At 45.0% G+C, this 57,671-nt stretch carries 53 protein-coding genes and 5 pseudogenes (2 of these 58 cut by a window edge); 31 read left to right on the forward strand and 27 right to left on the reverse strand.

Annotated features, from left to right (window positions below; translation table 11 throughout):
- The 5 genes from miaB to lnt all read left to right on the forward strand — a co-directional run.
- Positions 1-3, forward strand: partial view of a tRNA (N6-isopentenyl adenosine(37)-C2)-methylthiotransferase MiaB gene (miaB, locus tag Vt282_RS10355; RefSeq protein ID WP_162063322.1) — the end only. Its footprint begins 1,422 nt before the window's first position; only the last 3 of its 1,425 coding nucleotides appear in the window; its start codon lies beyond the left edge, outside the window; its stop codon occupies positions 1-3.
- 70 nt (positions 4-73) lie between these two features.
- On the forward strand, positions 74-1,171 hold the full coding sequence (locus Vt282_RS10360; RefSeq protein WP_162063323.1) for a PhoH family protein: 1,098 nt from the start codon (positions 74-76) through the stop codon (positions 1,169-1,171).
- A complete protein-coding gene (ybeY, locus tag Vt282_RS10365) occupies positions 1,171-1,635 on the forward strand; it encodes an rRNA maturation RNase YbeY (RefSeq protein ID WP_162063324.1) in 465 nt (154 codons plus the stop codon). Before Vt282_RS10360 ends, ybeY begins: the two co-directional genes overlap by 1 nt.
- A 100-nt stretch (positions 1,636-1,735) precedes the next feature.
- Positions 1,736-2,635 carry a CNNM family magnesium/cobalt transport protein CorC gene (gene corC / locus Vt282_RS10370; RefSeq protein ID WP_162045784.1) on the forward strand — a complete coding sequence of 300 codons (900 nt, stop codon included), beginning with the start codon at positions 1,736-1,738 and terminating at the stop codon, positions 2,633-2,635.
- Positions 2,636-2,664: 29 nt separating this feature from the next.
- Complete coding sequence (lnt, locus tag Vt282_RS10375) at positions 2,665-4,182, forward strand: apolipoprotein N-acyltransferase (RefSeq protein WP_162063325.1); 1,518 nt, start codon at positions 2,665-2,667, stop codon at positions 4,180-4,182.
- Between the two features lie 70 nt (positions 4,183-4,252).
- On the opposite strand, the pseudogene Vt282_RS10380 reads toward lnt, so the two are convergent.
- Positions 4,253-4,722 (reverse strand): annotated as a pseudogene (locus Vt282_RS10380) (zinc ribbon-containing protein).
- Between the two features lie 237 nt (positions 4,723-4,959).
- Here Vt282_RS10380 and leuS point away from each other — a divergent pair.
- The 13 genes from leuS (at position 4,960) to Vt282_RS10445 (ending at position 18,117) form a co-directional block, all read left to right on the forward strand.
- Positions 4,960-7,533, forward strand: coding sequence for a leucine--tRNA ligase (leuS, locus tag Vt282_RS10385; protein ID WP_162045781.1), 2,574 nt, complete (start codon positions 4,960-4,962; stop codon positions 7,531-7,533).
- A 191-nt stretch (positions 7,534-7,724) separates the two neighbouring features.
- A complete protein-coding gene (locus Vt282_RS10390; protein WP_162063326.1) occupies positions 7,725-8,372 on the forward strand; it encodes an LPS-assembly lipoprotein LptE in 648 nt (215 codons plus the stop codon).
- 9 nt (positions 8,373-8,381) lie between these two features.
- The gene (holA, locus tag Vt282_RS10395) at positions 8,382-9,395 is read left to right on the forward strand and encodes a DNA polymerase III subunit delta (protein WP_162063327.1); all 1,014 of its coding nucleotides are present in this window, start codon (positions 8,382-8,384) and stop codon (positions 9,393-9,395) included.
- A 42-nt stretch (positions 9,396-9,437) separates the two neighbouring features.
- Positions 9,438-9,788, forward strand: coding sequence for a ribosome silencing factor (rsfS, locus tag Vt282_RS10400; protein ID WP_415663423.1), 351 nt, complete (start codon positions 9,438-9,440; stop codon positions 9,786-9,788).
- 3 nt (positions 9,789-9,791) lie between these two features.
- Positions 9,792-10,262 (forward strand): 23S rRNA (pseudouridine(1915)-N(3))-methyltransferase RlmH, encoded by a 471-nt coding sequence (gene rlmH / locus Vt282_RS10405; RefSeq protein WP_162045777.1) that lies wholly within the window; start codon positions 9,792-9,794, stop codon positions 10,260-10,262.
- Positions 10,263-10,268: 6 nt separating this feature from the next.
- Positions 10,269-12,161 carry a penicillin-binding protein 2 gene (mrdA, locus tag Vt282_RS10410; RefSeq protein ID WP_162045776.1) on the forward strand — a complete coding sequence of 631 codons (1,893 nt, stop codon included), beginning with the start codon at positions 10,269-10,271 and terminating at the stop codon, positions 12,159-12,161.
- Positions 12,161-13,282 (forward strand): rod shape-determining protein RodA, encoded by a 1,122-nt coding sequence (gene rodA / locus Vt282_RS10415; RefSeq protein WP_162045775.1) that lies wholly within the window; start codon positions 12,161-12,163, stop codon positions 13,280-13,282. The genes mrdA and rodA overlap by 1 nt, the downstream gene beginning before the upstream one ends.
- The gene (locus tag Vt282_RS10420) at positions 13,282-14,124 is read left to right on the forward strand and encodes a septal ring lytic transglycosylase RlpA family protein (protein ID WP_162063328.1); all 843 of its coding nucleotides are present in this window, start codon (positions 13,282-13,284) and stop codon (positions 14,122-14,124) included. Before rodA ends, Vt282_RS10420 begins: the two co-directional genes overlap by 1 nt.
- An 89-nt stretch (positions 14,125-14,213) precedes the next feature.
- Positions 14,214-15,392 (forward strand): serine hydrolase, encoded by a 1,179-nt coding sequence (locus Vt282_RS10425; RefSeq protein WP_162063329.1) that lies wholly within the window; start codon positions 14,214-14,216, stop codon positions 15,390-15,392.
- A 144-nt stretch (positions 15,393-15,536) separates the two neighbouring features.
- Complete coding sequence (gene ybeD / locus Vt282_RS10430; RefSeq protein WP_075651088.1) at positions 15,537-15,815, forward strand: DUF493 family protein YbeD; 279 nt, start codon at positions 15,537-15,539, stop codon at positions 15,813-15,815.
- A gap of 173 nt (positions 15,816-15,988) precedes the next feature.
- Positions 15,989-16,645 carry a lipoyl(octanoyl) transferase LipB gene (lipB, locus tag Vt282_RS10435; RefSeq protein ID WP_162063330.1) on the forward strand — a complete coding sequence of 219 codons (657 nt, stop codon included), beginning with the start codon at positions 15,989-15,991 and terminating at the stop codon, positions 16,643-16,645.
- Between the two features lie 4 nt (positions 16,646-16,649).
- Positions 16,650-17,615 (forward strand): lipoyl synthase, encoded by a 966-nt coding sequence (gene lipA / locus Vt282_RS10440; RefSeq protein ID WP_232055049.1) that lies wholly within the window; start codon positions 16,650-16,652, stop codon positions 17,613-17,615.
- A gap of 178 nt (positions 17,616-17,793) precedes the next feature.
- The gene (locus Vt282_RS10445) at positions 17,794-18,117 is read left to right on the forward strand and encodes a hypothetical protein (protein WP_162063331.1); all 324 of its coding nucleotides are present in this window, start codon (positions 17,794-17,796) and stop codon (positions 18,115-18,117) included.
- A 271-nt stretch (positions 18,118-18,388) separates the two neighbouring features.
- On the opposite strand, the gene glyA is transcribed toward Vt282_RS10445, so the two are convergent.
- Positions 18,389-19,639, reverse strand: a complete 1,251-nt coding sequence (gene glyA, locus Vt282_RS10450) for a serine hydroxymethyltransferase (protein WP_162045770.1) — start codon at positions 19,637-19,639, stop codon at positions 18,389-18,391.
- 328 nt (positions 19,640-19,967) lie between these two features.
- Here glyA and Vt282_RS10455 point away from each other — a divergent pair, with 328 nt between their 5' ends.
- Complete coding sequence (locus Vt282_RS10455; protein WP_162045769.1) at positions 19,968-20,567, forward strand: YitT family protein; 600 nt, start codon at positions 19,968-19,970, stop codon at positions 20,565-20,567.
- A gap of 62 nt (positions 20,568-20,629) precedes the next feature.
- Here Vt282_RS10455 and Vt282_RS10460 read toward each other — a convergent pair whose 3' ends face one another.
- On the reverse strand, positions 20,630-20,983 hold the full coding sequence (locus Vt282_RS10460) for an MliC family protein (RefSeq protein ID WP_162045768.1): 354 nt from the start codon (positions 20,981-20,983) through the stop codon (positions 20,630-20,632).
- Positions 20,984-21,034: 51 nt separating this feature from the next.
- On the reverse strand, positions 21,035-21,586 hold the full coding sequence (gmhB, locus tag Vt282_RS10465; protein ID WP_162045767.1) for a D-glycero-beta-D-manno-heptose 1,7-bisphosphate 7-phosphatase: 552 nt from the start codon (positions 21,584-21,586) through the stop codon (positions 21,035-21,037).
- A 222-nt stretch (positions 21,587-21,808) separates the two neighbouring features.
- Here gmhB and metN point away from each other — a divergent pair, with 222 nt between their 5' ends.
- The 3 genes and pseudogenes from metN to Vt282_RS10480 all read left to right on the forward strand — a co-directional run bounded on the left by metN (position 21,809) and on the right by Vt282_RS10480 (position 24,341).
- Positions 21,809-22,843 (forward strand): methionine ABC transporter ATP-binding protein MetN, encoded by a 1,035-nt coding sequence (gene metN / locus Vt282_RS10470; protein ID WP_162063332.1) that lies wholly within the window; start codon positions 21,809-21,811, stop codon positions 22,841-22,843.
- Positions 22,833-23,498 (forward strand): annotated as a pseudogene (locus Vt282_RS10475) (methionine ABC transporter permease); the annotation flags it as partial. The gene metN and the pseudogene Vt282_RS10475, both read left to right, overlap by 11 nt.
- Positions 23,499-23,531: 33 nt before the next feature.
- Entirely contained in the window at positions 23,532-24,341 is an 810-nt protein-coding gene (locus tag Vt282_RS10480) for a MetQ/NlpA family lipoprotein (protein ID WP_162063728.1), read from the forward strand.
- Positions 24,342-24,449: 108 nt separating this feature from the next.
- On the opposite strand, the gene ykgO is transcribed toward Vt282_RS10480, so the two are convergent.
- Positions 24,450-24,575: a type B 50S ribosomal protein L36 gene (gene ykgO, locus Vt282_RS10485; protein WP_005593337.1), complete on the reverse strand. Its 126-nt coding sequence runs from the start codon at positions 24,573-24,575 to the stop codon at positions 24,450-24,452.
- Positions 24,576-24,722: 147 nt separating this feature from the next.
- Between ykgO and tsaA the strand changes: the two are divergent.
- The 4 genes and pseudogenes from tsaA to Vt282_RS10500 form a co-directional block, all read left to right on the forward strand.
- A pseudogene (gene tsaA / locus Vt282_RS10490) lies at positions 24,723-25,185 on the forward strand (tRNA (N6-threonylcarbamoyladenosine(37)-N6)-methyltransferase TrmO); the annotation flags it as partial.
- A 14-nt stretch (positions 25,186-25,199) separates the two neighbouring features.
- Complete coding sequence (locus Vt282_RS21725; protein ID WP_415663448.1) at positions 25,200-25,415, forward strand: hypothetical protein; 216 nt, start codon at positions 25,200-25,202, stop codon at positions 25,413-25,415.
- A gap of 107 nt (positions 25,416-25,522) precedes the next feature.
- Positions 25,523-27,238 (forward strand): proline--tRNA ligase, encoded by a 1,716-nt coding sequence (locus Vt282_RS10495; protein WP_162063333.1) that lies wholly within the window; start codon positions 25,523-25,525, stop codon positions 27,236-27,238.
- 191 nt (positions 27,239-27,429) lie between these two features.
- Positions 27,430-28,464, forward strand: coding sequence for an ABC transporter substrate-binding protein (locus Vt282_RS10500; protein ID WP_162063729.1), 1,035 nt, complete (start codon positions 27,430-27,432; stop codon positions 28,462-28,464).
- 49 nt (positions 28,465-28,513) lie between these two features.
- Here Vt282_RS10500 and Vt282_RS10505 read toward each other — a convergent pair whose 3' ends face one another.
- Both Vt282_RS10505 and lpcA read right to left on the reverse strand, forming a co-directional pair.
- Positions 28,514-29,359, reverse strand: coding sequence for a class II glutamine amidotransferase (locus Vt282_RS10505; RefSeq protein WP_162063334.1), 846 nt, complete (start codon positions 29,357-29,359; stop codon positions 28,514-28,516).
- An 81-nt stretch (positions 29,360-29,440) separates the two neighbouring features.
- Positions 29,441-30,019 (reverse strand): D-sedoheptulose 7-phosphate isomerase, encoded by a 579-nt coding sequence (lpcA, locus tag Vt282_RS10510; protein WP_162063335.1) that lies wholly within the window; start codon positions 30,017-30,019, stop codon positions 29,441-29,443.
- Between the two features lie 295 nt (positions 30,020-30,314).
- On the opposite strand from lpcA, the gene fadE reads away from it, so the two are divergent.
- Complete coding sequence (gene fadE, locus Vt282_RS10515) at positions 30,315-32,762, forward strand: acyl-CoA dehydrogenase FadE (protein ID WP_162063336.1); 2,448 nt, start codon at positions 30,315-30,317, stop codon at positions 32,760-32,762.
- Positions 32,763-32,847: 85 nt separating this feature from the next.
- On the opposite strand, the gene Vt282_RS10520 is transcribed toward fadE, so the two are convergent.
- On the reverse strand, positions 32,848-34,119 hold the full coding sequence (locus Vt282_RS10520; protein ID WP_162063337.1) for a TIGR03503 family protein: 1,272 nt from the start codon (positions 34,117-34,119) through the stop codon (positions 32,848-32,850).
- 8 nt (positions 34,120-34,127) lie between these two features.
- Positions 34,128-34,868 (reverse strand): DNA polymerase III subunit epsilon, encoded by a 741-nt coding sequence (gene dnaQ / locus Vt282_RS10525; protein WP_162045760.1) that lies wholly within the window; start codon positions 34,866-34,868, stop codon positions 34,128-34,130.
- A 57-nt stretch (positions 34,869-34,925) separates the two neighbouring features.
- Here dnaQ and rnhA point away from each other — a divergent pair, with 57 nt between their 5' ends.
- Positions 34,926-35,390, forward strand: coding sequence for a ribonuclease HI (gene rnhA / locus Vt282_RS10530; RefSeq protein WP_162045759.1), 465 nt, complete (start codon positions 34,926-34,928; stop codon positions 35,388-35,390).
- Position 35,391: 1 nt separating this feature from the next.
- On the opposite strand, the gene Vt282_RS10535 is transcribed toward rnhA, so the two are convergent.
- Positions 35,392-36,126 (reverse strand): class I SAM-dependent methyltransferase, encoded by a 735-nt coding sequence (locus tag Vt282_RS10535; protein WP_162045758.1) that lies wholly within the window; start codon positions 36,124-36,126, stop codon positions 35,392-35,394.
- Positions 36,127-36,159: 33 nt separating this feature from the next.
- On the opposite strand from Vt282_RS10535, the gene gloB reads away from it, so the two are divergent.
- The 3 genes from gloB (at position 36,160) to Vt282_RS10550 (ending at position 39,243) form a co-directional block, all read left to right on the forward strand.
- Positions 36,160-36,918: a hydroxyacylglutathione hydrolase gene (gene gloB, locus Vt282_RS10540; RefSeq protein ID WP_162063338.1), complete on the forward strand. Its 759-nt coding sequence runs from the start codon at positions 36,160-36,162 to the stop codon at positions 36,916-36,918.
- A gap of 70 nt (positions 36,919-36,988) precedes the next feature.
- Positions 36,989-38,560 carry a lytic transglycosylase gene (locus tag Vt282_RS10545; protein WP_162063339.1) on the forward strand — a complete coding sequence of 524 codons (1,572 nt, stop codon included), beginning with the start codon at positions 36,989-36,991 and terminating at the stop codon, positions 38,558-38,560.
- On the forward strand, positions 38,557-39,243 hold the full coding sequence (locus tag Vt282_RS10550; protein WP_162045755.1) for a YIP1 family protein: 687 nt from the start codon (positions 38,557-38,559) through the stop codon (positions 39,241-39,243). Before Vt282_RS10545 ends, Vt282_RS10550 begins: the two co-directional genes overlap by 4 nt.
- A 1-nt stretch (position 39,244) precedes the next feature.
- On the opposite strand, the gene Vt282_RS10555 is transcribed toward Vt282_RS10550, so the two are convergent.
- The 17 genes and pseudogenes from Vt282_RS10555 to uppS all read right to left on the reverse strand — a co-directional run.
- Positions 39,245-40,093, reverse strand: coding sequence for an endonuclease/exonuclease/phosphatase family protein (locus tag Vt282_RS10555; RefSeq protein ID WP_162063340.1), 849 nt, complete (start codon positions 40,091-40,093; stop codon positions 39,245-39,247).
- Positions 40,094-40,232: 139 nt separating this feature from the next.
- Entirely contained in the window at positions 40,233-40,571 is a 339-nt protein-coding gene (glnB, locus tag Vt282_RS10560; RefSeq protein WP_006711670.1) for a nitrogen regulatory protein P-II, read from the reverse strand.
- 158 nt (positions 40,572-40,729) lie between these two features.
- Positions 40,730-42,040, reverse strand: a complete 1,311-nt coding sequence (tilS, locus tag Vt282_RS10565) for a tRNA lysidine(34) synthetase TilS (RefSeq protein WP_162063341.1) — start codon at positions 42,038-42,040, stop codon at positions 40,730-40,732.
- Positions 42,041-42,185: 145 nt separating this feature from the next.
- The gene (gene accA / locus Vt282_RS10570; protein WP_162045752.1) at positions 42,186-43,145 is read right to left on the reverse strand and encodes an acetyl-CoA carboxylase carboxyl transferase subunit alpha; all 960 of its coding nucleotides are present in this window, start codon (positions 43,143-43,145) and stop codon (positions 42,186-42,188) included.
- Positions 43,146-43,182: 37 nt separating this feature from the next.
- Complete coding sequence (gene dnaE / locus Vt282_RS10575; RefSeq protein ID WP_162063342.1) at positions 43,183-46,662, reverse strand: DNA polymerase III subunit alpha; 3,480 nt, start codon at positions 46,660-46,662, stop codon at positions 43,183-43,185.
- Between the two features lie 43 nt (positions 46,663-46,705).
- A complete protein-coding gene (gene rnhB, locus Vt282_RS10580; protein ID WP_174855840.1) occupies positions 46,706-47,329 on the reverse strand; it encodes a ribonuclease HII in 624 nt (207 codons plus the stop codon).
- A complete protein-coding gene (gene lpxB, locus Vt282_RS10585) occupies positions 47,323-48,474 on the reverse strand; it encodes a lipid-A-disaccharide synthase (protein ID WP_162063344.1) in 1,152 nt (383 codons plus the stop codon). Before lpxB ends, rnhB begins: the two co-directional genes overlap by 7 nt.
- An 87-nt stretch (positions 48,475-48,561) precedes the next feature.
- The gene (gene lpxA / locus Vt282_RS10590) at positions 48,562-49,350 is read right to left on the reverse strand and encodes an acyl-ACP--UDP-N-acetylglucosamine O-acyltransferase (RefSeq protein WP_162045748.1); all 789 of its coding nucleotides are present in this window, start codon (positions 49,348-49,350) and stop codon (positions 48,562-48,564) included.
- Between the two features lie 3 nt (positions 49,351-49,353).
- On the reverse strand, positions 49,354-49,806 hold the full coding sequence (gene fabZ, locus Vt282_RS10595; RefSeq protein ID WP_162063345.1) for a 3-hydroxyacyl-ACP dehydratase FabZ: 453 nt from the start codon (positions 49,804-49,806) through the stop codon (positions 49,354-49,356).
- Between the two features lie 147 nt (positions 49,807-49,953).
- Positions 49,954-50,985, reverse strand: coding sequence for a UDP-3-O-(3-hydroxymyristoyl)glucosamine N-acyltransferase (lpxD, locus tag Vt282_RS10600; protein WP_162063346.1), 1,032 nt, complete (start codon positions 50,983-50,985; stop codon positions 49,954-49,956).
- Positions 50,986-50,991: 6 nt separating this feature from the next.
- Entirely contained in the window at positions 50,992-51,501 is a 510-nt protein-coding gene (locus Vt282_RS10605) for an OmpH family outer membrane protein (protein WP_162045745.1), read from the reverse strand.
- Positions 51,502-51,516: 15 nt separating this feature from the next.
- Positions 51,517-53,933, reverse strand: a pseudogene (gene bamA / locus Vt282_RS10610) (outer membrane protein assembly factor BamA).
- An 11-nt stretch (positions 53,934-53,944) separates the two neighbouring features.
- A complete protein-coding gene (gene rseP / locus Vt282_RS20630) occupies positions 53,945-54,745 on the reverse strand; it encodes an RIP metalloprotease RseP (RefSeq protein WP_232055050.1) in 801 nt (266 codons plus the stop codon).
- A 52-nt stretch (positions 54,746-54,797) separates the two neighbouring features.
- A pseudogene (gene rseP, locus Vt282_RS20635) lies at positions 54,798-55,329 on the reverse strand (RIP metalloprotease RseP); the annotation flags it as partial.
- A complete protein-coding gene (gene ispC / locus Vt282_RS10620; RefSeq protein ID WP_162063347.1) occupies positions 55,326-56,534 on the reverse strand; it encodes a 1-deoxy-D-xylulose-5-phosphate reductoisomerase in 1,209 nt (402 codons plus the stop codon). The gene ispC and the pseudogene rseP (Vt282_RS20635), both read right to left, overlap by 4 nt.
- 46 nt (positions 56,535-56,580) lie before the next feature.
- A complete protein-coding gene (locus Vt282_RS10625; RefSeq protein ID WP_162063348.1) occupies positions 56,581-57,426 on the reverse strand; it encodes a phosphatidate cytidylyltransferase in 846 nt (281 codons plus the stop codon).
- A gap of 10 nt (positions 57,427-57,436) precedes the next feature.
- Positions 57,437-57,671: the 3' end of a polyprenyl diphosphate synthase gene (uppS, locus tag Vt282_RS10630; RefSeq protein ID WP_162063349.1), read on the reverse strand. 521 nt of this gene lie beyond the right edge of the window; only the last 235 of its 756 coding nucleotides appear in the window; the start codon falls outside the window, past its right edge; the stop codon is at positions 57,437-57,439.

A 57,671-nucleotide genomic window follows, 5' to 3' on the forward strand; every position in this document is an offset into this window, starting at 1 on the left:
TAAGCTCGTAAAACGCCATAGGAGAGCTGGTCGTTATCAGCTCTCCATCGTGTGGCAATAATGAGAGGTAACTTTGAGCAATAAAATCGTAACTCTAGAAATCGATCTAGAACCTGCCGATAACCGCCGTCTAGCCAGTTTGTGCGGTCCTTTTGACGACAATATCAAGCATTTAGAACGCCGCCTTGGCGTTGAAATCAGCTACCGTGGCAACTTTTTCACGATTGTGGGCAAACCTCACACCGCTGCTGCTGCACTAGAAATCATTAAAACGCTTTACGTTAATACCGCCCCTGTTCGTGGCAACATTCCAGATGTTGAGCCAGAAGAGATCCATCTAGCGATCAAAGAAACTGGCGTATTAGAGCAAGATTTCGAATCAAGCATCGAGCACGGCAAAGAAGTCTTTGTTAAGACGAAAAAAGGTGTCATCAAACCGCGCACACCAAATCAAGCGCAATACCTAGTCAACATGGTCACTCACGACATTAGCTTTGGTATTGGCCCTGCTGGTACGGGTAAAACTTACCTTGCTGTTGCTGCAGCGGTAGATGCGCTAGAGCGTCAAGAAATCCGCCGTATTCTACTGACTCGTCCTGCGGTAGAAGCGGGTGAGAAGCTTGGATTTTTACCAGGCGACCTGAGTCAAAAAGTCGATCCATACCTACGCCCACTTTACGATGCGCTATTTGAAATGCTCGGTTTCGAACGCGTAGAAAAGCTGATTGAGCGCAACGTAATTGAAGTGGCTCCACTAGCTTACATGCGTGGTCGCACGTTAAATGATGCGTTTATCATCCTTGATGAGAGCCAAAACACCACCGTGGAACAAATGAAGATGTTCCTCACTCGTATCGGTTTTAACTCGCGTGCTGTGATTACTGGTGACGTGACCCAGATTGACTTACCACGTGGCGCGAAATCTGGTCTGCGTCATGCAATTGAAGTATTGAACGAAGTTGAAGAAATTAGCTTTAACTTCTTCCTAGCAGACGACGTTGTCCGCCACCCAGTAGTAGCGCGTATTGTTAACGCTTATGAAAAGTGGGAAGCGCAAGACCAAAAAGAGCGCAAAGAGTTTGAAAAGCGTCGCCGCGAAGAACGCGAAGCCAAACTATTAGAAGCACAAAAAACTGAGCTAATCCAATCAGCTCCGGAGAATAAAGAGTAATGACTATCGAACTCGATCTACAACTGGCCGTCGAAGATGAAAGTGGCTTGCCTAGTTTCGATGAGATTCACTCATGGTTATCTAATGCGATTTCGATATTTCAACAAGATGCTGAAGTAACGGTACGTATTGTTGATGAGAAAGAGAGCCACCAGCTTAACTTCGAATATCGCGGTAAAGACAAGCCAACCAATGTACTTTCTTTCCCTTTCGAAGCGCCTCCTGGTATCGAAATCAATCTGCTTGGTGATTTAATCATCTGTCGCCAAGTTGTTGAACAAGAAGCAATTGAGCAAGATAAGCCTTTGTTGGCACATTGGGCTCATATGGTTGTACATGGCAGCCTGCATCTGCTAGGTTATGATCATATCGAAGACGACGAAGCTGAAGAGATGGAGTCGCTCGAGACTGAAATTATGCAAAAAATGGGGTATGAAGACCCATACATTGCAGAGAAAGAGTAACTACAGTTATTTGGTGTTGGCTAACACTCCAACCAATTTGCAGTTTTAGCCACCGATGTGAGCTATCACACTTCTGATAGCGATTTTGTAATGAGACACAATGAACGAAGACAATTCGCCCTCGTCTGTAGAAGGTAAGAAAGAAAAATCTGAAGGTCCGAGTAGAAAGTCCTTCTTTGAACGCCTAGGTCAACTATTTCAAGGTGAACCAAAAGATCGCCAAGAGCTTGTCGATGTAATTCGCGACTCTGAAGTCAATGACCTGATTGACCACGACACCCGTGATATGCTTGAAGGTGTAATGGAAATCGCCGAAATGCGTGTACGTGACATTATGATCCCGCGCTCGCAAATGGTTACCGTTGAACGCACTGATAATCTAGATGCTCTTGTAGCACTAATTACCGATGCTCAACACTCTCGCTACCCAGTAATTAGCGAAGATAAAGACCATGTGGAAGGCATTCTACTAGCGAAGGACCTACTTAAGTACCTAGGTTCAAACAGTGCAGAGTTCGATATCGAACAAGTGATTCGTCCTGCAGTGGTTGTTCCTGAAAGCAAACGTGTTGACCGTCTACTCAAAGAATTCCGTGAAGAACGCTACCATATGGCGATCGTAGTGGATGAATTTGGTGGTGTGTCAGGCCTAGTAACCATTGAAGATATCCTAGAAGAAATCGTTGGCGACATCGAAGATGAATTCGACGATGAAGAAGAACTGGATATCCGTCAGCTAAGCAAACACACCTTTGCTGTAAAAGCTCTCACCACTATTGAAGAGTTCAACGAAACGTTTGGAACTTCGTTCAGTGATGAAGAAGTGGATACCGTTGGTGGTTTAGTTATGACAACATTTGGCCACCTACCTTCTCGCGGTGAAATCGTTGAGATCGAAGGTTACAGCTTTAAAGTAACCGCTGCCGACAACCGTCGCGTAGTGCAGTTACAAGTCACTGTGCCAGATGAAGAGCAGTTAACTCAACCAATTGAAGAGTAATCCACCCTTCACTCAATAAGAAAAATACGATGATTAGTAAGCTAGTTCATCGCCTCAAGCGGCCCGTTGGGGCCGCTTTTGTTGGCGCCTTAACAACGTTCGCATTTGCCCCATACCAAGTCTGGCCTTTAGCCTTCATTAGTGTTGCTGCACTTTTATGGTTACTGAATGGTCAATCAGCCAAAAAAGCAGCTTGGATTGGTTACGCTTGGGGTATTGGTCAGTTCACTACCGGCATTAGCTGGGTTCATATCAGTATTGATACCTTTGGCGGAATGCCTAAGATTGCCAGCGTATTTTTAATGGCCATGCTGATTGGCTACCTCGCGATTTATCCGGCTTTATTCGCGGGTCTGCTAAATCGCTTTGCCCCGCAAAATAATCGCACCCGCTTCTTTATTCTTGCACCCGCATTGTGGCTAATTAGTGACTGGCTGCGTGGCTGGGTAATGACGGGTTTTCCGTGGCTATGGCTTGGCTACAGCCAAATAGACTCGCCGATGGCAAGCTTTGCACCAATTGGTGGCGTAGAATTAATTACCTTACTGATTGTAATGAGTGCGGCAGGGATCTGCTATGCAATCATCAACAAGCGATGGCTCACGCTCATTCTACCTGCGATCATTCTGGCGACTGGTTTTGGGCTACGCAATATTCAATGGGTGACACCGGATCCCGATAGCAATACAAGCTTTGCTCTGATTCAAGGCAACATTGACCAAACACTAAAATGGCAACCAAGCCAACGCGGTCCAACCATCAATAAATATACTGATCTCTCGGTTGCAAACTGGGATGCAGATATTATTGTTTGGCCGGAAGCGGCTATTCCAGCGTTTGAATACGAAGTTCAACCTTTCCTAAAAAGCTTAGATAGCACGGCAAGAGCCAATAGTAGCGCTGTCATTACCGGCGTGGTCAACCGCGATAATCAACGCCGTTTCTACAACAGTATTCTCTCCGTAGGCTCAACTGCATACGGTGACTACAACTACGATCTATCCAAGCGTTATCACAAACATCATCTATTGCCATTTGGTGAGTTTGTACCGTTTGAAGATTTTTTGCGCCCGATTGCGCCATTCTTCAATCTACCGATGTCATCATTTAGTCGTGGTGCGTACATTCAGCCAAATATCGATGCCAATGGTAAACAGCTCGCACCAGCGTTGTGTTATGAAATCATTTTTGGTGAACAAGTCCGTGAGAACATCGATGACAACACCGATTTCATTTTAACGTTGTCTAATGATGCTTGGTTTGGCCACTCGATTGGGCCACTACAACATATGGAAATCGCGCGCATGCGTGCCCTAGAATTTGGTAAACCGGTGATTCGTTCAACCAACAATGGTTTAACCGCGGTTACCGATTACAAAGGCAACATCACAGCGCAAATTCCTCAGTTTGAAACTGGTGTATTACGTGCACGAGTCAGTTCAACGAAAGGTCAAACACCTTACCATGGCGTTGGCAGCTGGCCACTCTATATCTGGGTTGTATTATGCCTTGCGTTGACATGGCGCATGAGAAGACAATCTAAATAAGATCAAAAAAGGGCTCGTTTGAGCCCTTTCGTTTATTTGACATTTGATTTATCGTCAATCACATCATTCACTATGGTTTCAGCGCCTTACGAGAAAAGGCTTTGTGTCCACATTGAGTACAAGGAATGATCACCGTTGGGTGATTGTATTGCGTTTGATGACCACAGTGGTCGCACACCAATGTACCTAAACCTATCACCTCACCTGCTTGGTAAAGTCCTTGATGCTCTAAATCGGCAAACAACTCAACCCATTCCACTTTGGTCCGGTCAGTAATTTCCAACAGTCCCTGCCAGATTGAATCGGCCACCATCAAATAAAATGGGCCTTTTTCGATTCCTCGTAGCTATCGGCAAATTCTTTGAGATCCGACTTAACGTAAGCCGAAATCAATGCCAATTCGTCTTTGGTCATATCATTGGCCGCCTCAACATATTTACCTGAGGTTTCTAGCACATGACTCACTTCTTCTGGACTATGTTTGAGTGCATCAACCACATCTTCAAACATTTCTTCATAACCCGCTTTACGTTTAGGCATAGACACCCCCTTGTAATTCTCGGTAGGCTGACTGCTCAGCCATGTCGTCATAAAAACAGGACTTCACACCGCACAATTTACTACGACACAAAGCGATAAAGCCGCTAACATCACCGCAAAGTCAACGATGAACAGTGTTGGCTATTGTTGAACTCTACTCCTTTATGTATTCTATGACGATCAATTATTGTCTGTTCTAACTGAACTCACATTTTCCACGATAACCGGATATCATCGATGCAAGAGCAATATAACCCACAAGATATTGAACAGAAGGTTCAACAGCACTGGGACAACAACAAGACCTTTGTTGTAAGTGAAGACCCAAACAAAGAAAAATTCTACTGTTTATCAATGTTCCCATACCCAAGTGGCCGACTGCACATGGGTCACGTGCGTAACTACACCATCGGTGATGTGGTATCTCGTTTCCAACGTCTACAAGGCAAAAACGTAATGCAACCTATCGGTTGGGATGCATTCGGTCTTCCAGCGGAAAACGCAGCAGTAAAAAACAACACTGCCCCTGCGCCTTGGACATACGAAAACATCGAATACATGAAAAACCAGCTTAAGCTGCTAGGTTTTGGCTACGACTGGAATCGTGAATTCGCAACTTGTACACCTGAATACTACCGCTGGGAACAAGAGTTCTTCACTAAGCTGTACGAAAAAGGTCTGGTTTACAAAAAGACTTCTTCTGTTAACTGGTGTCCAAATGACCAAACTGTTCTTGCTAACGAACAGGTGGAAGATGGTTGCTGCTGGCGTTGTGACACTCCGGTAGAACAAAAAGAAATCCCACAGTGGTTTATTAAGATCACTGAATACGCTCAAGAGCTACTTGACGATCTAGACAAGCTCGAAGGCTGGCCAGAGATGGTTAAAACCATGCAGCGCAACTGGATTGGTCGATCTGAAGGTGTTGAGCTTAAGTTTGAAGTTCAAGGTCAACAAGACCTTGAAGTGTACACAACGCGCCCTGACACGCTAATGGGTGTAACTTACGTCGGTATCGCAGCAGGTCACCCTCTAGCAACGCTAGCGGCTGAGAATAACCCAGAGCTAGCGAAATTTATCGACGAGTGTAAAAACACTAAAGTGGCAGAAGCCGAGCTTGCGACAATGGAGAAAAAAGGTATGGCGACTGGCCTTACTGCAATTCATCCATTAAACGGTCGTGAAGTGCCAATCTACGTTGCTAACTTTGTACTGATGGATTACGGCACAGGTGCGGTAATGGCGGTTCCTGCTCACGACCAACGTGACTTTGAATTCGCAACCAAATACGGCCTAGACATCATTCCAGTAATCAAGCCAGTTGATGGTAGCGAGCTTGATGTTTCTGAAGCGGCATACACTGAGAAAGGTGTACTGTTCGATTCAGGCGAATTCGATGGCCTTGAATTCCAAGCAGCATTCGATGCAATTGCAGCAAAACTAGAATCTGAAGGCAAAGGCACTAAGACGGTTAACTTCCGTCTACGTGACTGGGGCGTATCTCGTCAACGTTACTGGGGCGCACCAATCCCAATGGTAACCACTGAAGACGGTCAAGTTCACCCTGTACCAGCAGACCAACTACCAGTGATTCTTCCAGAAGACGTGGTAATGGATGGCGTAACGAGCCCAATCAAAGCAGACAAAGAATGGGCGAAGACCACATTCAACGGCGAACCAGCACTACGTGAAACTGACACCTTCGATACCTTTATGGAATCATCTTGGTACTACGCACGTTACTGTTCACCACAAGCTGATGACATTCTAGATCCAGAAAAAGCGAACTACTGGCTACCAGTAGACCAGTACATCGGTGGTATCGAGCACGCTTGTATGCACCTATTGTACTCACGCTTCTTCCACAAACTACTGCGTGATGCTGGTTACGTAACGTCTGATGAACCGTTCAAACAGCTACTATGCCAAGGCATGGTACTAGCAGATGCATTCTTCTACACCAATGAAAAAGGTGGTAAAGAATGGGTTGCTCCAACAGAAGTAAAAGTAGAGCGTGACGGTAAAGGTCGCATCACTTCAGCTGTTGATAGCGAAGGTCGTGACGTTGAGCACTCAGGCATGATCAAAATGTCTAAGTCTAAAAACAACGGTATTGACCCACAAGAGATGGTAGATAAGTACGGTGCTGACACGGTACGTCTATTTATGATGTTTGCCTCACCAGCAGACATGACGCTTGAGTGGCAAGAATCTGGCGTTGAAGGTGCTAACCGCTTCCTAAAACGTGTTTGGAAACTAGTGAAAGAGCACACTACAAAAGGCGCAGCAGAAACGGTTGATGCAGCAGCACTGTCTGGTGAGCAAAAAGCACTACGCCGTGACGTACACAAAACTATCGCTAAAGTGAGCGATGACATTGCGCGTCGTCAAACGTTCAACACAGCCATCGCAGCGATCATGGAACTGATGAACAAGCTAGCGAAAGCGCCACAAGAATCCGTACAAGATCGTGCCATTCTTGATGAAGCGCTAAAAGCAGTCGTGGCGATGCTATATCCTATCACTCCGCATATCTCTTACGAGCTATGGGTTGCACTGGGTGAATCAGACATCGATAACGCGGTATGGCCAACGTTTGATGAAAAAGCACTCGTTGAAGACGAAAAAACCGTTGTTGTTCAAGTGAACGGTAAACTTCGTGCGAAACTAACGGTTGCGGCAGATGCAACCAAAGAGCAAGTGGAAGAGCTTGGTCTAAACGATGAAAACGTGACTAAATTCACTGATGGCTTAACCATCCGCAAAGTGATTTATGTACCGGGTAAACTACTAAACATCGTTGCGAACTAATTGGTTTTGACCAATTAAGTCGCACCTTCCTCACAATGAAGATGCTGATAACTTGGCATCTTTGTTGGAGAAAGAGACAATATAAACAGGGTAGCTTTTCTACCCTGTTTAATATTTATCTCAACCTATTCAATACCATGATTTGATGAGTAGTTTGAGATAAATAACCAATAACAGAGAGCCGTACGTCAATGCGTCTATTTTCTTTTTCTTCTATCAAGTTAGCGAGTGTCGTGCTAACTGCTAGCCTTTTGACTGCTTGTGGTTTCCATTTGCGTGGTGATTACTCGATTCCTGAAGAGCTCGACACCATGTCTCTCACCAGCTACGACCAATACAGTACCTTTACTCGCATGGTGCGCTCACAACTGCGTATGAGTGAAGTAAAAATCGTTCCACCAGCCGCCAACATCCCGAATTTACACCTTCTTAGTGAAGGTGTGGGTGAACGTACACTATCGCTATACCAAAACACCCGTGCCGCTGAAAAAGAACTGACTTTCCGCGCTTCATATCGAGTAACAATTCCTGATCTTGGTGCGCGTACATTTTCAACTAGTGTAACTCGCAGCTATTTGGACAACCCATTAACGGCACTGGCAAAATCGGTTGAACGCGACATGATCGAAGATGAGATGCGCAAACTGGCTGCCACTCAAATTATTCGTCAAATGGGTCGTCTAAAAGCAGATATCGAAGCGGGCACGATGCTAACTGGCCAAGAACTGGATGAGCAACAAGCTCGCGAACGTGCTCAACAGCAAGAACAATACGAAATCAAAACCATCGAAAACGACACCAATTCTCTTGATATAGAGCAGCCATTGCTTGAGCAATAAGAGATAGTCATGCGTATTTTTGCTGACCGCCTAGCGGATCAACTGAGCAAACAGCTCCACCCTATTTATTTGTTGTTCGGCACTGAACCACTGCTACTGCAGGAATCACGTCAAGCCATTCAACAAACCGCGAAACAACAAGGATTCGAAGAACGGCATCGATTTGCAGTCGATGCCAGCTTCGACTGGAATCAGGTCTACGACTGTTGCCAAGCACTGAGCCTATTCTCTTCGCGTCAATTAATTGAGTTAGAGTTACCAGAGGCTGGCGTTAATGCCGCAATTGCCAAAGAATTAGTCAGCGTAGCAGAAATGCTTCACCCTGATATTCTATTGGTGATCATTGGGAGTAAACTGACCAAGGCGCAAGAGAGTGCGAAGTGGTTTAAAACCTTAAACAGTCAAGGCTGCTGGGTGAGTTGCTTAACACCCGATCTACAGCGTTTACCGCAATTTGTACAAAGTCGCTGCCGTTCATTGGGGTTAAAACCCGATGCAGAAGCGGTACAAATGCTCACACAATGGCATGAGGGTAACCTGTTTGCGCTCACTCAAAGCCTTGAAAAACTCGCGCTGCTCTACCCTGACGGAGAACTGACATTAATTCGCTTAGAAGAGTCACTCAGTCGCCATAATCACTTTACTGCTTTTCACTGGGTAGATGCATTATTGGCAGGCAAAGGCAATCGTGCCCAACGAATTTTGCGTCAGCTTGAAGCTGAAGGGACAGAAGTTGTAATACTTGTACGCACCGTGCAAAAAGAGTTAACTCAGCTTCTTCAGATGCAAATGCAGGCACAACACAGCACTGTCTCTCAAGTATTTGATAGTTTCAGAGTTTGGCAAAACAAGCGCCCGCTATACTCCGCAGCCATGCAACGCTTAACAATTCAACGGTTGCACGCCTTGATGCAACTTTTGGCCAAAATTGAAATCTTAACTAAAACTCAATATGACCAATCAAGCTGGCCATTATTACACCAACTGAGTGTGGAGCTTTGCTTACCTCAAGTGAAGCTATAAAAACGTGATATAATCCCCGGTCTATATTTATTCAAAGAAACTATGGCACTCATCAGTGCCTTTGAGGATATCAACTTGCAACACCAAACACTTAACGCCTTTTTAGTAGACAAAGCAGACGACATGAAAGCACAAGATATTCAAACTATCGATGTGCAAGGTAAATCAAGCATTACTGATTTTATGATTGTTTGTACGGGTACTTCAAAGCGTCATGTCGCCTCTATTGCTGATCACGTTGCACGTGAAGCGAAACTTGCCGGCCTTGAACCGCTTGCAATCGATGGTGAAAATGAAGGTGAATGGGTCGTGGTTGATATGGGTGATACCATCTTGCACGTGATGCAAGAAGAACAACGCGAAATGTACCAACTAGAAAAGCTTTGGGGCTAAGCGATGAAACTGCAGTTAATCGCCGTAGGCACTAAGATGCCTAAATGGGTCGAAGAAGGCTTTCAGGAATACAAACGTCGCTTTCCTCACGACATGCCACTTGAACTGGTCGAAATTACCGCAGGAAAACGCGGTAAAAACGCTGACATTGCAAGAATTCTGCAAAAAGAAGGCGAAGCTATGCTTGCCGCCGTGCCAAAAGGCAACCGAATTGTTACTCTCGATATTCCAGGTAAAAAATGGGATACGCCACAATTGGCCGAGCAACTAGAAAGTTGGAAGCTGGATGGGCGCGATGTATCCATTCTAATTGGCGGCCCTGAAGGTCTTGCGCCAGCTTGCAAAGCAGCAGCCGATCAAAGTTGGTCTTTGTCAGCCCTAACCCTGCCTCATCCTTTAGTGCGCATTGTCATGGCTGAGAGTCTTTACCGTGCTTGGAGTATTACTGCCAACCACCCATATCATCGAGAATAGGCGTAGATGTTGAGGAAGCGCACCAAAATTAGAGACTACCAAGAGGAGTCGCGACTGTTTGCCAGCCGCGCGATCGTCGCATTTCTTGGTATTGTGGTGATGATGGGTCTATTGATCACTAACTTGTATCACATTCAAGTTAATCAATACCAAGATTATAAGACTCGCTCTAACGACAACCGAATCAAAATAGTACCTATTGCACCAAACCGCGGTCTGATTTATGACCGTAACGGGGTGTTACTAGCAGAAAACCGTCCGGTCTTTAGTCTGGAAATTACTCCAGAAAAAATTAAAGACATGGACGACACCATCGCTCGTCTCCAGCAAATCCTCGACATATCTCCTGAACAAGTTGAACGTTTCAAAAAGGAAATGCGTCAAACACGCCGTTTTAAATCGGTACCTATTTTGACTCAGTTGACAGAAGAGCAAGTCGCTAAGTTCTCCGTCAACCAACATAAATTTCCAGGTGTTACCGTTAACGCTAACCTGAAGCGTTTTTACCCTTATGGTGAAGTGCTTACTCACGTTATCGGCTACGTTTCACGTATCAATGACCGTGATATGCAGCGCTTAGTGCGTGAAGAAAAAGACGCCAACTATCAAGCGACGCGTGACATAGGTAAGCTTGGTATTGAGCGCTACTATGAAGATCTTCTTCACGGCACGGCCGGCTATCAAGAAGTGGAAGTCAACAGCCGAGGTCGAATTATTCGCGTATTAAAATACGTTCCACCAGTGCCGGGCAAAGATATTGTGTTAAACCTCGATATCGACCTGCAAATGTACGTTCACGACCTCCTCGCTGGTCGCCGTGGTAGTGCGGTCGTTTTGGATCCAGCCGATAACGGCGTTTTGGCGATGGTATCGAGCCCAAGCTACGATCCGAACGCCTTTGTTCACGGTATTTCAGGTAAAGCTTACAACGCACTGTTGAATGATAAAAACCGTCCACTGGTAAACCGTGCAACTTTAGGTATCTACCCTCCCGCATCGACGATCAAACCGATGATGGCAGTCGCAGCGTTAACAGAAGGTGTTATCACTCCGTATACCACGCGTAACGATCCCGGTTACTGGAAAATACCAAACTCAAAAACTAAGCCATTCCGTGACTGGTTACGCTGGGGCCATGGTAAAGTTGATGTGGTTAAGTCGATTGAAGAATCCGTGGATACTTTCTACTACCAGGTCGCCTATGATATGGGTATTGACCGTATCTCGCGTTGGATGATGATGTTCGGTTTTGGCGACTATACTGGGATTGATATTCACGAAGAAAGCAAAGCCAACATGCCAACCCGTGAGTGGAAAATGGCTCGCCATCGCACGCCATGGTATCAAGGCGATACGATTCCGGTCGGAATTGGCCAAGGGTATTGGACGGCAACCCCAATGCAAATTGCTAAAGCAACTTCAGTGATCGTGCATCACGGTAAGGTAATTGCCCCGCACCTATTGCGCGCCACCATTGAGAATGGTCAAGAGTTTAGCACCAACTCAATGGCTGAGATTCTGACTTACCCGCCAGTAGAAGGGGTTAAAGAACGTTATTGGGATATTGCGATTGAAGGTATGCGCCTGGTAAACAATGGCCGTAAAGGTACAGCCCGACGTGCGTTTGCTGGAACTCCATATGTGAGTGCTGGGAAATCTGGTACCGCACAGGTATTTGGTTTAGGCGAAAACGAAGAGTACAACGCAGATGAGATTGCCGAGCATTTGCGTGACCACGCACTCTTTACTGGCTTTGCTCCGGTTGACGATCCTAAAGTTATCGTTACCGTCGTGTTGGAAAACGCGGGTGGCGGTTCAAGCAATGGTGCGCCTGTCGTGCGTAAAGTATTTGATCGAGTATTGGTAGAGAACAATATCGCTAAACACAAGGAAGAGTAATGGATTTTGCCCCGATAAATGGCCAGAACCGCTCGCTATTTGATCGCATCCACATCGACTTGCCACTACTACTTGGCATCATGGTGTTAATGGGATTCGGTCTAATCGTGATGTACAGTGCCAGTGGGCAAAGTCTTGCAATGATGGACCGCCAAGCAATGCGGATGGTTCTTGCCCTTGGGGTCATGGTGCTCTTGGCACAAATTCCCCCCAGAACCTATGAAAGTTTGGCGCCAATCATGTTTGTTGTCGGCGTGCTATTACTGCTTGGGGTGCTGTTTTTCGGCGAAATATCAAAAGGCGCACAACGGTGGTTGAACCTTGGTATTGTGCGCTTCCAGCCCTCAGAGCTCTTAAAACTTGCGGTGCCACTGATGGTGGCGCGTTATATAGGTCGCCGTTCTTTACCCGCCTCTTTTCAAACCATTGTCGCGTCATTGATAATGGTATTAGTTCCCACTATTCTCATCGCTAAACAACCCGACCTCGGCACCTCAATCCTCATTGCAGCTTCTGGGATTTTCGTTATCTTCCTCGCGGGTATCAGCTGGAAAATCATTTTCTCCGCCATCTTTGTTGCCGCAAGCTTTGTCCCAATATTGTGGATATTCTTGATGCGTGAGTATCAAAAAGTGCGTGTGCGTACTCTATTTGATCCAGAATCCGATCCGCTAGGGGCTGGCTATCACATCATTCAAAGCAAAATCGCGATTGGTTCAGGTGGTGTCTCTGGTAAAGGCTGGTTGCAAGGCACTCAATCACAGTTAGAGTTCTTACCTGAGCGGCATACTGACTTTATCTTTGCCGTAATTGCTGAAGAGTGGGGACTGATTGGCATTCTGATTCTACTGAGTTTGTATCTCTTTATCATTGGCCGAGGCTTATTGCTCGCCAGTCGTGCACAAACGCCGTTTGGTCGTATGATGGCTGGCAGTATTGTATTGAGCTTTTTTGTCTACGTTTTTGTGAACATTGGCATGGTTAGTGGTATTCTTCCCGTCGTGGGCGTACCACTACCTCTGATTAGCTATGGCGGAACCTCAATGGTCACCCTGATGGCTGGCTTCGGTATTTTGATGTCTATTCACACTCATAAAAAAGCGTTTTCAAAGGCAAATTAATGCAAACATTTTACAAAGTTGCCAGCTTAGCATTGCTAAGTAGTGTTATTGTTGGCTGTTCCTCTACGCCTACAGAACCAGAGCCAGTAGCTCCATCAACTCCTCCTCTTTCTCAATCGGATCGCTATCAAGAAGAGCGTTACGATCTCAAAGACGACACTGCCCCAGAAAAACCAATGTCGGTGGAGCACGTTGAAGACGCAATGCCTCAATATGAACCTTACAGTTTGGGTGGTACTCGTGATTACACCGTTCGCGGTAAACGCTACCACATCATTAAAGACCCTAAAGGCTTCAAACAAAAAGGCCAAGCATCTTGGTATGGTAAAAAATTCCATGGTCATCAAACTTCTATCGGTGAAGTGTATGATATGTATTCCATGTCCGCTGCCCATAAAGAGCTACCTCTACCAAGCTATGTAAAGGTAACAAACCTTGGCAATGGGAAGAGCGCCATTGTACGCGTCAATGACCGCGGACCATTTCATGATGGACGTATTATCGATTTGAGTTTCGCTGCAGCAAAGAAGCTGGATGTGATAAAAACGGGTGTCGCCAATGTTGAAATTGAAGTGATCACCGTTGATAAACCGAACTCTCAAACAAAAAAACAAGCACTGCCAAAGTACCAAATTCAGGTCGCTTCTTCGTCAAATAAAGAAAGAGTTGAAACTTTAGCGAACGATCTTGGTCAAAAGCTCTCGGTAGACAGCTTTGTAAACTCAGAAAATGAGATTCATCGTGTAATTTTAGGCCCATTTGATGACTATGAGCTGACGCAAAAAACGTTAGAGCAAGTTAAACTACTGGGCTATTCGAGTGCCTTCGTAAGAAAAATTTAGATTCCTATCTTCTCAATCCTCCGTCTTGACTAGTTTGAAGCGGAGTTTCTGTTAAGATATGGGCAGTTCAAGATAAATCTGTAGTCAATATGAAAAAAACAACGTTACTTAAAACCGTTTTTGCGTCTTCTATTGCGCTTTCAACCACTTTTGCTTCGCAAGTGATTGCATCTCCAGTAGTTGTTCCTGATCCACCACAAATCGCAGCAAAAGGCTACGTATTGATGGATTACCATTCAGGTAAAGTTCTTGCTGAAAAAGAGATGAATACTAAATTGTCTCCAGCTAGCTTAACTAAAATGATGACGAGCTATGTAATCGGCCAAGAGCTTGCTCGTGGCAACATTAGCGAAAATGATGATGTGACGATCAGTCAAAATGCTTGGGCGAAGAACTTCCCTGATTCATCAAAGATGTTTATCGAAGTTGGCACCACGGTAAAAGTAAAAGAGCTTAACCAAGGTATCATCGTTCAATCAGGTAACGATGCTTGTGTTGCAATGGCTGAGCACATTGCGGGTTCACAAGATGCATTTGTTGACCTAATGAACGCATGGGCAAACTCTTTGGGCATGAAAAATACCCACTTTGCTAACGTACACGGTCTTGATAACCCAGACCTTTACTCGACGCCTTACGATATGGCGCTATTAGGTTCAGCATTGATCCGCGATGTTCCTGATGAATACCGTATCTACTCAGAGAAAAAATTCACTTACAACGGCATCACCCAATATAACCGTAACGGTTTGCTTTGGGATAAAAGCATGAACGTTGATGGCATTAAAACTGGCCACACCAGCAATGCAGGTTACAGCCTTGTAAGCTCTGCAACAGAAGGCAAAATGCGTTTAGTTGCCGTAGTGATGGGTACCAAAAATGCCAACGCACGTAAAACTGAAAGTAAAAAGCTACTAAGCTACGGCTTCCGCTTCTTTGAAACGGTTGAACCACATAAAGCAGGTGAAACGTTCGTAGAAGAAAAAGTGTGGATGGGTGATAAAGACACGGTCGCTCTTGGCCTTGATCAAGACACTTATGTGACGCTACCACGCGGCCAAGCGAAGAACCTAAAAGCAAGTTTTGTACTTGAAAAAGAACTTGAAGCCCCAATTACTAAGGGTGAAGTCGTTGGTAAGCTATACTACCAATTAGACGGTGAAGATATTGCAGAATACCCGCTTTTAGCGCTTGAAGATGTGCACCAAGGCAGCCTATTTAGCCGCCTATGGGATTACATCGTAATGCTAGTGAAAAGCCTATTCTAACATCGGCGATAACGATCATTCAGAAAGCCGCCAATAGGCGGCTTTTGTTTTTCGTGTTGCTGCAGTGATAATCTTGAGATTCAATCTAATTGGCAGTAAGATTCCGCGCTGCTTAGATCAAACTTTCAACTTGGAGTTTCCAACATGTTGACCATCAACTCAGACGCTAAACTGAAAGACCTACTAGAGTTCCCTTGTAAATTTACTTACAAGGTTATGGGTTACGCTAAACCTGAACTACCAGAAAAGGTACTTGAAGTTATTCAACGCCATGCTCCAGGTGACTACAGTCCAACTGTTAAACCAAGCTCAAAAGGTAACTACCACGCAGTGTCAGTTACTATCAAAGCGACGTCTATCGAACAAGTAGAAACGCTATACAAAGAGCTGGGCGAAATCGACATCGTACGCATGGTTCTATAACTTTATTTGAAAAATAAATTATTTTTGAAAGCAGCTTTGGCTGCTTTTTTTTATATCATAAGGTTAAAATTGTAATCGTTTTCTAGGGTTAATATTCTGTTATCAACATATAGTTCAAAGTGTCAAACAGGTTTATAATCGAGCCCATTAAGACATAAAAGACGGACTTGGGAATGCAACATACTTTGGTTGTAAAACATCTTGGTAGACAAGATTACGAGCCAATTTGGCGCGCAATGCATGAGTTTACTGATACACGAACTGACGACACTTTAGATGAAGTTTGGTTGGTGGAACACAACCCGGTATTTACCCAAGGCCAAGCAGGCAAAGCAGAGCACCTGCTCAACACTGGCGACATTCCAGTGGTACAAAGCGACCGAGGCGGTCAAGTAACGTATCACGGGCCTGGCCAGTTGGTGGTCTACTTTTTGATCAACCTGCGCAGAAAAGGCTTAGGTGTGCGCGAGCTCGTAACTCATATCGAGAATCTCGTGATCAATACGCTAAAAGCCTACAATATCGATTCTGCGGCACGACCTGATGCGCCAGGTGTCTATGTAGATAATAAAAAAATCTGCTCACTTGGACTTCGCATTCGCAAAGGCTGTTCGTTTCATGGCTTAGCATTAAACGTTAATATGGACCTCTCACCGTTCTTACGTATTAACCCTTGTGGTTATGCCGGTATGGAAATGGTGCAAGTGAGCCAATTAGGCGGACCGGATAAGGTCGATAATGTCGCCGAGCAATTATTGAAACAACTTGTGGTTTTGTTGGACTACCAACAAATCGAAGTCAGCACACAAGTTCCAAACGATAAGAAATAGAAGCATGAGTAAACCAATTCAAATGGAAAAAGGCATCAAATATCGTGATGCTGACAAGATGGCACTAATTCCTGTTAAGAATATGCCAACTGAACAAAAAGAAGTGCTACGTAAACCTGAATGGATGCGCATTAAATTGCCTTCAGACAGCCAACGCATTCAAGACATCAAGTCTGCGATGCGTAAAAACAATCTGCACTCTGTTTGTGAAGAAGCCTCATGCCCTAACTTAGCTGAGTGTTTCAACCACGGTACTGCTACCTTTATGATCTTGGGTGCGATCTGTACTCGTCGTTGCCCGTTCTGTGACGTTGCCCATGGCCGCCCATTAGCACCAGAAGTGGGTGAACCACAAAAACTAGCGCAAACCATCAAAGACATGAAACTGAAGTACGTAGTAATTACTTCCGTTGACCGTGACGACTTACGTGATGGTGGCGCACAACACTTTGCTGATTGTAACCGTGAAATTCGTGCGCTTAACCCACACATCAAAATTGAAACATTGGTACCTGATTTCCGTGGTCGTATGGATGTGGCGTTGGATCTGCTCAAAGACAACCCGCCAGATGTATTTAACCACAACCTAGAGACCGCTCCTCGTTTGTACCGTAAGGCTCGTCCTGGCGCAAATTACAAATGGTCACTAGAGCTATTGAAGAAATTCAAAGAGCAACATCCACATATTCCAACCAAGTCTGGTTTGATGATGGGTCTAGGTGAAACTAAAGAAGAGATCATCGAAGTACTTAAAGATCTTCGTGCTCACGGCGTGACCATGTTGACACTGGGTCAATACTTGGCACCAAGTCGTCACCACTTACCGGTTGAGCGCTATGTTCCACCAGCAGAGTTTGATGAACTAAAACAAGTGGCACTCGATTTGGGTTTCACTCATGCAGCATGTGGTCCATTCGTTCGCTCTTCATACCATGCAGATCTTCAAGCTCAAGGTATCGAAGTTAGCTAACGATAGCTCACACTCGAGCTCTAATACACTATTTAAGGTCAGCATAATGCTGACCTTTTTGTTATCAAACGATTATTCAGTCTCTCTACTTGCACCTACTCATATGCACTTCTAGGCTTAATGAAGTGTTCAAACTCAACACGCCATGACAGGCAAATCATAAGAACAGGATAAAGCCATGGAAAAACTCATCATGCTGCTCTTTAGCAGCCTATTACTATTGGGTTGTCATTCAGTTTCAACGCAAGACCATTACCGAGAGGCCTCGTTTGAACTATGTAATGCCGAAGTCGATATCTATTCGGTGAGTGATGACGGCCGAGTGCGAATCGTCTGCTCTGATGGCGCTAAATTTGCTTTAGCTAAAGAAAACACCCTCTATACCATGCGCGATATCAACATTGAATACTGTGACGGTGAGGGATTAGGCAAATTCAGTGAAAGCTCGCGTTATTACTCATTTAAGTGCAAATCGGGAACGCTGCTAAGTATCACTAAGTAAGTGTTAAGAATTGAAAGCTAAGAAGCTGGAAAGACTAAGTTGCACCTTTTATTGGTGCAACTTGTTATTTCACTGCAGTTCACTGCCAATCCTCAGAAAACAAAAAAGAGCCCGTTAGGGCTCTTTCTAAACTCTCAATTTCAAACTAAATCGAATCTAGTTTTGACGCCACTTTTGCAACGAGTGGTAAGAAGTTCTAGGAGAACACGCGCAGTTTACAAGTGTAAATGAGCATGTTCGACAACGAAATTCACCCCACTCAGCAGCAGAATTATGCGTAAACCGGTAGACGCTTACAGATCTCTAGTACTTTCGCTTTCGTTGCTTCAATAACTTCTTGGCTTTCAAGGTTATCAAGCACATCACACATCCAGTTTGCTAGATCTTTTGAATCTTGCTCGGTAAAACCACGGCGAGTGATCGCTGGTGTACCGACACGAATACCTGACGTTACGAATGGGCTACGTGGATCGTTTGGTACTGAGTTTTTATTTACCGTGATGTTTGCTGCACCTAGCGCTGCATCGGCATCTTTACCTGTGATGTCTTTGTCGATGAGATCAACTAGGAACAGGTGGTTTTCAGTGCCGTTTGATACGATTTTGTAACCACGCTCTTGGAACTGCGCTACCATTGCTTTTGCGTTTTGTACCACGCGTGCTTGATATGCTTTGAACTCTGGTTCCATTGCTTCTTTAAACGCTACCGCTTTACCAGCGATAACATGCATTAGAGGACCACCTTGACCACCAGGGAATACAGCTGAGTTCAGTTTTTTGTACATGTCTTCACCAGCGTTTGACAGAATCAAACCGCCACGTGGACCTGCTAGTGTTTTGTGCGTGGTGGTGGTTACAACGTGTGCGTGAGGCACTGGCGTTGGGTATTCACCTGCAGCGATTAGACCCGCTACGTGCGCCATATCAACAAATAGGTAAGCACCTACTTTGTCTGCGATTTCACGCATGCGTTTCCAATCTACGATTTGTGAGTATGCAGAGAAACCGCCGATAATCATTTTTGGCTTGTGCTCAACCGCCAACGCTTCCATTTCGTCATAGTTGATTTGGCCTGCAGCATCAATGCCGTAAGGGATAACATTGTAGTGCTTACCAGAGAAGTTTACTGGTGAGCCGTGGGTCAAGTGACCACCGTGTGCTAGGCTCATACCTAAAACAGTATCACCTGGATTTAGCAGTGCCATGTAAACAGCACTGTTAGCTTGAGAACCTGAGTGAGGCTGAACGTTCGCGTACTCACAACCAAATAGCTGACAAGCGCGATCAATTGCTAGAGATTCTGCTTTATCAACGTACTCACAACCACCGTAGTAGCGTTTACCTGGGTAACCTTCAGCGTATTTGTTTGTTAGCTGAGAACCTTGCGCTTCCATTACACGTGGGCTTGTGTAGTTTTCTGAAGCAATAAGTTCGATGTGTTCTTCCTGGCGAAGAGTTTCCTCTTGGATAGCTGCGAACAGTTCCGCATCGTAATCTGCGATGTTCATATCACGCTTAAGCATCTGTATCTCCTGACTCAGATTTAGACTGAATGTTGCAAAAAACTGGCAAACGACCCCGACGCAAACGTTTTCGTCACCCTAATGGCGCGCATTTTAACTAATTTGATCTTGGTCATAAGAGAAAATTACATTTTTCTCATGCAGTTTTTCATACTGACTTACAAGGTAATTCATATTGTTCCGATTATTCTATAATCGACTGTCATTACTAGCTTTACACCTTGTAAAGTCATAATTACATAGATTTACCTCAATTTTCTATCAAGCTACCGAAAACTTAACTTTTCACTACTATGCCTGCCTTTCAACCAACGTTTAATAATCGGTAATGAACAAACATACTCGTAGAGAAGACTGGATTGCTATCCTAACTGGAACTCTGATCGTCGCACAAGGCATTTTCTTTCTTCAAACGAGTGGATTGCTGACGGGCGGAACGACTGGCCTTGCACTGTTGATCAGTCAAGTCGTGCCATTTTCGTTTGGTGTCATTTACTTTCTATGTAACACCCCTTTCTACCTTTTGGCATGGAAACGCTTTGGCGCTAAATTTGCTCTAAACAGTGCTATCTCTGGCGCACTTGTCTCTATTTTTACTGATCATCTTTACCTTGTGATCACTGTAGACAAGGTTGACCCTCTATATTGCGCAATAGCGGGCGGATTATTGATGGGGTTGGGAATGTTGATTCTATTCCGACATCGCTCAAGTTTGGGCGGCTTTAATGTGCTGTGTCTATTTATTCAAGACAAGTTTGGTATTTCGGTGGGTAAAACACAGCTAGCGATTGATTTTTCGATCTTAACGATGTCTTTCTTTTTTGTTTCTCCGCTGATTCTTGCCTATTCGGTGGTTGGTGCGTTTATCTTAAATGTTGTCCTTGGTATGAATCACAAGCCAAGTCGCTATATTGTAAAATACAGTTAATACGCCCCTAGGGCTTGGTAAATTATCAAGCCCATTTAAAGGCGGCATTTAACGTTCGGTACTTATTGGTTTACACAGTTAATGAATACATCTAAGCCATATTCCAAGCGTGCATAATCACCCTTGGTGTACAAATTAATCGGTGCCACTTCTGTTTGTGCGAATTCAGGTAGCATATAGCGCGTGCCTGAACCTGCCGGCACTTGCACCAAAGCATAATCTTCACCATCGACATTGACCAACGCTCCACGCTCTTCGATTAAATAGTCCGCTTGAAACGTTTTGTCGTCACTACACTGATAATGGTAGCCATAGTTTTCGCTATGATTATCTGCACTATTCGAACCATCACTATTGCTAGTCGAACAAGCAGAAAGTAGAACAGCACTGGTTATCAACATGCCGATTCTGATCATGATTACCTCCAATAAAATTAAAGGCTGCAAACGCAGCCTTTAAATAATAGTCTATTTATTTAAATAGTTAGGAACATCCCGAATACTGTCGAGTACCACACTCGCCAACGACTCACCTTGTTCGGTAATTGGTTTACCGGTACGCACGAGAATTTTCGTGCCGACACCAGCGGCTTCAGCGGCCATCATATCTTCCGCTTTATCGCCAATCATGACTGAATTAGCCATATCGATTTTCAGGAAATCACGAGCTGAGATAAACATACCCGGTTTTGGTTTGCGGCAATCACAATCTTGTTTGTAGTCACCTTGACCATGTTCAGCATGGTGTGGACAGTAGTAGATACCATCAAGCTCAACACCATTATCGACAAAGTTCCAATCCATCCACTGAGTCAGTGAAAGAAAACGGTCTTCTGAGAACTTCCCACGTGCAATACCAGACTGGTTAGTTACAAGTACTAGCAAGTAACCCATTTGCTGTAATTTTTTCGTCGCGTCAAAAACGCCCTCGATGAACTCAAAATCGTGTTCGTCATGCACGTAGCCGTGGTCAACGTTAATCACGCCATCACGGTCTAAAAAGACTGCTGGTTTTGCCAAAATTTCTATCTCTAATTACTGTCTATGCTGAGAATTATTACACGCTTTATTTCTTTCATCACTATCTAATTACTTAATCGATTGCTCCGATCAGTGCATTTAGACGTCTAGACGTAAAAATATCTATTGACACTAATTCAACAACACCATAGCATCATCTAACAAATGAGATATAGCTCAACATTATCTACTGGTTCAACTCGAGCTTAAGAAGGATTCTCAATGATTAAGATTAATCAGGTAAATAAGGTGTTCTATCAAGGCAAACAAGCCATTAATGCCCTGAAAGATATTAACCTTCATATCGCACAAGGAACGATATTTGGTGTTATCGGCGCATCAGGCGCTGGTAAAAGTACGCTGATCCGCTGTGTAAACATGCTTGAAGCGCCAACCAGTGGCGAAATCATTGTTGATGGTGTCGACCTAACTAAATTGAGCAAAGCCCAGCTGAGCGAAGCGCGCCGCAATATTGGCATGATCTTCCAGCATTTTAATCTGCTTTTATCACGCACGGTATTCGATAACGTTGCTCTGCCACTTGAGCTCGCCGGTAAAGAGAAGAATCGGGTTCAAGCTAAAGTTACTGAGTTACTGCAACTGGTTGGTCTTGCGGATAAACACGAAAGTTACCCATCGAATTTAAGCGGTGGTCAAAAGCAACGTGTGGCTATCGCTCGCGCTCTAGCTTGCGATCCAAAAGTATTACTATGTGATGAGGCCACCAGCGCTCTAGATCCTGCAACAACGCAATCTATTTTAGAGCTACTACGTGAAATCAACCGCAAACTGAAAATCACTATTTTGCTGATCACACACGAAATGGATGTGGTGAAAAGCATCTGTCACGAAGTGGCGATTATCGGTGGTGGTGAATTGGTTGAAAAAGGCACTGTGGGTGAAATTTTTGCCCACCCTAAAACGCAACTTGCCCATAACTTTATTCGCTCAACCTTGGATCTTTCGATTCCAGAAGATTATCAAGTACGTCTGCAGCCAACTCGTGTTGAAAGCAGTTACCCATTAGTGCGTCTTGAATTTACCGGAGCTACGGTCGATGCGCCTCTGATGAGTCAAATCTCTCGAAAATACAACATCGACGTCAACATTCTTAGTTCCGATCTCGATTACGCCGGTGGCGTGAAATTCGGCATGATGGTAGCAGAGTTGTTCGGCACTGAAGATGATGCAAATAACGCGATTACGTTTTTAAGCGATAACAATGTAAAAGTAGAGGTGCTTGGCTATGTCCTTTAAAACCATTACTGATTGGCTAAACCTCAATTCAGACTTACTGCTTAGCGCAACATGGGAAACGGTTTACATGGTTGCCGTTGCCGGCATCGTCGGCTTCGCGATTGGTATTCCTCTCGGTGTGATTCTGCATACGACCAAAAAAGGCGGCTTACTGGAAAACTCACGCCTAAACCGTACGCTTGGTGCCATCGTCAATATCGGTCGCTCAGTGCCATTTTTAGTCTTGATGGTCGCGATAATTCCAGTCACCAAACTCTTGGTCGGGACATTTATCGGCACTACGGCAGCGATTGTTCCACTCACGATTGGGGCGATTCCGTTTGTTGCTCGCTTAATCGAAGGTGCGCTGCTTGAAGTCCCAACGGGCTTGGTTGAAGCCGCGCAATCAATGGGCGCGACGCCACTACAAATTGTCACCAAAGTGCTACTACCAGAAGCGTTACCAACCATTGTTAACTCTGTAACGATTACACTGGTTACTCTCGTCAGCTATTCAGCAATGGCTGGTACAGTCGGTGGCGGCGGTTTAGGAGATGTTGCTATCCGCTATGGCTTCCATCGCTACGACGTCATAATTATGGCGGTTACGGTGGTGATGCTGATTGTCCTAGTACAAATGATTCAATCTATCGGTGATGCCGTTGTTCGCCGTGTGATCATCGATAAAAGTTTTTATAAGGAGATTGTTATGAAATTTAATGTAAAGGGTTTATTCGCTATTATCGCTGCGGCATCAGCACTTGTACTGACTGGTTGTGGTGAAAAGGAAGTCGATAACAGCAAAATCAAAGTCGGTGTTATTGCCGGTGCAGAAGAACAAGTGGCAGAGATTGCCGCGAAAGTCGCGAAAGAGAAATATGGTCTTGATGTGGAGCTAGTGACATTCACTGACTACGTAACGCCAAATGCGGCATTGGACGATGGTTCTATCGATGTGAATGCGTTCCAGCACAAACCATATCTAGATAAGCAAGTAAACGATCGCGGATACAAACTTGCGATTGCCGGTAACACCTTTGTTTACCCAATTGCAGGTTATTCTAAACAGGTTAAGTCTGTTGATGAGATCCAAGATGGTGCTCGTATTGCCGTACCAAACGACCCGACTAACCTAGGCCGCTCACTGATACTACTTGAGCAACAAGGTCTTATCACTCTACGTGAAGGTTCAGGTCTTGAATCAACAGTTCGTGATATCGTCGCTAACCCGAAAAATATCGAAATCATCGAACTAGAAGCGCCTCAACTTCCTCGTTCTCTTGACGATGTGACGCTCGCCATCATCAACAACACATTCGCTAGCACGATTAACCTTGTACCTGAGCGTGATGGTGTTTTCGTTGAAGATAAAGAGTCACCATATGTGAACTTAATCGTTGCCCGCGAGAACAATGTCGATAATGAAAATGTAAAAACGTTTGTGAAAGCATACCAAACAGACGAAGTTTACAATGCAGCTTCAGACATCTTTAAAGGCAGTGTGGTAAAAGGTTGGTAATCACTTACCTTGTTTACGCATAAACACAAAGCGGGCTTTTTAGCCCGCTTTGTTGTTTCTGTAACACCACTTCAACCAAGCCATTTTTACTCGTTTCTATTTGCCTGACTATTTCTGCACGGCTTTAAAACGTGGGTTTGCTTTGCAAATCACATAAAGACGGCCACGACGTTTAACAATTTGGCAGTCGGGATGACGACTTTTAGCACTTTTTAGCGATTTTAAAACTTTCATACACCTTACCTTAAATGAAATGTTATAACATAACAAATGATAATAACTATCAAATAAAGATCAAGCGATATTTTGCCGTTACTTCCCTACTCACGCCCAATGATTAGTATGCTATCTTGTGGCAAAGATTTACCACGAGATAATGGCATGTATTCCATTGAGCCAATTGGCATCATTCAAAGCCCCTATAAAGAAAAGTTTGCCGTCCCTAGACAGCCACGGCTGGTACCCGCCGCCACTGCTAGAGTGAAGCTACAAGGTGCTATCAACTGCGCTGAAGCAATACGAGGCATTGAGCAATTTAGCCACGTTTGGCTGCTATTTTTGTTTGATCAAAACCTAGCTGCAGGCTGGAAGCCAACTGTACGCCCGCCACGTTTAGGCGGTAATGAGCGTATGGGTGTATTAGCGACTCGCTCTACCTTTCGCCCTAACGGCATTGGCATGTCTGCCGTGGAACTTAAAGGTATCAGTCAGCAAGGCGATCAATTTTATTTAGAGCTAGGCAGCGTTGATTTAGTCGATGGCACCTATTGTTGACATAAAACCCACATTCCATACTCCGACGCTATTGTTGACGCCAAAGGCGGCTACGCCGAAGCAGAGCCAGAAAAGGCAAGCGTGGTGTTTTTGCCTGCTGCCGTCAATAGCTTGAATCAACAAGCGAATAGCGAACAAATTCGCCAAGTTATCGAGCAAGTGCTGGCGCAAGACCCTCGCCCTGCGTACAAAAAGAATAAGCCCGACAACAAAGAATATGCGGTTAATTTATTCAATTTGAACGTTAAATTCACCGTAAACGATAACTTAGTGTCTGTTACTGCGATTGAACGCTTTTGACAAAGCGATTTGGCTGATATTATAAGCGGCTAACAATTTCCCCTCTGGGGACCTTCCTACTTATGCCACTTGGCGTGAGTATTAACTTTAATAAACGGATAAATTTAATGCGTACCAGTAATTATCTTCTTTCTACTCTGAAGGAGACTCCAAACGACGCAGAAGTAGTGAGCCATCAGCTCATGCTACGTGCAGGTATGATCCGTAAGCTGGCTTCAGGTCTTTACACCTGGCTACCTACTGGTCTACGTGTATTGCGTAAAGTCGAAAACATCGTTCGTCAAGAGATCGACAATGCAGGTGCAATCGAAACTTTGATGCCCGTTGTTCAGCCGTTTGAACTTTGGGAAGAGACAGGCCGCAGCGAAAAAATGGGTCCTGAACTACTTCGCTTTACTGACCGCCACGTTCGTCCGTTTGTACTAAGCCCAACAGCAGAAGAAGTGATCACTGCTTTGGTACGTAACGAAGTTAGCTCGTACAAACAGCTACCAATCAACCTGTACCAAATCCAAACTAAATTCCGTGACGAACGTCGTCCACGTTTTGGCGTAATGCGTGCTCGTGAATTCTGCATGATGGATGCATACAGCTTCGACATCGACAAAGCAGGTCTAGAGAAATCTTACCAAGCAATGCACGACGCTTACTGTAAAGCGTTTGACCGCATGGGTCTTGAGTACCGTCCAGTACTGGCTGACTCAGGCGCAATCGGTGGTAACGGCTCTCAAGAGTTCCACGTTCTAGCGGAAAGCGGCGAAGACCTAATCGCATTCTCAACTGAATCTGATTACGCAGCAAATATCGAAAAAGCAGAAGCAGTAGCACCAGCAACTGAGCTTGCAGCTCCGACTCAAGAAATGACGCTCGTTGACACGCCAAATGCGAAAACTATCGCAGAGCTAGTTGAGCAACACGGTCTGCCAATCGAGAAAACCGTTAAAACGCTATTCGTTAAAGCATCAGATGAAATTGAAGCACCTATCGTGGCGCTAATCATCCGTGGTGACCACGAGCTAAACGAAATTAAAGCTGAAAACCTAGCAGAAGTTGCTTCTCCTCTAGAGATGGCAACAGAAGAAGAAATGCGTGAGCTAATCGGTGCTGGCGCAGGTTCTCTTGGCCCTGTTGGTCTAGAGCTACCATTTATCGTTGACCGCACTGTAGCGGTAATGAGCGACTTTGGCGCTGGCGCAAACATCGATGGCAAACACTACTTCGGTATTAACTGGGGTCGTGACGTAGAACTTGGTCAAGTGGCTGACCTACGTAACGTAGTGGAAGGCGATCCAAGCCCATGTGGTCAAGGTACGCTAATGCTTAAACGTGGTATCGAAGTGGGTCACATCTTCCAACTAGGCAATGTTTACTCTGAAGCGATGAACTGTGGTGTTCTAGATTCAAACGGTAAAAACGTAATCCTAGAGATGGGTTGTTACGGTATCGGTGTTTCACGTGTTGTTGCATCGGCTATCGAACAAAACCACGACAAATACGGCATCATCTGGCCTGACGCACTAGCGCCATTCCAAGTCGCTATCGTACCAATGAACATGCACAAATCTGAGCGCGTTCAAGAAGCAGCAGAGAAGCTATACGCTGAACTGACTGCTATGGGTATCGAAGTACTGTTCGATGACCGTAAAGAACGCCCAGGCGTAATGTTCTCTGATATGGAACTGATCGGTATCCCTCACACTATCGTGATTGGCGACCGTAGCATGGACGAAGGTAACTTCGAATACAAAAACCGTCGTAGCGGTGAGAAAACTGCAGTAGCGATGGCTGACATTGTTGAGCACTTAAAAGCGCAATTAGCGTAATTATTCGCTCAACATTGAAATAAAAGTCGAAAGGTTGATGTGTAAGCATCAACCTTTTTTATTACCTAATTACGGCTGTTTTGTTTAAATTTAATACTATTCGTTTTGCTTTCGACAAATAATATTTGCTGTCTTTCATTTCACAGATAACTGATATTTATGCCAATTTAAAACATATTCATTCACGGACGATTAAGTTGAATTGGAAATCTATCTTAGGGGCACTCACCCTTACTTTCATGACTAGCCACGCCGTCGCTAAAACAGAGCTCAATGTATATGCTTGGGGTGGCTATATTCCGACTGACGCCATCAAGCGCTTTGAACAGCAGCAGAATGTGGTGGTTAACTACTCGACATTTGAAAATAACGAGTCGATGTACACCAAAATGAAGCTAGTTAAAGGTCAAGGCTATGATGTGGTTTTTGCCTCTGCCTACTTTATCCAAAAGCTCGCTCGTGAAAACCTAGTCGCTAAATTGGATCATCAACTGCTACCCAACATGCATGACAGCATGGAGGGGTTACTGAATCAAGCACACGACCCTAACAACCAATACTCACTGCCCTACATCTGGGGCATCACGGGAATAAGCTACAACTCCGCTTTTGTTGAGAAACCCCTGACCAAATGGGCAGATCTATGGAGCAGTGATTTTGAACAACAGGTGATGCTGATTGATGATGTGCGTGATGTGTTTGGGATGACACTAAAAATGCTGGGCTATAGTGCCAACTCAACCAATCCTGATGAGATCGAACAGGCTTATCAAGCCTTAGTTCAACTACAAAACAATATCGTGGTGTACAACTCAGATGCGCCGCAAGTCCCCTATATCTCAGGCGAAGTGACCGCGGGAATGCAATGGAATGGTAATGCCTATCAAGGTATGTCAGAAATGCCCGAATTGGCTTACATCTTCCCTGAGGAAGGCCCTGTGATGTGGATGGACAATATGCTGATTTCGGCGGGAAGTACCAATCCCACCTTAGCCCATGCATTTATCAATCATATGTATACGCCACAAGTACAAGCAGAGATCGTACAAACGCTGGGTTATGCCTCTGCTACCAATGGCGGTAAAGCCCTATTACCGAACGAGCTAAAAAACAATGCGGTGATCTATCCAGCACAAAATTTGATTGCCAAAGGCGAGTTTACGGTTGAGGTTGATGAAAAGACGCTTGCGCTATACCAGAGTTACTGGCAGCGATTAAGGCTTTAACGCAAAAAGTTTCGCAGGAAACTGGCTCTTTATGAGCCAGTTTTTTTCATTATTTAAGTGGCTGTGTCGGCGCTTGACTTGCAATTTTTTTGGGTGCGAATGGCACATCCACCAGCGCTTGCTCGTTACCATCAACCAACTCACCAAAATGAAAAATTCCGAATTCACCCGGCTTCATTCGATGCCAAGTTTCGTTATCGGTCAATGGCTGAGTTGCCACGATTGACACGATATCATTCGGAGTGGTTTCTTCTTGAAAATTGATCGTCACATCTTCATCAATCAACGATGCTTGGCCAAACGGCGCACGACGAGTGATCCAATAAAGATGGTTGGTACAATATGTCATCACATACTCGCCATCTGAGAGCAGCATGTTAAACACACCTTTTTCACGCAACTGGTCGCAACATTGAGCAATAAATCGGAACACACCCACCATATCCTGAGGCGGTTCAGGGTAACGCTCTTCAAGCTGCTTCAATATCCAGCAAAACGAAAGTTCACTGTCGGTTTGCCCTACAGGACGAAAACGTCCCGTGACTAAATCTTGGTAATCGGTTAATTGACCATTATGAGCAAAGGTCCAGTAACGTCCCCAAAGTTCACGTGTAAACGGATGGGTATTTTCTAGATTCACCCCGCCACGATTAGCTTGGCGTATATGACTGATCACCGCCAAACTTTTGATTGGGTAGTTCTGTACCAATTCTGCAATCTTAGAGTCGCAACTTGGATTGGGATCTTTAAAGGTACGAAAGCCTTTGCCTTCGTAAAAGGTAATGCCCCAGCCATCACGATGCGGCCCGGTATTGCCGCCTCGCTGCATCAAGCCAGTAAAACTAAAACAAATATCGGTTGGAACATTCGCGCTCATGCCGAGCAATTCACACATGGCTTATGGTACTCCCTCTTTTCAATTTGCAGCCTCAAAGCACAAAGCTGCAAATGTAAACCGTGTGGTAGCAAACGGAGTTTACTTCTCCATTTCCTTTTCAATCAATTGGATCACAATATGGATGATCTTGATATGTACTTCTTGAATGCGGTCAGCATAACCAAAGTGAGGCACACGAATTTCGATATCCGCGCAACCCGCCATTTTGCCACCATCTTTACCTGTTAGGGCGATGGTTTTCATGCCTTTGGCTTTCGCAGCTTCAATGGCTTTGAGAATATTGCCTGAATTACCTGAAGTAGATAAACCAAATAGAACATCACCTTTCGAACCAACCGCTTCTACGTAGCGAGAGAAGACAAAATCGTAACCAAAGTCATTGCTTACACAAGAAAGGTGGCTTGGATCTGAAATAGCAATACCAGGGTAACCTGGACGATTTTCGCGATAACGACCCGTTAACTCTTCGGCAAAGTGCATTGAGTCACAATGAGAACCACCGTTACCACAAGACAGTACTTTACCGCCCTGTTTGAACGAGTCAGCGATCATTTTTGCTGCCGCTTCAATCTGCGCAATATTGTGATCATCACTTAAGAACTTGTTCAGTACTTCAGCCGCTTCCATCAGCTCGCTTTTAATCAAATCCTGGTACATAAGCTGTCTCTTTTATTGAATTAGATGGGCTTAACGCTGCCCTTAACTTTACTGAGTTTACTTGAACCACTGAGACTGTCGAGAGTTAGCCAGTAAGATTTCAACGATTGTTGCTGTTTCTTAGTCAGAATTTTGCTTCAAACCCTCAAAAATAGATTCTTTACTCTACACGGATCACTTTTTAATCACATTGCAGTTTTACATTTTATTAATATCTCGATTACAATTTAACTGGTTAGACCACTTAATTAAAACAGACGTATAAACCAATAATCAGTCTGAAAGGAACCTTTATATGGAAATCTTGCTCTCTATCCTCGGCTTCACCGCCGTCTTTGGTATCTGTCTCTACCATCGAACCTCATTATTTAAGGGGTTGTTTGCACTAACCTTAACCATGGCTGCCTTAACTCTATTTGGTAGCGTCGGCTCGATTAGTTGGATTCTATATCTCGCTGCGGTGGCCGTATTCGCCACGCCTTCTATCCGCCAATCTTTAATCAGCGCTAAAGCACTAACACTATTTCGCAAAGTGCTACCTGCGATGTCGCAAACCGAAAAAGAAGCGCTCGACGCAGGTACTGTGTGGTGGGAAGCAGAACTCTTTAAAGGTAAACCTAACTGGGATCAACTGCATGCGATTAAAGCGCCAACACTGACAGCAGAAGAGCAAGCATTTTTAGATGGGCCAGTGGAAGAAGTGTGTGCTATGGTCAGTGACTATCAAGTGACTCATGAACTCGCCGACTTGCCTCCAGAGGTATGGCAGTATCTAAAAGACCACAAATTCTTCGCCATGATCATCAAAAAACAATATGGCGGATTGGAATTCTCAGCCTACGCACAATCATTAGTATTGCAAAAGCTAACAGGTGTATCGGGAGTATTGTCCTCCACTGTTGGCGTACCGAACTCACTCGGTCCGGGTGAGCTTTTACAGCACTACGGCACCCCAGAACAGCAAGATTATTACCTTCCTCGCCTCGCACAGGGCAAAGAGATTCCTTGTTTTGCATTGACCAGCCCAGAAGCGGGCTCCGATGCTGGCGCAATTCCGGATTATGGCGTGGTTTGCTATGACGAGTGGCAAGGTAAGAAAGTGCTCGGTATGCGCTTAACCTGGAACAAGCGTTATATCACCCTAGCCCCAGTCGCCACGGTACTTGGCCTCGCATTTAAACTGCGTGATCCCGATGGTCTACTCGGTGAAACCGAAGATCTGGGCATTACCTGCGCTCTGATCCCAACTCATCTTAAAGGGGTTGAGATCGGAAATCGCCACTTCCCGCTCAATGTGCCGTTCCAAAATGGTCCAACCCGCGCCAAAGACTTGTTTGTACCGATTGATTACATCATCGGCGGTCAAGAGATGGCAGGCCAAGGTTGGCGTATGCTAGTGGAGTGTTTATCTGTGGGGCGTGGCATTACTCTGCCTTCAAACGCCACTGGCGGCACCAAAACCGCTGCGCTCGCTACCGGTGCCTACGCACGTATTCGCCGTCAATTTAAACAGCCGATTGGCCATATGGAAGGGATTGAAGAGCCATTAGCCCGCCTTGCGGGTAATGCATATGTTATGGATGCGGCGAGTGAGCTGACCGTTGCTGGTATCGATTTAGGTGAGAAACCATCGGTTATTTCAGCCATTGTTAAATACCACTGTACCCATCGCGGGCAACGCTGCATCATCGATGCAATGGACATCGTTGGTGGTAAAGGTATCTGTATCGGACCTTCGAACTTCCTAGCTCGCGGCTATCAAGGAGCACCAATCGCCGTCACCGTTGAAGGGGCAAACATTTTAACTCGCTCGATGATCATCTTTGGTCAAGGTGCGATTCGCTGCCACCCTTACGTGCTCAAAGAGATGGAGGCCGCCTACTCGACTCAATCTGATGCATTAGAGCAATTTGATGCCGCGTTGGCGGGTCATGTGAGTTTCACCATCAGTAACTTGGTTCGTAGTTTTTGGCTCGGTCTCACCGATGGTCAGCTATCTGCTTCACCGACGCAAGACGCAACTAAGCGCTACTATCAGCAACTCAACCGCTACAGCGCAAATATTGCCCTACTCTCGGATATTTCAATGGCAGTGCTTGGCGGTTCGCTCAAACGTAAAGAGCGTCTATCTGCACGCCTCGGTGATGTGCTCAGTCAGCTTTATCTTGGCTCTGCAACATTGAAGCGCTTTGATACTGAAGGCCGCAATCCGCAAGACTTACCATTGGTACATTGGGGCATGCAAGATTGTTTGCGACAAACTGAGCATGCGATTGATGAGCTATTAGCGAACTTCCCGAATCGTTGGGTTGCAGCAGCACTACGCTTTATCGTAATGCCGTTCGGTAGAGTGCGCAAAGCACCAAATGATCAGCTTGATAGCCAAGTAGCACAACTGCTGCAAACACCAAGTGACACTCGTTCACGCATTGGACGCCATCAATACTTTACGCCAAGCGAGCACAATCCTGCAGGCCGTATTGAGCATGCGCTGCATGTTATTCTCGAAGCAGAACCTGTGTTTGACACCGTATGTAAAGCACTTGGTAAACGTAAACCATTCTTGATGCTTGATAAAATTGCCGAGCAAGGGCTAGAACTTAAGGTAATTACTGAGCAACAAGCACAGCTATTGATTGAAGCAGAAAAACAACGCTTGTACGTGATTAACGTCGATGACTTTGACCCAATCGAACTAGCAGCCAAACCATTGCAACCTATCGCGATTGACGAAGTGGCCTAATCCAAGACCGATCAGAAAGGGCTGCCTATGCAGCCCTTTTTCTATTCTAATGCTCCGTCCTAAATACCCATTCTGATTGGTATATTTATTTCTTCGGCATCTCCAATTGCATTTCTGGAATTGTCGCTTTTTTCGCCTTAATTTTACGCAGCACAAACCAAGTGACAAAACCTAAGAACAACACGATCAGGTTGCCAACAACGATCAAAATCATACTATTGCGACGCTGTTCTGCACGCGCTTGTTCAATGCGCTTTTCTTCCAATAACTTGGCTTGTTTAAGTCTCTCAAGCTCTTGCAGACGACGTGTTTCCGCTAAGTCGATATCTTTGATCACACTATAAGTATGTTCACTCAACGGAAAAATCAGTTCTCGTCCAGAGCCCATCTCAGTCGCATACACTTCACCAGTCCATGAATATTGGCCAATGTTCATGCTAGATGGAATGGTGACATCCACCTTCATTGCCTCTGCGGTCGCGGCAGCCGCTTCGACAACATCCATCACATCATAATTATCGTTATGCTCGATATGTGCAGCCAAACTCCCCGGTGCGATCATCCCTTGTTCACCAACAAAAATAATTTGATGCGGCTTACCCTCTTGGCGTGATTGAATAAATGAGGTTTCAATTGGATTCGGATACACCAGCACTTCTTGCTCTTGAGCACGAAGGAAAACCCCATTACCCGAGGTAATTCGCACGCGATATTTCCCTGGTTGAGTTGAGATTGGCAGTTTTACGGTGAAAACACCATCACCTGCTTTTTCATCTAAACCGCGCCCATCATCAGCAAACTCGCCAATTTCAATGGGCACTGGGCGAGCTTCCTTAATCAAAGAATCTTCATTTTCAACATAGCGAGTAAAGGTAACTTTCAGTTTTACTCGATCGAGAAAATCGCGTAGCACCATTGGCTTACCGTCAGAGGTAAGGCGAGCAGTAAACTTAAGTTCTTCACTTTGAAATAAACGCGCAGGTAACGTATCCGCCGATAACTTAAGGTGAGAAATCAACGTGATTTTATTTTTCGGCGTAACTTTACCAATCGCTTGCCAAGGCCCTGGCATTGGCTTGTCGATCGAAACAATATCCATTGATGGCTCTTGATACCAACGAACATTGTCAGGGTGTCGATGCGAGTAGTACTTATGGCCATCCGGTCGCACTAACACCACAGGCTGAGATTTATCTGCACGATATATCACAAAAGTGATTTGGTTGATGCTGGAATCAACGCGAAAACGGTTATCGAGTAGAGAAATTGAGGAGCTTTCTGTGATTGAGGTATTCTGCGCGGCGAAGCACATTGAACTGATTAACAGCCCGACTAAAGCAAATCCGATCCTCAACATCTGGTCTCCTATTGACGCCAAAGGCAGCTTCCGTTTTTCTCAACAATATCTAAGCGACTATTATGCGCTTCTATTTCATCGGCAGTAGCGCGTAAAACCTTTAGCGCTTTTCGCTGGCTAGAGGCACGTTTTATCGACTCACCTCCCACGCCTTCGCTGCTGCTTCCTGCGTTGAATTGAAGTGACGTTTGGCCACCCGTCATTAATAGATAGACGTCAGCTAGAATCTCCGCATCGAGCAATGCCCCGTGGAGAGTACGATGCGAGTTATCAATGCCGTAACGGTCACACAACACATCAAGGTTGTTACGCTTACCCGGGAAGATTTTCTTCGCCATGGCAAGCGTATCGGTCACTTTACAATATTGCTCGGTTTTACCTATTTGCGGATCAAGCTTATCAAATTCATAGTCCATAAAGCCGACGTCGAAGGGCGCGTTATGCGCGACCAGTTCTGCGCCTTTAATAAAGTCGAGAAACTCTTGATGCACTTCTTGATATTGCGGCTTATCACGCAAAAACTCGTCGGTGATACCGTGAACTTCAACCGCTTCAGCCTGAATCTCGCGATCCGGCTTGATGTAGACGTGAAAATGACGCCCGGTCAATTTGCGGTCAATGATCTCTACCGCACCGATTTCGACAATGCGATGGCCGAGATAGTGTGGACCACCATCTTGGTTCATACCCGTGGTTTCCGTATCGAGAACCACAATACGATGCTGATTAGAATTGTTACTGGTATTCATTACAAACTATGTGTCAGACTATAGATGATTATGTGCAAACCTCTATAGTATCAAATCATGACGAAACAAGTGGAAATTTTCACAGATGGTTCTTGTCTGGGTAACCCAGGCCCTGGTGGCTATGGCATTGTCCTGCGCTACAAGCAAAATGAAAAAACTTTGGCTAAGGGTTACACCTTAACCACCAACAACCGCATGGAAATGATGGCAACGATCGTCGCCCTACAAGCGCTGAAAGAACCTTGCAATGTGATCCTCACCACTGACAGTCAATATGTTCGTCAAGGCATTACGCAGTGGATTCACAACTGGAAAAAACGTGGCTGGAAAACGGCAGATAAAAAGCCCGTAAAAAATGCCGATCTATGGCAGGCTCTAGATAAAGAAACCGTTCGCCACCAAATTGATTGGCGCTGGGTGAAAGGCCACGCAGGTCACCGTGAAAACGAAATGTGTGATGAGTTAGCACGTACAGCAGCGGAAAACCCGACCGATATCGATACTGGCTATACACCAAGCTAAATCAAGAAGATTTAGATGATACCTTGTAATTGACGCTCACCGGCGTCAATTTTCGTTTTAGCTTCCAGTGCGGTTTGATTGGCTTGAGCGGATAAGTACGCTTACGAGCGACGATATAATATAAGCTACCGAAAGGTGCTGCCCACTCACCAATGCCATTTTCCATCCACGTCCAAAGCGGACGATAGCGCTGCATCGGGAACAAACCGTAGCGATCACACTCAATCACCTGATAATTCAAAATACCCAACCAGTCTTTAATCCGATTAGGTGTGAACATACGTCCACTCCATGGCAAATTATTCTTTCGCCACGGCATTAAACTGGCAAGGCCTGAAAAGCTAATCGGGTTAAAACCCGTGATGATTAAGTAACCATCATCAATCATCACTCTATCAACTTCACGTAACATGCGATGTGGGTCATTGCAGTAATCAAGCTGATGGGCAAGAATGACAACATCGAAGCTTTTTTCAAGAAAGGGTAAATCGTAACCATCTGCAATCACATTATGCAAAGGATTGTAGATATCTAGGTTAACTTGATGTTGAATATTACAGTTACAACTGGTGAGTTCGCAGCTTAGTCCACCCAGCTTGAGCATATGGTAACCAAATAATCGTGGGCACCACTCATCGAGCCGAGTTTGGATTGATTCGTTAACCCATTGACCATTTTTCAACTGCTCCCATGAATGGGGCTTTTGCAGCTTTTTCTCACTACGTGCTGGTTTCATCGCTAGCTCGCTTTGAAGTATGGAGATCCAACCATGTTAGACATCAAAAGCATACCTGCATTTAACGACAATTACATCTGGCTGATCAAAAATAGCGATCGCCGTTGTGCTGTCGTCGATCCAGGTGACGCTGCGCCCGTGTTGGCATACCTCCAAGAACATGATCTTACTTTAGACGCAATTTTGATTACCCATCACCACCACGATCACATTGGCGGAATTCCAGAGTTAGTGCGTCAATTTCCCGGTATCGATGTTGTTGGCCCCGCGAACGAACCAGTACCAACCTTAACTCATCCGGTGAACTCAGGAGATCAAATCGAGTTGTTTGGTGAGGTGTTTATGGTGATCGGCCTAGAAGGTCACACTTTAGGCCACGTCGGCTATGTGGGAGACGAAAAACTCTTCTGTGGTGACACTCTATTCTCGGCGGGCTGTGGCCGCGTGTTTGAAGGCACAATGGAACAAATGTACTCATCGCTGCAAAAATTGGCGATGCTACCAGAAGAGACTCTGGTGTATTGTGCTCATGAATATACCGCCAGCAACGTCGCTTTTGCTCTCGCGGTCGAGCCCGATAACAATCAGTTACAAATTTATCGTGAAGAAGTGAATCGTTTACGTGCGCAAAATTTGCCAACAATCCCGACCACCATTCGTCGCGAAAAGTGGATTAACCCATTCTTACGTGTTGAAGAACCAAGCGTAATTAAATCGGTAAACACTCGAACTTCACAAATTGATCCTATATCAATATTTACAGCATTGCGTGAGTGGAAGAACGAATTTTAACGTTTTCCTGCTTGTCACATAACCAAGGTCGCAAGTATTATCAGCAGCTCATTTTTTAAAGGGCTGATCCATGCGATTGAAATACAGCTGGGTTGTGGCGCTGCTTTTAGCCGGCTGCCAAACAACCCAGCCTACTACTGAAAATTCTGATACGACGAAGTCATCAGAGCAAGCTTCTACTGCCGCAGTAGCTCCAGCAACACCGGTCACTACACCTGTAGAAACTCCAGTAGTTGTTAAGCCTGTGGTTACCCCTCAAACACAAGAAGATGTTTGGCAACGCATTGCAATGCAATTGGATATGCCAATCCCAGATCAAAAGAAAGTTAATTACTACCGCACATGGTATTTAAAGCATCCGGGACATCTAAAGACCGTATCTGAACGCGCGCAACCATTCTTATACCTGATCACCGAAAAGATTGAACAACGCGGCCTACCGTTAGAATTAGCATTGTTACCTGTGGTTGAGAGCTCATTTGATGCGTTCGCATATTCCCATGGTAGCGCGGCGGGTCTTTGGCAGTTTGTTCCTTCTACGGGCAAAATGTATGGACTTGATCAGAACTTTTGGTATGACGGCCGTCGTGATGTATCAGCAGCCACCGATGCCGCACTGGACTTCTTAACTGACCTAAACCAACGCTTTGATGGTAACTGGTCACATGCGATTGCTGCATACAACAGCGGTGGTGGTCGCGTTTCTAGCGCGATTCGTAAAAACAAAAAGCTTGGTAAGCCGATCGACTTCTTCTCTTTAGATTTACCAAAAGAGACCAGCAGCTATGTACCAAAACTATTGGCACTAGCAGATATCATCGCGAACCAAGAGAAATACGGCATCGAAATTCCACCCATTGCGAACAAGCCAGTGGTGCAATTGGTGCAACCAAAAGAACAGTTGGATCTTGTTATTGCTGCCAACTACGCTGGTATCAGCGTACGTGAATTACAGAGTTTAAACCCAGCGTACAACCAATGGGCAACCTCTCCAGAAGGCCACACTCAACTGCTATTGCCTGTCGACTCGGTTCAGCGCTTCAACAAAGAGCTGAATACCAATCGAGGCAAAGGCATGAAGATTGTCCGTTACAAAGTGAATTCAGGTGATACTCTGAGTGTGTTAGCGCGCAAGTACAATACCACCAGCAATGTGATTCGTAGCGCGAACAACCTTAGCGGCAGTAATATTCGTGTTGGTCAGTACCTACTGATCCCGACCTCGACCAAAGATGAAAAATCTTACACTCTAAGCGCAGCCAATCGTCTCGCGAAAACCCAAGCGACGACTCGTGGCGACTACAAACAAACCTACACTGTCCGTTCTGGAGACAGTTTGTGGAGCATAGCTAAAGCCAACAAAGTGTCACACACCTCACTAGCTAAATGGAACGGCATGGGGCCACGCGACACACTGCGAGTGGGTCAAAAGCTAGTGATTTGGAAAAAGAGTACCGATGGCGCTGTCATTCGCACCGTTTTCTATCAAGTACGAAATGGCGATACCATTAGCGCTATTGCGAGCAAGTTTAAAGTGAAAAGCCATGACGTTGTGAAATGGAATAACTTGCAACACAAGAAATACCTGCAGCCGGGCCAAAAGCTGAAGCTATATGTTGATGTTACTAAGGTGAGTGTATGACGCCTTCAAGTAACCCTTTAAGCATGCTGCTGGATATTTTCCGCTCGCCAAGTGCTTGTTTTCTTGCTTTACATCAACGCGGAATGTGGGGATGGCAGCCGTTTATCGTATTGCTAATTACACCGTTCTTATTTTGGGGCGCCTATTTTGATCTGGTTGATTTTGCTTGGTTAAAAGAGCTACTGCTTCCTCAATTGGAGCAAACCAATCCTGAACAACTCGCGTTACTGGATGCCAATACACTACTAGCAACGGAAGTCATTCTCGATATTTTTGGCCGTATTACCACCATTGCTTTGCTCGCATTTTGGTTTTACTTTGCCACGAAGCCAAGCCGTCAACCACAAGGTTTTTGGAAATGGTTTGCAGCCAGCTGTGTGATTTTATTTCCAGCGGTATTAGGTGATTTAGCCAGTTACATCAGCCTACTGCTCAAACATGGTCAAGTGGTAAGCTATGCCGCAGACCTTAATAGTTTGAATGGTTTAATCAAGTTACCAATGACCAGTCACTGGTTTGACTTTGCTAGTGCTCTACCGCTGCTTATGCCTTGGTATATCGCCCTAGGCTATGCTGCAGTTTTAACTTGGACAGAATTTGAACGAGGTCAAGCCCTTGTCATCGCAATCCTTCCTTGGATGCTTTACTTCTGTGTTTGGGCGCTGTTGCTCGTGATTTTCTAAATCACTTTAGCAAACGAAAAGAAACTTCCATTGGATTATGATCAGAGGCGTCAGAGATTGGCGCCTTTGCTTTTTCTAGCACTAACCCACGATAAAACAAATGATCAAGTGGTAAACCATTAATAAACTGTTTGCGATGATCAGGCGTGTAAACCGCTTCTTTTACTCCTAACTTATCCAACAATGACTTCATCACTTGCAAACGCTCTCGACTCCAAGAATTGAAATCCCCAGCCACAATCATTGGCCCATTGTGTTTTGCCAGAGCTGTCGCTAACTGATCCAACTGGCGATAATACTCTTCAGTACCATAAGTAAAGTTAATCGCGTGAATATTCACTACGGCAAGAATTTGCTGATTGGATAACGCGTAAGTGGCATAAATCGCTGATTTAGGAAGACGCAGCCAAGGCTCCATTTCGGTATATGCACATGCCTGTTTGGGTAATTGATGGGCAAGATTGAGCACCCCTGCCGATGTATCAAAAGCTTTAAAGGCATCGACGATATTGCCGCTCCATTTGCCGTTATCGATCCAAGTTCGCAACGCGGGTGTCAGACTGGCTTCTTGTAGCAGTAATAGTTGTTTATCTTTCGCTAGGTGCGTCAAGGCAGTCTGCCAATCACTACGATTTTGTTTGTAGATATTCCACACCAACACGTTCAATTTGCCATCATTGTCGATCGCTACAGGCTTGGCGTTGTTGTAACAAGCGAGCTCTGGAGTATTCACCTGCGCAGAAAGCGTGGAGACTTGAGCTTGTTCTGGGAGAGTAAATATGGTGTGGTAAGCAAGCAAGGTGGCTGCGCCAATAATGATTGGCAAACCGATAAGAACTTTTTTCTTCATTGTGTGGATTTCTCTGATCCTATTTTTATTCAGCTTATCTTAGACTCATCCTTTTGCCTAGGTTACCACTCTCCACGAGCCTCAGGGCTCTTAAAGAGCATGGATAAAACAAAAGAGCCATACGGCTCTTTTATTGATACTAAATCGCGTCTTCGTCTTCTTCACCAGTACGAATGCGAACAACACGCTCAACACTAGTGATAAAGATTTTACCATCACCAATTTTGCCCGTTTGCGCTGTCTCGATAATGGTATCAACACACTGGTCAGCAACTTCATCGGTAACAACGATTTCTAGTTTCACTTTTGGCAGAAAATCCACCATATATTCTGCACCACGGTAAAGCTCAGTATGACCTTTTTGACGACCAAAGCCTTTCACTTCTGATACTGTCATACCAGTGATGCCAACTTCTGCTAAAGCTTCTCGCACGTCGTCCAATTTAAAAGGCTTAATGATCGCCTCAATTTTTTTCATGTTCATCCCTTACACTTACGTTGGTTTGATGCATTTGCTGAAACGGCATTATTTCGTTCTCAGCCACTGAATAGCTAATGGGATATTATCCCAAAAAGCCCTACTAATAAAAAGCCTGAGTCTCAGAACTCAGGCTTGATTCAATCCGTTTGTGATTATCATTCACTTGGTTTCAACCAAACTAACTGGTAATCATTACCGACAAAGGCCTGATCGACAAATAAATCAGCAATCGCCACCACTCGCTCACCACACATCAATATGGGTAAACGGCGGCGCTGCCAACTGGGTACGCCATATTCTTGAAATAGCTTTTTAAGCTTACGGCTATGGCCTCGCTCGCTCGGGTGCGCACTTAACCCTTCGGGATTAAACATCACTCGTAGCTTTCCATCAGACAATGCGGCTGCAGACAGTTGCCCGAATATCGAAGCTCTTAATTGTAGCGTTCCCAACTCTTCTGGTAGTTCAACAATTTGCTCCAAACCTATATCTCGCTGCCAGGTTGAAATGTCTTTCACTGTCTCTAGCCAATATAAATCACCGCCTGAACGGCGAATCTGTCCCTGTGATAAATTGAGGATCGGATTGGCATCCTGACGGGCCAGCGCTACCTGAGACCATATCTTGTTAAGATGATCTCGACTTGGCATCTTTTGACCTAATCTAGCGAACCACATACGAATTAATTGACCACGGACTCGCTCACTTTGCGCCGCTAACGCGTCGATCGATAAGCGCTCATCGGCAACTAAGGCGTGTTGTAATTTCTCACTCAATAACTCTTCAAGCAATGCTTCCTGCTCGGCGCACAATTCGCTGCTGCGTTGCACCGCTTTACTAAAATGCGGCCAGCGCTGCTGCAACACAGGTGCGACTTGATGGCGAATAAAATTACGGTCAAAGCGAGTATCTTGATTACTCTCATCTTCAACCCAATTTAACCCTTTACTGTTAGCGTAACACTCGATGTCAGAACGGCTAGCTGTAAGTAATGGACGTATTATCTTTCCTCGCGCAAAAGGCATGGTTTTGGCCATTGCAGACAAACCTTTCGGCCCACTTCCTCGCTTAACTGCCAGTAAAAAGGTTTCTAATTGGTCGTCACAGTGCTGACCAGTCAGCAGCACATCACCAACCTCAATATGCTTAGCTAAAGCTAAATACCGTGCTTCTCGTGCGCTTTCTTCAATACTGCGGCCTGTTAATGCTAACTCAACCCGTTCCACCACCAACTCAATTTGGGCATCTTGGCACCACGCTTGGCATTGTTGTGCCCAACTATCCGCATTTTGGCTCAAACCATGATGCACATGCACCGCCAGACAATCGCTGCCAGTATCACGTCGGTACTGACTAAGAAGATCAAGCAATACCCTTGAGTCGACACCACCACTTAAGGCCAACACAACTTTTTGTGGCTGACTCTGTGCCAGCGTTTTACAAAATAGGGAATATAACGAGTCCATAGGGAAAAGCATCAATAAGTGATTAGCCGTTATTCTACATTAAAAAAAAGGGTTAAGCCCAAGCTCAACCCTTCATTATTTTTTTACTCATTTATTCTCTACTAATCGGAATGACAACAACGTTGTAATTCTGATTAGGCAGGGATCAACAGTAACCGTAATTCATTAGACGCTGATAACGACGCGCCATTAAGGCTTCATCATCAAATTGCTCCAGCTCTTCTAGCTGACGCAATAGTGTTTGTTTCATGTTTTCAGCGGTTTGTTTGTGATTACGATGAGCACCACCTAGCGGCTCTTCAATAATCTCGTCAATTAGCTCAAGCTCTTTTAGACGAGGAGCGATAAGGCCCATAGCTTCAGCAGCTTGTGGCGCCTTATCAGAATCACGCCATAGGATTGATGCACAACCTTCTGGTGAGATTACAGAGTAAGTCGAGTATTGCAGCATGTTAACGTAGTCACCAACACCAATTGCCAGTGCGCCACCAGAACCACCTTCACCAACCACGTTACAAATGACTGGCACTTTCAAGCCTGCCATAACCTTTAGGTTCATCGCAATCGCTTCTGATTGGCCACGCTCTTCTGCGCCCACACCAGGGTATGCACCTGCAGTATCGATAAAGGTAATGATTGGCATGTTAAAACGCTCTGCCATTTGCATCAAACGTAGCGCTTTGCGGTAACCCTCAGGCTTAGGCATACCAAAGTTACGTTTCACTTTTTCACGAGTTTCACGACCTTTTTGGTGGCCAATGATCATCACAGGGCGACCTTCAAGACGCGCCATACCACCAACAATCGCTTTATCATCGGCATAGTGGCGATCACCAGCCAATTCATCAAACTCGGTAAAAATGTTGTCAATGTAGTCTAGCGTGTATGGACGTAAAGGGTGACGAGCTAATTGAGCCGTTTCCCACGCACCTAAATCACTGAAGATTTTCTTTTTAAGCTCGAGGCTTTTCTTCTCCAGTTGTTCGATCTCTTTTTCAAGATCAACGCCCGCTTCACCACCGTGGCGAGATACACCACGCAGTGCTTCGATTTTGGCTTCAAGTTCTGCGATAGGCTTTTCAAATTCTAAAAAGTTTAGGCTCATCTATCGATCCTTTTTGATTCGGCAACAAGTGCCAAATTTAGTTAAATTCGAGTTCTACCTGGTCTGAACCAAGTAGTTGTTTTAAATCATCTAATAGAGCATCGCTCGGCGTTACTCGCCATTCAGTACCTAAGGTCAAACGTGCTCGTGCATCGTGACGTTGGTAGTATACGTGAACAGGAATAGTCCCTGCTCGGTGCGGCTCTAGAGCGCGGCTAAAGTTTTCAAAAAACTGACTGTCGATTTGCGATTCGCTCACCGAAACAGAAAGACCGCGAGCAAATTTTTCACGTGCGGCGCCAAGGTCCAATACCTCGCGCGCGGTCATTTTAAGGCCACCATTGAAATCATCAAAGCTGACCTGTCCAGATATTACTAGAATTCTATCGTTTTCAATCAGTTCTGCATACCTTTCTAATGCATCTGAAAACAACATCACTTCCATACGACCACTACGGTCATCCAACGTCATGATACCAATGCGTGTACCACGCTTAGTCGTCATCACACGAGACGCTATCACTAAACCAGCAATTGTTACCGATTGATCTCGTCTGGTTGGTGTTGCGTCTTTTAATCGACAACTGGTGTACTTACCAAGTTCCTTTATGTAGGCATTTATTGGGTGCCCGGTCAAATAAAGGCCAAGAGTTTCCCGTTCACCTTCAAGCCAAACCTTTTCCGGCCATGGTGGCACCTTAGTATATTTATGCTCAACTTCTTCTGGCGCTTCGGTCAACACACCAAACAGGTCTGACTGACCAAAAGCTTCTGCTTGGTGATGCTGGCTCGCCGCTTTTACTGCATCATCTAGCGATGCCATCAAAGCTGCGCGATGAGGCCCCAATCGGTCTAGTGCCCCTGCATAAATCAGTTTTTCGATTACACGCTTGTTAACTTTCTTAAGGTCGATACGTGCGCAGAAATCGAATAAATCTTTAAAGTGACCATCTTTATTACGCGCTTCTAAAATCGCTTCAATCGGACCTTCACCGACACCTTTAATCGCACCGATACCGTAAACAATGGCACCGTCTTCATCAACATTAAAGCGGTACAAACCGGCGTTAATATCTGGTGGCAGCACCTTGAGTTGCATACGGAAACACTCGTCGACCAAACCGACCACTTTCTCGGTGTTATCCATATCCGCGGTCATTACCGCCGCCATGAATTCTGCTGGATAGTGGGTTTTCAGCCAAAGCGTTTGATAAGAAACCAATGCGTATGCAGCTGAGTGCGATTTGTTAAAGCCGTAGCCTGCAAATTTTTCTACCAAGTCGAAGATCTTCATCGCCAACTCACCGTCGACGCCATTCTTCACAGCACCATCTTCAAAGGTGGCACGCTGCTTGGCCATTTCTTCTGGCTTTTTCTTACCCATCGCACGACGCAGCATGTCCGCACCACCAAGGGTATAACCAGACAGTACCTGTGCAATCTGCATTACCTGTTCTTGATACAGGATGATGCCGTAAGTCGGGTCGAGGATCTCTTTGAGCGACTCATGTTGCCATTTTTCATCTGGATAAGAGATCGCCTCGCGGCCGTGTTTACGGTCGATAAAGTTATCTACCATGCCCGATTGCAATGGACCTGGGCGGAACAAAGCCACCAATGCAATAATATCTTCGAAACAGTCAGGCTGTAGTCGCTTGATCAGCTCTTTCATACCGCGCGATTCTAGCTGGAATACCGCAGTCGTTTCTGAATTCTGTAGTACGCGGAACGAGGCGGAGTCATCAAGTGGAATTGACTCAATGCGCACTGGCGCTTCGCCATTGCGCTCTAAGCGCGGGTTAATCAACCCTAACGCCCAGTCAATGATAGTCAGTGTACGCAGACCCAAGAAGTCGAATTTAACCAGACCCGCAGTCTCAACGTCATTCTTATCAAATTGCGTAACTGGGAAGTGTCCTTCCGCATCAGCATAGATTGGCGCAAAATCGGTAATCGTGGTTGGTGAGATAACCACACCACCAGCGTGTTTACCGGCATTTCGCGTACAACCTTCAAGGATGCGACACATGTCGATCAGCTCTTTGACTTCCTCATCTGCAGCATACAACTCTGGCAATGCTGGCTCAGCTGCAAAGGCTTTTTCGAGCGTCATACCTGGGTCAGGCGGCACCAATTTTGAGATACGATCGACAAAGCCAAATGGGTGACCAAGTACACGACCTACGTCGCGGATTACCGCCTTCGCCGCCATAGTACCAAAGGTAATGATCTGTGATACCGCATCACGACCGTACATTTCTGCCACGTGATCAATTACTTGGTCACGCTTATCCATACAGAAGTCGACGTCGAAGTCGGGCATGGATACACGTTCTGGGTTAAGGAAACGTTCGAACAGCAGGTCATATTCAAGCGGATCAAGGTCGGTGATCTTAAGAGCATACGCCACCAACGAACCCGCACCCGAACCACGACCAGGACCAACCGGAATCGCATTATCTTTTGACCACTGGATGAACTCCATTACGATCAAGAAGTAACCAGGAAAGCCCATATCGTTGATTACTTTAAGCTCGACTTCCAAACGTTCATCATATTCTGGGCGACGTTTGAGTCTTTCTTCTTCATCAGGAAAAAGAAACTCAAGACGATCTTCAAGACCTTCTCGTGATTTCATCACTAAGAATTCAGTCTCTTCCATCCCTTCGGTTGGGAAAGCTGGCAGGAAGTATTCACCCAAGCGCACTGTGACGTTACAACGCTTAGCAATCTCAACACTGTTTTCTAGCGCTTCAGGAATGTCAGCAAACAACTCACACATTTCTGCTTCACTACGCAAGTACTGCTGTGGGCTGTAATTTTTTGGTCGGCGTGGATCTTCTAGTGTGTAACCATCATGGATAGCAACACGAATTTCATGAGCATCAAACTGTTCTTGATTGAGGATTACCACGTCATTGGTGGCAACTACAGGCAGATCTTTTTGCTCGGCCAATTCAAGTGCAAAATGGAGATAACTCTCCTCATCGGCACGGCCGGTACGAGTCAATTCAAGGTAGTAACGATCGGAAAAATATTGCTGATAAAAATCAACACATTGTTCGACTAATACTTGGTTACCCTTCAGTAGCGCTTTACCCACATCACCACTTTTTCCGCCCGAAAGCAGAATCAGACCTTCGGCTAAATCAATTAACCACTCGCGATCGATCACTGGTTGATGTTGAACATGACCACGAAGATAAGCTTTTGAAATCAGCAAGGTTAGGTTTTTATAACCAACATTATCTGCGGCTAATACGGTTAGTTTCGTCAGTTCTTCACCAAACCCGGGGGCTTGCATCACAAAGTCTGCACCGATAATGGGTTTGATACCGCAACCGTGCGCTGTACCATAGAACTTCACCAAGCCACACAGGTTAGTGAAATCGGTCAATGCCATCGCTGGCATGCCCATTTCGGCAACTTTCTTCACGAGAGGGGGCACTTTTGACAGGCCATCCACCATGGAGAAATCACTGTGAACACGAAGGTGAATAAACTTTGGATCTGACATTAATACTTTCCGGCTTTAACGCTTAACTGACTATTCTACGCGATTACTCTTCGAGTCCGAGCGCTTTTTTTACTGGTTTAAAACTTTTACGATGTTGGTCAATCACACCATGCTGCTCAATGGCTTCGAAGTGTGCTTTGGTTGGGTAGCCTTTGTGCTTAGCAAACCCAAACTGCGGATATTGCTTATCAAGCTCTTCCATTTCTTGGTCACGTACCACTTTGGCAATGATCGAGGCGGCGCTGATCTCTGCGACACGCAAGTCACCTTTCACTACCGCTTGCGCATCCATAGGCAATACTGGGCAGCGATTACCGTCAATCAGCGCAAGATCAGGTTGCACTTGTAAACCGGCAATCGCTCTCTGCATTGCGACCATCGTTGCTTGAAGAATATTAAGCTCATCGATCTCTTCTGGAGAACAACGCCCTACTGCCCAAGCCAGTGCTTTTTCTTGAATTTCAGGTAGAAGTGCTAAGCGTTTTTTCTCACTTAGCTTTTTCGAGTCATTCAAACCTTCAATTGGATTGTTTGGATCAAGGATAACCGCAGCAGTCACCACATCACCGACTAAGGGACCGCGGCCAACTTCATCCACACCAGCAATGAGCTGATAACCTTGCGGGTATTCAAACGGTGGTAACTCTTTTTTCTCTTTGGTCATAATGACTCTTTCTTTCCAATTAAATTCAGTACGGAATTCGCGGCTTGCTGATCGGCGTTTTTGCGAATCCAGTGATGTATTTCAGTAAAACGAGTGACCATTTGCTGACCTTGCTCACCAAGCAAGTGCTCAACTTCTTGGCTCAGGTTTTCTGGTGTGCACTCTTCTTGCAAGAATTCTTTTACTAATAACTCATCAGCAAGAATATTAGGTAGTGATACATACTTAGTTTTAAGCATGCGACGCGCCAAAAAGGCGGTAAAGGCATTCACTTTATACCCCACTACCATCGGGCGTTTTACTAACATGCACTCTAAAGCAACCGTACCAGATGCGAGCATCACCGCATCGGCTGCAGTAATCACGTTCTTCGCGGTATCATCGATAAGTTTAAAGTCCAACTCAGGTGCAAATTGTTGCCACGCAGCTTCAAATTGCTCACGACGCTTTTGATTGACTAGGGCTACCACAAAACCTAATTCAGGATCTTTCGCATGCAATAGCTTACAAGCCTGAATAAAAGGCTCAGCCAACATATTAAGCTCGCTGCCCCGACTGCCAGGTAATACTGCCAGCCAGCGTTTATTCTGCTCTAAACCAAGCAACTCTCTCGCTGGCGCTTGCTCGGAGACCATTGGAATCGCATCAGCTAAAGTATGACCAATAAACTCACACGGGACGTTAAATTTGTCGTAAAACGCTTTTTCAAACGGTAGGAATGCCAACACGAGATTGGTCGCTTTAGCGATGCCAAAAATGCGCTTTTGGCGCCATGCCCAAACTGACGGACTCACGTAATGTACGGTCTTAATGCCCGCATTTTTAAGATCAAGCTCAAGACGTAAATTGAAATCTGGTGCATCAATACCAACAAATACATCCGGTGGATTGGCAGTGAAATACTTAACCAATTCGGCTTTGACTTTGAGCAGGCGCGGCAGACGACCCAAGACCTCCACTAACCCCATAACGGCAAGCTCTTCCATCTCAAACAGAGATTGGCAGCCTTGAGCGATCATTTTGGGTCCACCAATACCAACAAATTCAGCGTCAGGGTACTGCTGCTTAATCGCTTTGATGAAGCCTTCACCTAGAGTGTCTCCAGACAACTCTCCAGCGACAATACCAATTCTTAACGGTCTTTCCATTGATAAATTTCCCAGCCTAAAAACAAAAAGACCGCAGCTCTACACTGCGATCTCTTTTAAATTACTCGAGTTTAAGTGCTTAAACGCTTAGCGAATAATACCACGTTCTGTTGATTCAAGCATTTTCAGCATTGGCTCAATTGATGACCACTCTTGCGCCATCTCTGCCAGAACAGGCTTCACTTCTTCCAGAGTTTTACCTGAGCGGTAAATCTCTTTGTACGCTTTTTGTAACGCGCGCAGTTCTGCTTTTTCAAAACCGTTGCGCTTCAAACCAACCAAGTTCAAACCAAATGGTGAAGCGTGGTTACCTTGAGCAAGTACGTACGGCAGAATGTCTTGCACCACCGCAGAACAACCACCAACGTATGCGTATGCGCCAACCGTACAGAATGGGTGAATCGCTGATAGCGCCATTACGCCAGCATAATCACCAACGGTTACGTGCCCACCAAGAATCGCATTGTTACCAATGTGAGTGTGGTTACCAACAATAACGTCATGTGCAACGTGAGCATTAACACATAGCAAGTTATCGTTACCAATCACAGTGGTCGCTTTGTCTTGCACCGTGCCACGGTGGATTTGTACCGCTTCACGAATAACGTTACGATCGCCAATCACTACCGTAGTATCTTCACCACCGTATTTCTTATCTTGGTTCTCTTCACCGATCACTGCGTGAGGAAAAATACGGTTCTCTTTACCGATTGTGGTGTGACCTTTGATCACCACATGCGACATGATTTCAGTGCCTTCACCAATCTCTACATTTGACGTGATGTAGGTAAATGGACCAACGATAACGTTAGCGCCAATTTTTGCACCTTCTTCAACCACCGCCATTGGGTGGATTTGAGCCGTTTCATGGATCATAAATTAAAATTCTCGACGAGCACATTTTAGGTCAGCAGAGCATACTATTTCTCCATCAACTTTCGCTGAACAAGAGAAAGCAGCAATGCCGCGACGCTCTTTAACAAACTCAACTTCGATCACCATTTGATCGCCAGGCGTCACTGGTTTGCGGAATTTTGCGTTATCTACGCTTGCAAAATAGTAAAGTTCATTACCCGATGGTGCACCAAACGATTTAAACGCCAAAAGGCCTGTCGCTTGCGCCATCGCTTCAAGAATTAGCACACCTGGAAATACAGGAAGCTGAGGAAAATGACCGGTAAATTGAGGCTCATTTACAGAGACATTTTTAATCGCAGTCAGATACTTCGCTTCTTCAAAATCCGTCACGCGATCAATTAATAAGAATGGGTAGCGATGTGGCAACAATTCCTGAATTTCAGTAATGTTCATCGATTTCTTTTCTGTCGTCAAAATCATAGTCCTATTTTGAATGCTAATCTGGCAGGCATTATACTCAAGTATGCGTCTGATGCTATGTTGATCAAGTATCAGATCGTCAACAAAAGCCCAAGAGACAAAAAAGACCCGCCCTAAGCGAGTCTTTTCCTTAAAAGGGGATTAGGAATCAGCGCTGTCTTCTAACTGCTTCTCCACCGCTTTTAGGCGTTTGTTCATGTCATCAATACGATGCACGCGAGTCGCCATTTTACGCCACTCTTTATTGGTTTGCAGAGGGATACCCGATGAGTAGATACCCTTCTCATCGATGCTACGCATTACCATACCCATACCCGTGATAGTGACACCATCAGCAATCTCGATATGGCCATTAAGTACACTTGCACCACCAATAATGCAGTACTTACCAATTTTGGTACTACCTGCGACAATCGTACCACCAGCCATCGCTGTACCATATCCGATCTCTACGTTATGAGCGATCTGCATTTGGTTATCGATAATCACATTGTCAGCAATAATGGTATCTTCTAGCGCACCACGGTCGATAGTGGTACACGCACCGATTTCTACACGGTTGCCAATACGCACTGAACCAAGTTGAGGGATCTTAATCCACTCCCCTTTTTCGTTCGCGTACCCAAAACCATCACTACCAATCACAGTATTGGATTGTACTAAACAATCGCTGCCGATTTGCACTTCATGATACACACTAACATTAGCCCAAAGCTGAGTATTGCTACCGATTTTTGCATTTTTACCGATAAAACAGCCCGCACCGATGACAACACCATCACCAAGCTCAACGCCATCTTCAATCACAGCGTTGGCACCAATTGCGACGTTTTCACCTAGTTTCGCAGTTTCAGCAATCACTGCGGATGGAGCAATCGCACTTGCAGCTTTCGGTGTCGTATCTAGCGCTTGAGCTACTTTAGCGAATGCCACATAAGGATCATCAACCACTAGCGCGTTACCTTGGCATTGCTCGAGTTGAGCATTTTTTACCATCACGACAGTAGCCTGGCACTCAGCTAAATGCTTTGCGTATTTTGGATTTGACAAGAAAGTCACATGACCTTGTTGCGCCTTGTCCATTGGAGCTACCATGGTTACAGTTGCGTTAGCATCACCATGTAACTCGCCCCCAGTAATTGTTGCCAATTCGGCCAATGTTAGTGTTTTCATAAAGTATTATTTTAGTGCTTTGATTACATCTTCAGAGATATTGTATTCAGGCTTAGAGTACTGCAATGCTGAAGCATCGATTACCATGTCATAGCCTTTCTTCTCTGCAACTTCTTTTACTGTTTTTTGAATAACTTGGAACAGTTTCGCTTTCTCTTGAGCTTCACGACGCGCTGAAGCTTGCTCTAGAGCTTGAGCTTTAATTTTGTATTTGCTGTCAAGTTGACCAATTTCAATACGAAGCTTTTCAACTTCATCTTGGCCAAGAAGCTCACCATCACGTTGAAGCTTTTCAATTTTAGTTTTCGCTTCAGCTTCAATTGCTCTCAGTTCATCGGCTTTATCTTTGAACTCTTTTTGCATTTGCTGAGCAACGGCTTCACGTTGAGGAAGTGCTTGGAATACTTGCGCCGTATTGATGTACGCAATTTTCTGTGCGGCTTCAGCTGCATTAGCAACAAGAGAAGACGTCAATACCAAAAGGCCTAGACCAGCCGCTTTCATCGTTTTGTTCACTATAAATTCCTCTAATTAGAAGGTTCTGCCGATTGTGAAAGTGAAGAATTCCTCATCATCACCTTCATAACTTTCAATTGGTTTAGCTACTGAGAATACCAATGGTCCCATTGGCGACATCCATTGCAGTGCGACACCGTAAGATGCGCGAATATTAGTTGGGTCAGAGTAATCATAGTAACGAGGATCACTTGTCACCCCTTCACGATAATTAAACTCGGTATCCCACACACTCGCTGCATCAATAAAAGTACTGGTACGAATTTGATTGCGCGCCTCTTCTGAAACGAATGGTGTTGGGAAAATCAACTCCAAACTCGCTAATGCAATCGCGTTACCACCCACTGAATCATCAGTAGTTGTCACACAACCATTACTACCACAAGATGCACCCGGAATATTACCTTGGTCGGTATATACCGCTCGAGGGCCTACACCATTAGATGCAAAACCACGCAACGTGGTAAAACCACCCGCATAGTAGTTTTCATAGAATGGGAACAAGTTGTCGTTACCATCCGTTTTTCCGTAGCCATTACCATAGCCAATACGTCCACGCATTAATAACGAGAACTCATGTTTTTTGGTTAATGGAATATAGTTACGTACATCGTACTGCAATTTGAAATATTTCGCATCCGACCCCGGAATTGTCATCATATAGCTGGCACGTTGATAGCTACCTGCGGTTGGGAAATAACCTTTGTTTAGGTTGTTGCGGGTCCATGACAAACTGATATCAAAATCGTTTGTAACGATATCACCATCGGGTTGGCCGATACTTGCGGCAAATTTCTCTGCCTGATCGTACTCTGGCACGTTACCGATTTTGTTATGAGTATAGCCGAACCCGAAATCAAAGCGGTTAAGTTCATCAAATGGGAAACCCCAAGTCAGGCTTGTACCATAGCTTTCATTGGTATAGTCAACAATGCCTGCTTCAGACGCCTCAAAAGTGTTATAAAACACTTTACCGCCCAAACTCACGCCATCAAGGTTCCAATATGGGTCACGATACTCAAGAGTTAAGTTTTTCTGGTAATCGTTCATCATTGCATTGATACCAACGCGATTACCCGTACCTGCGAAGTTGTCTTGTTGCAAACCAACTTGGAAACTTACACCCGATTCCGTACCGTAACCAACACCGAAGTTGATACTACCTGAGTTCGCTTCTTTAACGGAATAAACCAAATCCACTTGGTCTTCACTGCCAGGTACTCGTATCGTCTTAACATCAACCGTTTCGAAAAGCCCAAGCGGTTCAAGCGCGCTTTACTGGTTTCTATCGCTTTAGCGTTAAGCCAGCTGCCTTCCATCTGGCGCATTTCACGACGCAAAACTTCATCTTTAGTAGAATTATTTCCTGTGAAACGGATATCACGCACATAGATACGCTGACCAGGCTCGACGTTAATCACCAATGATACCTGTTTAGTCTCATCGTTGAATTCAGGAATAGTGCGTACTTGAGGGTAAGCATAACCAGCTTCGCCCAATACACGTTTAACCCCCTCTTCAAGCGCTGTGACTTGAGAGCCGCGATAAATTTCACCATCTTCAAAATCAACCAAGCGCTCAAAATCTGCTTCTTTGCCCGCTAAATCACCGCGGAAGCTTACGCCGTCTACTGTGTACTGCTCACCTTCATTGATATTCAGGGTGATATACACGCCTTTTTTATCCGGTGAAATCGCAACTTGAGTAGAGGTTACTTGGAACTTCAAGTAGCCACGGTCGAAATAGTATGAGCGTAATGCTTCAATATCGCCCGATAGGATTTGTTTCTGATATTTGTCATCAGACAAAAAGTTCCACCACGATACGTTCGCGTTTAGATTAAATCGTGATAGCAACTCTTCGTCAGTAAAGACGCTGTTACCAATGAAGTTAATCTGTTGAATTTTCGCTGATACACCCTCTGTGAAAACAAACTTCAGGTCAGCACGATTACGTGGTAGTGGTGTAACAACAGCTTTAACGGTCGCGTTATATTTACCCACACTGTAGTAAAAATCTTCTAGTGCCTTTTCAATATTAGACAGTGTGGTGCGATCTAGTGCTTCACCAACTCGAATGCCAGAAGCACTCAAGTTTTCTTGTAACTGCTCTTCTTTAATCGCACTGTTGCCGGAAAATGAAATACTTGAAATTGTTGGGCGTTCAGTAACTTGAATAACCAAAACATTGTTATCTCGAGAAACCTTGATGTCTTCAAAGTTTCCTGTTGAATACAATGCTCGAATGATGTCCGCTACGTCTTGGTTACTAACCGTATCCCCTATACGAATTGGCATTTTCAATAATGCAGCACCAAGAGCTACGCGCTGTAAGCCCTCAACTTGAATATCTTGTACTACAAAACTGTCTTCCGCGTTTGCAGAAACGCTTGTTGCCAATAACGTTGCCAACAGAATTTTTTTCATCGCCATATTTGTTTTAGTTATTCCTTACTACAACCTTTTATCACGTTATAAACGTGCAAAGTCGTTAAAAATAGCCACGGCCATAAGAGCAAATAAGATTGCGCCGCCAAATCGATAGCCCATTTCCTGAATTTTTTCTGGGACGGGACGTCGAATGATCGCTTCAATCGCAAAAATAGTAAGTGTCCGCCATCTAACATTGGTAGTGGCACCAAGTTTATAATGCCTAAATTGACACTAATTAGTGCAAGAAAGCCAAGAAAATAAACCAGACCATAATCAGCGGTTGTACCCGCGCCTTTGGCGATTGAAATCGGTCCACTCAAATTTTCTAAGCCAACATCACCAACCACCAATTTTTTCAGCATAGTCATGGTAAGACCAATCACTTGACCCGTTTTATCAATTGCTTTGCCGATAGATTCAAATACACCAAATTGCAGGTCGAATCGATAGTTTTGCGGCCATTCTGCGACTTCAGGAGCGATTCCGGCAAAGCCAATCACGCTACCGTCACTCAATGCTTTACTTTGCGGTACCAAAGTGAGAGACAATGTTTGCCCATCACGAATCACATCAAAGGTTAGTGACTTATTCGGATTACCACGAATCGCATCAACGATTTGCTGCCAACTATCTATCTTTTCGCCATTAATTACATCAATTCTGTCGCCTGCAATCAGACCCGAACTTTCCCCTGCACCACCTGCAGACACTTGTGCCAAACGTGTGGAGATCTCGGGAGTATAAGGCTTAAACCCAAGCGCAGACATAGCAGACTCTTTGTCTGGATCAAATTGCCAGTTCGAGATGTCCATCGTTACTGGTGTTCCGCCCCAATACTATCAGCAGGGACAACCGACATCGTCAGAGTTTCATCGCCGATGTGGGAAACGAGTCTCATGTTCACCGATTCCCAATCCGCGGTTTTGACGCCAGAAATTGCTTTTAGTTCCATTCCTGACTCTAAACCTGCTTCAGCGGCGATAGAATGCGGAGCTACGTGACCAACAACAGGCTTAACGGCTGGGACGCCAATTAAGAACACTAACCAATAGGCAAAAATTGCGAATAAAAAGTTAAAAGCAGGTCCCGCCGCAACGACGGCTGTACGCTTCCAAAGAGGTTTTTTATCAAATGCGTATTGCTGCATCTCTGGTGGGACATCATCAACACGCCCATCGAGCATTTTGACGTAGCCACCAAGCGGAATCATGGCGATGGTATATTCCGTACCATCCTTACCAACTTTACGCCAAATCGACTTACCAAAGCCGATCGAAAAGCGTTCAACTTTGATCCCACATTTGCGAGCAACCCAAAAATGTCCGAACTCATGTACCGCAACCAAAATACCAAGGGCTACGATAAATGAAACAAAGTTCCACAAAATTCCTGTCATGCGTTGCGTCCATCAATATAACTGGTTGCCAGAGAGCGAGCGATCTTATCGACCTCTAAAATGCTCTCCAAACTATCACACTTCGCCTGCTCATTCATCGAACAAATCTGTTCCATGACCCATTTATTGACACGAGCAATATGAGTGAATGAAATTCTGCGATTTAAAAACGCGTCAACCGCAATTTCATTGGCCGCATTTAATGCCGTTGTTGCATGCTGGCCGATGTAACACGCCTCAATCGCCAGTTTCAGACATGGATAACGTTCAAAATCTGGCTGCATAAAGGTCAATTGACTAATTTGCGTAAAATCTAACGGTTTCACGCCAGCTTTGACCCGCTGAGGATAAGAAAGCGTTAAGGCAATCGGTGTGGCCATATCTGGCTCACCTAACTGAGCCAAGGTTGATCCATCTTTGTACTGCACCATTGAATGAATCACAGACTGAGGATGAATCAAAACTTTCAACTGCTCACGGCTAGCGTTAAACAACCATTTCGCTTCGATATACTCCAACCCTTTATTCATCATGGTCGCAGAGTCGACGGAGATTTTAGGTCCCATCGACCAGTTTGGATGTGCAATAGCTTGCTCTGGTGTAACGTGCTCAAGCTCACTCAACTCGCTATAGCGAAATGGACCGCCCGAACCAGTCAGGAGAATATGTTCAATACCATGTTCGCTCAGGTTACAATGACCTAAGTTTGTTTGAACATCGCTTGGCAAGCATTGAAAAATCGCGTTATGCTCACTATCAACAGGCATTAATTCTGCGCCGCTTTCACGTACCGCATCCACAAACAACTGACCTGACATCACCAAGGCTTCTTTATTTGCCAGCAGCACACGCTTGCCTGCTTTTACTGCCGCCATGGTTGGCATCAAACCAGCTGCGCCAACAATCGCAGCCATCACGGTATCAACCTCATCCATCGAAGCAACATGGCACATTGCATCGACACCAGCTAAAACCTCGGTTTTTATCGCCAGTGAACTTAGAGCTTGAGCCAATTCTTGTGCAGATGCTTCATTGGCCATTACAGCGTATTGAGGTTGCCACTGTTGGCATAATGAAATCATTTTCTCTACGTTTTGACCGGCGACTAAGGCAACAATATCAAAATGTTCTGGATTGTTTTCAATGACCTTCAGCGTACTCGCACCAATGGATCCGGTAGCACCTAAAATTGTTAATTTACGCATAACGAGAAACCGATAATGAATAGAGCGAGACTATGCTCGCTCTATCTTAAGAGAAAAAGAAATATAAAAGTGTAAACACTGGGAACGCTGCGGTCAGACTATCGATACGGTCTAACACACCACCATGTCCCGGAATGATGTTACTGCTGTCTTTAATACCTGATACGCGTTTGAACATGCTTTCGACCAAATCACCAAGTACTGAGATCACGACGGTTGACAGCGTTATCGCGATAAATACGCCCGCATTCGCGAATTCAATATCAAACCATTCTGCCGCCCCCCAACCAACGAGCAGCGCAGCACACAAACCACCAATCAAACCTTCAATGGTTTTATTTGGGCTAACATGAGGTGCCATTTTACGTTTACCCATGCTTTTGCCCGCGAAGTAAGCACCACTATCTGCAGCCCAAACAAGCAAACAAACAAACAATACCAATTTAGAACCGTGGTAGTAATCGTTAGTGATACCCTCTGCGCGCAGCATAAAAATGCTCCACATAAAAGGTAGCAAGGTCAACATACCAAAAAGATGTCGACAAAGTTTCGACCCTTGCCAAATTGTGGCGGATTTTGGATAAGTGATCGCAAGGCCACTTGCGATTAACCACCATAGAGAACCGGCGATCAAAATTGCATAATGCGCGTTAGAGAGATGATTGAGGCTAAATGCATCAAAAGGAATGAAGGCAAATGTTATAGCCACCACTAACACACTTGGTAGCAGGGCTAATAGTCTGTTTTTAGCTTCAACAAATTGTGTCCATTCCCAAAAACCAATCAGAGTGACGGCTGCAATAACAGCAATGAAGAATGGCAAAGGTAACTTGAAAATTGCCAAAATAACCAGAGGAGCGAGGATTAGCGCGGTAATAATTCTTTGTTTCAAACTTGAGTCCTTATTGGCATTCCATGAGTGCTTTAACTTGCTCGCCGGTACAGCCAAAGCGACGTTCACGCTCGATAAACCAAGATACCGCTTCAATTAGGCTATCTTCGTTAAACTCTGGCCAATAAATAGGGGTAAAGTAAATTTCTGCATAAGCCATCTGCCACAACATGAAATTACTAATGCGACACTCACCACTGGTACGAATTAACAGATCCACTTCCGGCAGATCGGCCATGGTAAGA

This window comes from Vibrio taketomensis (assembly GCF_009938165.1).
Taxonomy (GTDB): Bacteria; Pseudomonadota; Gammaproteobacteria; order Enterobacterales; family Vibrionaceae; genus Vibrio; species Vibrio taketomensis.

Coding starts and splice junctions, on each gene's coding strand:
- ybeY (WP_162063324.1), top strand. CDS start 1,171: ATGACTATCGAACTCGATCTACAACTGGCCGTCGAAGATGAAAGTGGC.
- corC (WP_162045784.1), top strand. CDS start 1,736: ATGAACGAAGACAATTCGCCCTCGTCTGTAGAAGGTAAGAAAGAAAAA.
- lnt (WP_162063325.1), top strand. CDS start 2,665: ATGATTAGTAAGCTAGTTCATCGCCTCAAGCGGCCCGTTGGGGCCGCT.
- leuS (WP_162045781.1), top strand. CDS start 4,960: ATGCAAGAGCAATATAACCCACAAGATATTGAACAGAAGGTTCAACAG.
- Vt282_RS10390 (WP_162063326.1), top strand. CDS start 7,725: ATGCGTCTATTTTCTTTTTCTTCTATCAAGTTAGCGAGTGTCGTGCTA.
- holA (WP_162063327.1), top strand. CDS start 8,382: ATGCGTATTTTTGCTGACCGCCTAGCGGATCAACTGAGCAAACAGCTC.
- rsfS (WP_415663423.1), top strand. CDS start 9,438: ATGGCACTCATCAGTGCCTTTGAGGATATCAACTTGCAACACCAAACA.
- rlmH (WP_162045777.1), top strand. CDS start 9,792: ATGAAACTGCAGTTAATCGCCGTAGGCACTAAGATGCCTAAATGGGTC.
- mrdA (WP_162045776.1), top strand. CDS start 10,269: ATGTTGAGGAAGCGCACCAAAATTAGAGACTACCAAGAGGAGTCGCGA.
- rodA (WP_162045775.1), top strand. CDS start 12,161: ATGGATTTTGCCCCGATAAATGGCCAGAACCGCTCGCTATTTGATCGC.
- Vt282_RS10420 (WP_162063328.1), top strand. CDS start 13,282: ATGCAAACATTTTACAAAGTTGCCAGCTTAGCATTGCTAAGTAGTGTT.
- Vt282_RS10425 (WP_162063329.1), top strand. CDS start 14,214: ATGAAAAAAACAACGTTACTTAAAACCGTTTTTGCGTCTTCTATTGCG.
- ybeD (WP_075651088.1), top strand. CDS start 15,537: ATGTTGACCATCAACTCAGACGCTAAACTGAAAGACCTACTAGAGTTC.
- lipB (WP_162063330.1), top strand. CDS start 15,989: ATGCAACATACTTTGGTTGTAAAACATCTTGGTAGACAAGATTACGAG.
- lipA (WP_232055049.1), top strand. CDS start 16,650: ATGAGTAAACCAATTCAAATGGAAAAAGGCATCAAATATCGTGATGCT.
- Vt282_RS10445 (WP_162063331.1), top strand. CDS start 17,794: ATGGAAAAACTCATCATGCTGCTCTTTAGCAGCCTATTACTATTGGGT.
- glyA (WP_162045770.1), bottom strand. CDS start 19,639: ATGCTTAAGCGTGATATGAACATCGCAGATTACGATGCGGAACTGTTC.
- Vt282_RS10455 (WP_162045769.1), top strand. CDS start 19,968: ATGAACAAACATACTCGTAGAGAAGACTGGATTGCTATCCTAACTGGA.
- Vt282_RS10460 (WP_162045768.1), bottom strand. CDS start 20,983: ATGATCAGAATCGGCATGTTGATAACCAGTGCTGTTCTACTTTCTGCT.
- metN (WP_162063332.1), top strand. CDS start 21,809: ATGATTAAGATTAATCAGGTAAATAAGGTGTTCTATCAAGGCAAACAA.
- Vt282_RS10480 (WP_162063728.1), top strand. CDS start 23,532: ATGAAATTTAATGTAAAGGGTTTATTCGCTATTATCGCTGCGGCATCA.
- ykgO (WP_005593337.1), bottom strand. CDS start 24,575: ATGAAAGTTTTAAAATCGCTAAAAAGTGCTAAAAGTCGTCATCCCGAC.
- Vt282_RS10495 (WP_162063333.1), top strand. CDS start 25,523: ATGCGTACCAGTAATTATCTTCTTTCTACTCTGAAGGAGACTCCAAAC.
- Vt282_RS10505 (WP_162063334.1), bottom strand. CDS start 29,359: ATGTGTGAATTGCTCGGCATGAGCGCGAATGTTCCAACCGATATTTGT.
- lpcA (WP_162063335.1), bottom strand. CDS start 30,019: ATGTACCAGGATTTGATTAAAAGCGAGCTGATGGAAGCGGCTGAAGTA.
- fadE (WP_162063336.1), top strand. CDS start 30,315: ATGGAAATCTTGCTCTCTATCCTCGGCTTCACCGCCGTCTTTGGTATC.
- Vt282_RS10520 (WP_162063337.1), bottom strand. CDS start 34,119: ATGTTGAGGATCGGATTTGCTTTAGTCGGGCTGTTAATCAGTTCAATG.
- dnaQ (WP_162045760.1), bottom strand. CDS start 34,868: ATGAATACCAGTAACAATTCTAATCAGCATCGTATTGTGGTTCTCGAT.
- rnhA (WP_162045759.1), top strand. CDS start 34,926: ATGACGAAACAAGTGGAAATTTTCACAGATGGTTCTTGTCTGGGTAAC.
- Vt282_RS10535 (WP_162045758.1), bottom strand. CDS start 36,126: ATGAAACCAGCACGTAGTGAGAAAAAGCTGCAAAAGCCCCATTCATGG.
- gloB (WP_162063338.1), top strand. CDS start 36,160: ATGTTAGACATCAAAAGCATACCTGCATTTAACGACAATTACATCTGG.
- Vt282_RS10545 (WP_162063339.1), top strand. CDS start 36,989: ATGCGATTGAAATACAGCTGGGTTGTGGCGCTGCTTTTAGCCGGCTGC.
- Vt282_RS10550 (WP_162045755.1), top strand. CDS start 38,557: ATGACGCCTTCAAGTAACCCTTTAAGCATGCTGCTGGATATTTTCCGC.
- Vt282_RS10555 (WP_162063340.1), bottom strand. CDS start 40,093: ATGAAGAAAAAAGTTCTTATCGGTTTGCCAATCATTATTGGCGCAGCC.
- glnB (WP_006711670.1), bottom strand. CDS start 40,571: ATGAAAAAAATTGAGGCGATCATTAAGCCTTTTAAATTGGACGACGTG.
- tilS (WP_162063341.1), bottom strand. CDS start 42,040: ATGGACTCGTTATATTCCCTATTTTGTAAAACGCTGGCACAGAGTCAG.
- accA (WP_162045752.1), bottom strand. CDS start 43,145: ATGAGCCTAAACTTTTTAGAATTTGAAAAGCCTATCGCAGAACTTGAA.
- dnaE (WP_162063342.1), bottom strand. CDS start 46,662: ATGTCAGATCCAAAGTTTATTCACCTTCGTGTTCACAGTGATTTCTCC.
- lpxB (WP_162063344.1), bottom strand. CDS start 48,474: ATGGAAAGACCGTTAAGAATTGGTATTGTCGCTGGAGAGTTGTCTGGA.
- lpxA (WP_162045748.1), bottom strand. CDS start 49,350: ATGATCCATGAAACGGCTCAAATCCACCCAATGGCGGTGGTTGAAGAA.
- lpxD (WP_162063346.1), bottom strand. CDS start 50,985: ATGAAAACACTAACATTGGCCGAATTGGCAACAATTACTGGGGGCGAG.
- rseP (WP_232055050.1), bottom strand. CDS start 54,745: ATGGACATCTCGAACTGGCAATTTGATCCAGACAAAGAGTCTGCTATG.
- ispC (WP_162063347.1), bottom strand. CDS start 56,534: ATGCGTAAATTAACAATTTTAGGTGCTACCGGATCCATTGGTGCGAGT.